At 63.6% G+C, this 55,949-nt stretch carries 46 protein-coding genes and 1 pseudogene; 32 read left to right on the top strand and 15 right to left on the bottom strand.

Going from position 1 to position 55,949, the window contains the following annotated elements:
• Positions 1-206 precede the first annotated feature (206 nt).
• The 3 genes from prpB to J3489_RS31385 form a co-directional block, all read right to left on the bottom strand.
• Positions 207-1,106 carry a methylisocitrate lyase gene (prpB, locus tag J3489_RS31395; protein WP_207004711.1) on the bottom strand — a complete coding sequence of 300 codons (900 nt, stop codon included), beginning with the start codon at positions 1,104-1,106 and terminating at the stop codon, positions 207-209.
• Positions 1,107-1,164: 58 nt separating this feature from the next.
• A complete protein-coding gene (locus J3489_RS31390; RefSeq protein ID WP_207004710.1) occupies positions 1,165-2,178 on the bottom strand; it encodes an HpcH/HpaI aldolase/citrate lyase family protein in 1,014 nt (337 codons plus the stop codon).
• Positions 2,179-2,482: 304 nt separating this feature from the next.
• Positions 2,483-3,466 carry a malate dehydrogenase gene (locus tag J3489_RS31385; protein WP_207004709.1) on the bottom strand — a complete coding sequence of 328 codons (984 nt, stop codon included), beginning with the start codon at positions 3,464-3,466 and terminating at the stop codon, positions 2,483-2,485.
• A 453-nt stretch (positions 3,467-3,919) separates the two neighbouring features.
• On the opposite strand from J3489_RS31385, the gene J3489_RS31380 reads away from it, so the two are divergent.
• The 25 genes from J3489_RS31380 to J3489_RS31260 all read left to right on the top strand — a co-directional run bounded on the left by J3489_RS31380 (position 3,920) and on the right by J3489_RS31260 (position 31,140).
• Positions 3,920-4,723 carry a GntR family transcriptional regulator gene (locus J3489_RS31380; RefSeq protein WP_207004708.1) on the top strand — a complete coding sequence of 268 codons (804 nt, stop codon included), beginning with the start codon at positions 3,920-3,922 and terminating at the stop codon, positions 4,721-4,723.
• Positions 4,724-4,870: 147 nt separating this feature from the next.
• Positions 4,871-5,287 carry a succinate dehydrogenase, cytochrome b556 subunit gene (gene sdhC, locus J3489_RS31375; protein WP_207004707.1) on the top strand — a complete coding sequence of 139 codons (417 nt, stop codon included), beginning with the start codon at positions 4,871-4,873 and terminating at the stop codon, positions 5,285-5,287.
• A gap of 3 nt (positions 5,288-5,290) precedes the next feature.
• Positions 5,291-5,659, top strand: coding sequence for a succinate dehydrogenase, hydrophobic membrane anchor protein (gene sdhD, locus J3489_RS31370; protein WP_207004706.1), 369 nt, complete (start codon positions 5,291-5,293; stop codon positions 5,657-5,659).
• A 4-nt stretch (positions 5,660-5,663) separates the two neighbouring features.
• Positions 5,664-7,439 (top strand): succinate dehydrogenase flavoprotein subunit, encoded by a 1,776-nt coding sequence (gene sdhA / locus J3489_RS31365; protein ID WP_207004705.1) that lies wholly within the window; start codon positions 5,664-5,666, stop codon positions 7,437-7,439.
• Positions 7,440-7,524: 85 nt separating this feature from the next.
• Positions 7,525-8,229: a succinate dehydrogenase iron-sulfur subunit gene (locus J3489_RS31360; RefSeq protein WP_207004704.1), complete on the top strand. Its 705-nt coding sequence runs from the start codon at positions 7,525-7,527 to the stop codon at positions 8,227-8,229.
• 1 nt (position 8,230) lies between these two features.
• The gene (locus J3489_RS31355) at positions 8,231-8,503 is read left to right on the top strand and encodes an FAD assembly factor SdhE (RefSeq protein WP_207004703.1); all 273 of its coding nucleotides are present in this window, start codon (positions 8,231-8,233) and stop codon (positions 8,501-8,503) included.
• Between the two features lie 68 nt (positions 8,504-8,571).
• Positions 8,572-9,873, top strand: coding sequence for a citrate synthase (gltA, locus tag J3489_RS31350; protein ID WP_207004702.1), 1,302 nt, complete (start codon positions 8,572-8,574; stop codon positions 9,871-9,873).
• 371 nt (positions 9,874-10,244) lie between these two features.
• Positions 10,245-11,579 carry an argininosuccinate synthase gene (gene argG / locus J3489_RS31345; protein ID WP_207004701.1) on the top strand — a complete coding sequence of 445 codons (1,335 nt, stop codon included), beginning with the start codon at positions 10,245-10,247 and terminating at the stop codon, positions 11,577-11,579.
• Between the two features lie 236 nt (positions 11,580-11,815).
• Entirely contained in the window at positions 11,816-13,225 is a 1,410-nt protein-coding gene (gene leuC, locus J3489_RS31340) for a 3-isopropylmalate dehydratase large subunit (protein WP_207004700.1), read from the top strand.
• Positions 13,226-13,229: 4 nt separating this feature from the next.
• Complete coding sequence (locus tag J3489_RS31335) at positions 13,230-13,373, top strand: entericidin A/B family lipoprotein (protein ID WP_207004699.1); 144 nt, start codon at positions 13,230-13,232, stop codon at positions 13,371-13,373.
• Positions 13,374-13,399: 26 nt separating this feature from the next.
• Entirely contained in the window at positions 13,400-14,065 is a 666-nt protein-coding gene (gene leuD / locus J3489_RS31330; protein ID WP_207004698.1) for a 3-isopropylmalate dehydratase small subunit, read from the top strand.
• 116 nt (positions 14,066-14,181) lie between these two features.
• The gene (gene leuB, locus J3489_RS31325) at positions 14,182-15,249 is read left to right on the top strand and encodes a 3-isopropylmalate dehydrogenase (protein ID WP_207004697.1); all 1,068 of its coding nucleotides are present in this window, start codon (positions 14,182-14,184) and stop codon (positions 15,247-15,249) included.
• Positions 15,250-15,650: 401 nt separating this feature from the next.
• Positions 15,651-16,772 (top strand): aspartate-semialdehyde dehydrogenase, encoded by a 1,122-nt coding sequence (gene asd / locus J3489_RS31320; RefSeq protein WP_207004696.1) that lies wholly within the window; start codon positions 15,651-15,653, stop codon positions 16,770-16,772.
• Between the two features lie 132 nt (positions 16,773-16,904).
• Positions 16,905-19,514: a FimV/HubP family polar landmark protein gene (locus tag J3489_RS31315; RefSeq protein ID WP_207004695.1), complete on the top strand. Its 2,610-nt coding sequence runs from the start codon at positions 16,905-16,907 to the stop codon at positions 19,512-19,514.
• 11 nt (positions 19,515-19,525) lie between these two features.
• Entirely contained in the window at positions 19,526-20,335 is an 810-nt protein-coding gene (truA, locus tag J3489_RS31310) for a tRNA pseudouridine(38-40) synthase TruA (RefSeq protein ID WP_207004719.1), read from the top strand.
• Positions 20,332-21,036, top strand: a complete 705-nt coding sequence (locus J3489_RS31305; protein ID WP_242540456.1) for a phosphoribosylanthranilate isomerase — start codon at positions 20,332-20,334, stop codon at positions 21,034-21,036. Before truA ends, J3489_RS31305 begins: the two co-directional genes overlap by 4 nt.
• Before the next feature lie 64 nt (positions 21,037-21,100).
• Positions 21,101-22,294, top strand: a complete 1,194-nt coding sequence (gene trpB, locus J3489_RS31300) for a tryptophan synthase subunit beta (protein ID WP_207004693.1) — start codon at positions 21,101-21,103, stop codon at positions 22,292-22,294.
• Positions 22,295-22,314: 20 nt separating this feature from the next.
• A complete protein-coding gene (locus J3489_RS31295; RefSeq protein WP_374193507.1) occupies positions 22,315-23,274 on the top strand; it encodes a DNA-methyltransferase in 960 nt (319 codons plus the stop codon).
• A 45-nt stretch (positions 23,275-23,319) separates the two neighbouring features.
• The gene (gene trpA, locus J3489_RS31290; protein ID WP_207004692.1) at positions 23,320-24,135 is read left to right on the top strand and encodes a tryptophan synthase subunit alpha; all 816 of its coding nucleotides are present in this window, start codon (positions 23,320-23,322) and stop codon (positions 24,133-24,135) included.
• A 166-nt stretch (positions 24,136-24,301) separates the two neighbouring features.
• Complete coding sequence (gene accD / locus J3489_RS31285; RefSeq protein WP_207004691.1) at positions 24,302-25,174, top strand: acetyl-CoA carboxylase, carboxyltransferase subunit beta; 873 nt, start codon at positions 24,302-24,304, stop codon at positions 25,172-25,174.
• A gap of 170 nt (positions 25,175-25,344) precedes the next feature.
• Positions 25,345-26,655 carry a bifunctional tetrahydrofolate synthase/dihydrofolate synthase gene (gene folC / locus J3489_RS31280; RefSeq protein WP_207004690.1) on the top strand — a complete coding sequence of 437 codons (1,311 nt, stop codon included), beginning with the start codon at positions 25,345-25,347 and terminating at the stop codon, positions 26,653-26,655.
• 45 nt (positions 26,656-26,700) lie between these two features.
• A complete protein-coding gene (locus J3489_RS31275; RefSeq protein ID WP_207004689.1) occupies positions 26,701-27,684 on the top strand; it encodes an SPOR domain-containing protein in 984 nt (327 codons plus the stop codon).
• 13 nt (positions 27,685-27,697) lie between these two features.
• Entirely contained in the window at positions 27,698-28,192 is a 495-nt protein-coding gene (locus J3489_RS31270) for a CvpA family protein (protein WP_207004688.1), read from the top strand.
• A 54-nt stretch (positions 28,193-28,246) separates the two neighbouring features.
• A complete protein-coding gene (gene purF / locus J3489_RS31265; protein WP_207004687.1) occupies positions 28,247-29,794 on the top strand; it encodes an amidophosphoribosyltransferase in 1,548 nt (515 codons plus the stop codon).
• Positions 29,795-29,949: 155 nt separating this feature from the next.
• Positions 29,950-31,140: an O-succinylhomoserine sulfhydrylase gene (locus J3489_RS31260; protein WP_207004686.1), complete on the top strand. Its 1,191-nt coding sequence runs from the start codon at positions 29,950-29,952 to the stop codon at positions 31,138-31,140.
• A 32-nt stretch (positions 31,141-31,172) separates the two neighbouring features.
• On the opposite strand, the gene J3489_RS31255 is transcribed toward J3489_RS31260, so the two are convergent.
• Positions 31,173-31,958 carry an AraC family transcriptional regulator gene (locus J3489_RS31255; RefSeq protein ID WP_207004685.1) on the bottom strand — a complete coding sequence of 262 codons (786 nt, stop codon included), beginning with the start codon at positions 31,956-31,958 and terminating at the stop codon, positions 31,173-31,175.
• Between the two features lie 74 nt (positions 31,959-32,032).
• Complete coding sequence (locus J3489_RS31250) at positions 32,033-32,374, bottom strand: FKBP-type peptidyl-prolyl cis-trans isomerase (RefSeq protein WP_207004684.1); 342 nt, start codon at positions 32,372-32,374, stop codon at positions 32,033-32,035.
• 127 nt (positions 32,375-32,501) lie between these two features.
• Between J3489_RS31250 and J3489_RS31245 the strand changes: the two genes are divergently transcribed.
• Positions 32,502-33,266, top strand: coding sequence for a sensor histidine kinase (locus J3489_RS31245; RefSeq protein WP_207004717.1), 765 nt, complete (start codon positions 32,502-32,504; stop codon positions 33,264-33,266).
• Between the two features lie 127 nt (positions 33,267-33,393).
• Complete coding sequence (locus tag J3489_RS31240; protein WP_207004683.1) at positions 33,394-34,728, top strand: hemolysin family protein; 1,335 nt, start codon at positions 33,394-33,396, stop codon at positions 34,726-34,728.
• A 41-nt stretch (positions 34,729-34,769) separates the two neighbouring features.
• On the opposite strand, the gene J3489_RS31235 is transcribed toward J3489_RS31240, so the two are convergent.
• The 6 genes from J3489_RS31235 to J3489_RS31210 all read right to left on the bottom strand — a co-directional run bounded on the left by J3489_RS31235 (position 34,770) and on the right by J3489_RS31210 (position 42,543).
• On the bottom strand, positions 34,770-36,212 hold the full coding sequence (locus tag J3489_RS31235; protein WP_207004682.1) for a TolC family protein: 1,443 nt from the start codon (positions 36,210-36,212) through the stop codon (positions 34,770-34,772).
• On the bottom strand, positions 36,209-38,383 hold the full coding sequence (locus J3489_RS31230; protein WP_207004681.1) for a peptidase domain-containing ABC transporter: 2,175 nt from the start codon (positions 38,381-38,383) through the stop codon (positions 36,209-36,211). Before J3489_RS31230 ends, J3489_RS31235 begins: the two co-directional genes overlap by 4 nt.
• A gap of 15 nt (positions 38,384-38,398) precedes the next feature.
• Entirely contained in the window at positions 38,399-39,670 is a 1,272-nt protein-coding gene (locus tag J3489_RS31225) for an HlyD family secretion protein (protein WP_207004716.1), read from the bottom strand.
• 25 nt (positions 39,671-39,695) lie between these two features.
• Complete coding sequence (locus J3489_RS31220; RefSeq protein WP_207004680.1) at positions 39,696-40,802, bottom strand: alpha/beta fold hydrolase; 1,107 nt, start codon at positions 40,800-40,802, stop codon at positions 39,696-39,698.
• Between the two features lie 130 nt (positions 40,803-40,932).
• Entirely contained in the window at positions 40,933-42,258 is a 1,326-nt protein-coding gene (locus tag J3489_RS31215) for a radical SAM protein (RefSeq protein WP_207004679.1), read from the bottom strand.
• A gap of 114 nt (positions 42,259-42,372) precedes the next feature.
• Positions 42,373-42,543, bottom strand: coding sequence for a hypothetical protein (locus J3489_RS31210; RefSeq protein ID WP_207004678.1), 171 nt, complete (start codon positions 42,541-42,543; stop codon positions 42,373-42,375).
• A 412-nt stretch (positions 42,544-42,955) separates the two neighbouring features.
• Here J3489_RS31210 and J3489_RS31205 point away from each other — a divergent pair.
• Positions 42,956-43,129 (top strand): annotated as a pseudogene (locus J3489_RS31205) (IS5-like element ISRso1 family transposase); the annotation flags it as partial.
• A gap of 7 nt (positions 43,130-43,136) precedes the next feature.
• On the opposite strand, the gene treY reads toward J3489_RS31205, so the two are convergent.
• Genes treY through glgX form a run of 4 tightly spaced genes read right to left on the bottom strand, consistent with a single transcriptional unit; the run spans position 43,137 to position 52,338 of the window.
• Positions 43,137-45,968 carry a malto-oligosyltrehalose synthase gene (gene treY / locus J3489_RS31200; RefSeq protein ID WP_207004677.1) on the bottom strand — a complete coding sequence of 944 codons (2,832 nt, stop codon included), beginning with the start codon at positions 45,966-45,968 and terminating at the stop codon, positions 43,137-43,139.
• Positions 45,965-48,172, bottom strand: coding sequence for a 4-alpha-glucanotransferase (gene malQ / locus J3489_RS31195; RefSeq protein ID WP_309491449.1), 2,208 nt, complete (start codon positions 48,170-48,172; stop codon positions 45,965-45,967). The genes treY and malQ overlap by 4 nt, the downstream gene beginning before the upstream one ends.
• On the bottom strand, positions 48,169-50,082 hold the full coding sequence (treZ, locus tag J3489_RS31190; RefSeq protein ID WP_207004676.1) for a malto-oligosyltrehalose trehalohydrolase: 1,914 nt from the start codon (positions 50,080-50,082) through the stop codon (positions 48,169-48,171). The genes malQ and treZ overlap by 4 nt, the downstream gene beginning before the upstream one ends.
• Before the next feature lie 48 nt (positions 50,083-50,130).
• On the bottom strand, positions 50,131-52,338 hold the full coding sequence (glgX, locus tag J3489_RS31185) for a glycogen debranching protein GlgX (protein WP_207004675.1): 2,208 nt from the start codon (positions 52,336-52,338) through the stop codon (positions 50,131-50,133).
• A 203-nt stretch (positions 52,339-52,541) separates the two neighbouring features.
• Here glgX and J3489_RS31180 point away from each other — a divergent pair, with 203 nt between their 5' ends.
• The 4 genes from J3489_RS31180 (at position 52,542) to J3489_RS31170 (ending at position 55,439) form a co-directional block, all read left to right on the top strand.
• On the top strand, positions 52,542-53,744 hold the full coding sequence (locus tag J3489_RS31180; protein WP_242540449.1) for a DUF6402 family protein: 1,203 nt from the start codon (positions 52,542-52,544) through the stop codon (positions 53,742-53,744).
• Positions 53,741-54,244 carry a hypothetical protein gene (locus J3489_RS31175; protein WP_242540448.1) on the top strand — a complete coding sequence of 168 codons (504 nt, stop codon included), beginning with the start codon at positions 53,741-53,743 and terminating at the stop codon, positions 54,242-54,244. Before J3489_RS31180 ends, J3489_RS31175 begins: the two co-directional genes overlap by 4 nt.
• 9 nt (positions 54,245-54,253) lie before the next feature.
• Positions 54,254-54,343, top strand: a complete 90-nt coding sequence (locus J3489_RS39000; RefSeq protein ID WP_374193506.1) for a DUF6402 family protein — start codon at positions 54,254-54,256, stop codon at positions 54,341-54,343.
• Positions 54,344-54,833: 490 nt separating this feature from the next.
• Complete coding sequence (locus J3489_RS31170) at positions 54,834-55,439, top strand: hypothetical protein (RefSeq protein WP_309491448.1); 606 nt, start codon at positions 54,834-54,836, stop codon at positions 55,437-55,439.
• Positions 55,440-55,949: the final 510 nt, after the last annotated feature.

Genomic DNA, 55,949 nt, shown 5'->3' with positions numbered 1-55,949 from the left:
GCCCGACCGTGCACAGCGCGGTGTTGCCCGCCGTCACGCCCGAGAGCGCCACCGATTTCTTCGGCTTGAAGCCGGGGGCGCTTTGCGTCGTCGTCTCGCTCATCTGTTCTCGTTCTCCTTGCGCCTCAAGAAAGCGCCGGGCCGCCCCAAGCTTTCCTGACCCCCTTGGGGGGCTGGCGCGAAGCGACAGGTGGGGGCGCTCATGTTCACACCTTGTCTTTGCTGAACAGCGCGTCGAGCTTCTGCTCGTAAGCGTGGTAGCCGATGCTCTGATACAGCTCTTCGCGCGTTTGCATCGTGTCGAGCACGGCCTGTTGCGTGCCGTCGCGGCGAATCGCGCCGTAAACGTTTTCGGCCGCCTTATTCATCGCACGAAACGCGGAGAGCGGGTACAGCACGAGCGACACGTCCGCGCCGCGCAGTTCGTCCACGGTAAAGAGCGGCGTCGCGCCGAACTCGGTGATGTTCGCGAGGATCGGCACCTTCACGGCTTGCGCGAACTGCCGGTACATGCCGAGTTCGGTCATCGCTTCGGGGAAGATCATGTCCGCGCCTGCTTCGACGCACGCACAGGCCCGGTCGATCGCCGCTTGGAGCCCCTCGACTGCGAGTGCGTCGGTGCGCGCCATGATGACGAAATCGGAATCGGTGCGCGCATCGACGGCGGCCTTGATGCGGTCGACCATCTCGTCCTGCGAGACGATCGCCTTGCCCGGCCGGTGCCCGCAGCGCTTCGCGCCCACCTGGTCTTCGATGTGCATCGCGCCCGCCCCGGCCTTCGTCAGCTCCTTGACCGTGCGCGCGATATTGAACGCGGAAGGGCCGAAGCCGGTATCGACGTCGACGAGCAGCGGCAGGTCGCAGACGTTGGTGATGCGGCGCACGTCGGTCAGCACGTCGTCGAGCGTCGAGATGCCCAGATCGGGCAGCCCGAGCGAGCCGGCCGCGACGCCGCCGCCGGAAAGATAGATCGCCTTGAAGCCCGCGTGCTTCGCGAGCAGCGCGTGATTGGCATTAATCGTGCCGACGACTTGCAGCGGCTTTTCCGCCGCGACCGCCGCGCGGAATGCCGCGCCGGGGGACGTGCTTGCCGAGGTGTAGGTCATGATGCCTCCCGCTGGGCCGCCCCGAGGGGCAGCGAACGATAGTGAGTGTAGGGGCTGTTCATTCTGCCTCCTGGGAGGTGGCGTCAGGGCCGAAGAGCGGCGCGGTTTCCGGCGGCAGCCGTCGGCCCGTGGCCCGCGCGCGGCGCAGCACCGACCAGTAGTAGCGGTAGCTCGCGCGATCGTGCAGCGTATCGCCGTGGCGCGTCGGTCCCCATTGCGCGGCGAGCGCTGCGAGCAGGATTTCGGCGGCGGTCGCGATCTCCTCGTCGCGCGGCGCGAACGCGGCGACGATCACGGGAATCTGCGCCGGATGGATGCTCCACATCCGCGTGTAGGCGAATTCGTTGCGGGCGCGCTCGGCATCGTTCGCCACGACGCTCATGTCGCGCACCTCGGTGCTCACGTTATGCGACGGCACCTTGCCGTGCGCATGACACGCGGCCGCGATCTCGAGCTTCGCGCGGCGCACGAGCGGATGGTCGAACTGGCCGGGCGAGCGCATCGCCGAATCGGGAATCGCGCCGTTATGCGCGGAGACGAAGTCCATCAGCCCGAACGAGAGCGCTTCGACGGCCGGCAGCGCCGCGAGCGCGAACGCCTGCGCCAGCGCGCCGTGCGTCTCGATCAGCACTTGGACGGGAAGGGGCTTCGCGATCCCGAGTTCGCGGCGCGTGGCTTCGATGAACGCGCACATTTCGGCAGCATCGCCCGCATGGCGAATCTTCGGGAGCGTGATGTAGGCGGGCGCGCGCGCCGCGCCGCGCAGAATCAGCCGGACGTCGTCGCGCCAGTGCGGATGATCGAAATCGTGGATGCGCACGCCGACGCGGCCGAATCTGTCGTGCTCGCCGCCGACGAGCGACGCGACCAGCTCCGCGTGCTCGGCCTCGCGGCCCACTTCGGCGCCGTCCTCGCAATCGAGCGTGACGTCGAACACGGGCCCAAGCTGCGCCTGCAGCGCCAGCGATTTGAGCATCAGCTTCTCGCTGCCCGCGTAGTGGTCGCAGGCAGGCAGGATGGCGGGTGGCGCTTCGCCGTCAAACAGCACAACGGCAGGGAGGAGTGCGCGCATCTTCGGCGTCGGGAGCGTGGGTCGTCGGGAAAAAAACCTGATTCGGGTGAGTTCTGTCGCGCTTGATCGTCGCTGGCAGGCTGGCAGGCTGGCCGGTTGCCGCCGTCGTCGGCGATGAGCGGCGGCTAACGATGAAAACGGCCGGACTGCACCGGATTCGCTGCAAAACGCGCCCGAATCAGGTGCGAAGACTGGCGTTCGCGGTCCGCTCGATAAGCCGGTAAGCGGACCTTCGGCGCCTGTCTTCGCAGACAAATGCCGGAAACCCCTCAAGCAGCAACGGGTTCCGGCGCGCTTCGGGCATTTAGCCGAGCAGGTGCTGCACGCCGTCGCGCTCTTCGAGCAGTTCGTTGAGCGTGCCGTCCATCTTCTCGCGCGAGAACGCGTCGATTTCGAGGCCTTCGATGCGCTTGTACTCGCCGTTTTGGCAAACCACGGGCACGCCGTAGACGATGTCTTCGGGGATGCCGTACGAGCCGTCCGACGGGATGCCCATCGTCACCCACTTGCCGTTCGTGCCGAGCACCCAGTCACGCACGTGGTCGATCGCGGCGTTCGCCGCGGACGCCGCCGACGACAGGCCGCGCGCTTCGATGATCGCCGCACCGCGCTTGCCGACGGTCGGGATGAAGGTGTTGCGGTTCCATTCGTCGTCGTTGATCAGCTTCGTCAGCGACTGGCCTTCGACGGTCGCGAAGCGGAAGTCGGGGTACATCGTCGGCGAGTGGTTGCCCCACACGACGAGCTTTTCGATCGACGCGACCGGCTTGCCCGACTTGGCGGCCAGTTGCGACAGCGCGCGGTTGTGGTCGAGGCGCAGCATGGCGGTGAAGTTCTTCTTCGGCAGGTCCGGCGCCGACTTCATCGCGATGTAGGCGTTGGTGTTGGCCGGGTTGCCGACCACGAGCACCTTCACGTCGCGGCTCGCGACTGCGTTGAGCGCCTTGCCTTGCACCGTGAAGATTTCGGCGTTGGCCGACAGCAGATCCTTGCGCTCCATGCCCTTCGAACGCGGACGGGCGCCGACCAGGAGGGCGACGTCGGCATCCTTGAAGGCGATTTTCGGGTCGTCGGTGACCACGACGCCCGCGAGCAGCGGGAACGCGCAGTCTTCGAGCTCCATCACGACGCCTTTCACGGCCGCCTGCGCTTGCGGCAGGTCGAGCAGTTGCAGGACGACCGGCTGGTCTTTGCCGAGCAGATCGCCGTTGGCGATACGAAACAGCAGCGAGTAACCGATTTGACCTGCGGCGCCGGTGACGGCGACACGCTTTGCGGGCTTAGCCATTGAGAAATCTCCAGGACGATGCGTTGGACGCTAGGGAAAACGCCATTCTATGCGCGTTACGCGAAGCGTGAATGGAGCATGGGGCAACGGCGCTGCGCGAAAGGCCCGGAAACCGCGCCGGGCTTGGCGCTGCGGGCAATGCCGCCATGCCGGATAACCGGTGCCGCAAAGGGTGCGGCGAAGCGGGGAATGGGGGTGTTCGAAGGCGGTCGATGACGCCTGCCGGACCGCTCGACGGCGCCGGCGATTGCAGCAGCGCGCAACTCGCAAGGCTTACGCTCAAGCGTTTCGCGGCTGGCGGGAAGCGCTTCGCATAACCCGCAAACCCTGGCTCGCGTTGGAGTTTAGGAGGGGGGCAACACAAAGTCAACCGTATCTTATGTCTTATATAAGATAGATGTGTTGCAGGGAAAAATCTGGACGCGAAAGCGGCGTTTGTGATGAAATGCGCGCATGAATGCGAACCCGGCAGGCACAGTGAATCCGATCGGCGCGGCGGCCTCTGGCGGGGCAGGCGATGGCGTCGGCACGAATGCGCCGTCGCCGACCTTCAGTCCGCTCTATCAGCAGATCAAAGGGCTCATCACGCAGAGCCTCGAATCGGGCGAATGGAAGCCCGGCGAGATCATCCCGAGCGAGGTCGAACTGGCGGTCCGCTATAAGGTCAGCCAGGGCACGGTGCGCAAGGCGATCGACGAACTCGCCGCCGACAACCTGCTCGTGCGGCGCCAGGGCAAAGGGACGTTTGTTGCCACGCACAACGAAGACCGGGCCCAATTCCGCTTCCTGCGCCTGCTCGCCGACGACGGCGCCGAGCATCCCCACATCAGCAAGCTGCTCGAATGCCGCCGCCTGCGCGCGCCGGCCGAGATCGCGCGCCAGCTCGACTTGAAGCCGGCCGATCCCGTCGTGCTGATCAAGCGCCTCCTGCAGTTCGACGGCGAAACCACGGTGCTCGACGAGATCTGGCTGCCGGGCGGCGTGTTTCGCGGACTCACGCTGGAGCGCTTAAGCGAGTATAAAGGCCCCCTGTATGCGATGTTCGAGACGGAGTTCGGCACGCGGATGATTCGGGCGTCGGAGAAGATTCGCGCGGTGGCGGCCGAGCCGTCCGTGGCCGACCAGCTCGGGGTGCCGCCAGGATTTCCGTTGCTGTCGGTCGAGCGCGTGTCCTATACATACGGGGACCGGGCTGTCGAAGTGCGTCGCGGTTGGTATGTCACAACCGGGTATTACTATCAGAACGATTTGAGTTGAGCGGAGCCCGCAGCGCCTTTGTGGAGGCGGGTCTCGGGGCGCCAATGTGGCGCGCGGTGCAAAACGTCCGAGTAGGTTTTCGCTGCGTTGCGATATAAAAAGGCGCTAAAATTGTGGATTAGTGTGACTACATAGTAGGGGTCTAGCATGGCAGAAGCCGTAAAAAAACCGAGACCGGAGTACCGGAACATCGGTATCGGTCAGATATTGACGGCATATCGTCTCCCGCTAGCGGGGCGTGTGTCGATCCTGCATCGCGTGAGCGGTGCGTTGCTCTTCATATTCCTTCCGTTCCTGCTTTACCTCTTCGATCAAAGCCTCACTTCCGAGCTCAGCTTCGAAGTCTTCAAGGGCTTCCTCTCCAACGTCATCGTCAAGCTCATCACGCTGGTTCTCGCGTGGGCCTTCCTGTTTCACTTCTGCGCCGGCATCCGTCACCTCGTGATGGATACGAACCACAACGCCGTGACGAAGGAAAAGGGCAAGCAGACGTCGCTCGTCGTCGTCGTCGTGTCCTCGATCCTCACCATCGTCTTCGCGCTCAAACTATTCGGAGCTTTCTAAAACATGTCAGCCAATAACCGAATCGGCTCGAAGCGCCTGGTCGTCGGCGCGCACTACGGCCTGCGCGACTGGCTCGCGCAGCGCGTCACCGCCACGATCATGGCGATCTACACCGTCATCCTGCTCGCCTGGTTCTTTGGCGCACAAGACTTTTCCTATGACGGCTGGGCGTCGATCTTCGCCACTCAATGGATGAAGCTCGCGACGTTCGTCACGCTGCTGTCGCTTTTCTATCACGCGTGGGTGGGTATCCGCGACATCTGGATGGACTACGTGAAGCCCGTCGGTGTGCGTCTGGTCCTTCAAGCGCTGACGATCGTCTGGCTGCTCGCGTGTGCGGGCTACGCTGCGCAGATTCTCTGGAGAGTGTAAAAGCATGGCTGCAATCAAGAATTCTCTGCCGCGTCGCCGCTTCGACGTGGTCATCGTCGGCGCAGGCGGCTCGGGGATGCGCGCTTCGCTGCAACTCGCGCGCGCCGGCCTGTCGGTCTGCGTGCTCTCGAAGGTGTTCCCGACGCGTTCGCACACGGTCGCCGCGCAAGGCGGCATCGGCGCCTCGCTCGGCAACATGAGCGAAGACAACTGGCACTTCCACTTCTACGACACGATCAAGGGCTCCGACTGGCTCGGCGACCAGGACGCGATCGAGTTCATGTGCCGTGAAGCGCCGCACGCCGTCTACGAACTGGAACACATGGGCATGCCGTTCGACCGCAACTCGGACGGCACGATCTATCAGCGCCCGTTCGGCGGCCACACCGCGAACTACGGCGAAAAGCCCGTGCAGCGCGCCTGCGCGGCAGCCGACCGTACCGGCCACGCCCTCTTGCACACGCTGTATCAGCAAAACGTTGCGGCGAAGACGCAGTTCTTCGTCGAATGGATGGCGCTCGACCTGATCCGCGACGCGGACGGCGACGTGCTCGGCGTGACCGCGCTCGAAATGGAGACGGGCGACGTCTACATCCTCGAAGGCAAGTGCACGCTGTTCGCCACGGGCGGCGCGGGCCGGATCTTCGCGGCGTCGACCAACGCGTTCATCAACACCGGCGACGGCCTTGGCATGGCGGCGCGCGCGGGCATCCCGCTGCAGGACATGGAGTTCTGGCAGTTCCACCCGACCGGCGTGGCGGGCGCGGGCGTGCTGATCACCGAAGGCGTGCGCGGCGAGGGCGGCATTCTGCGCAACTCGGACGGCGAGCGCTTCATGGAGCGCTACGCGCCGACGCTGAAGGACCTGGCGCCGCGCGATTTCGTCTCGCGCTCGATGGACCAGGAAATCAAGGAAGGCCGCGGCGTGGGTCCGAACAAGGATCACGTGCTGCTCGACCTGTCGCACATCGGCGCCGAGACGATCATGAAGCGTCTGCCGTCGATCCGCGAAATCGCGCTGAAGTTCGCGAACGTCGACTGCATCAAGGAGCCGATCCCGGTCGTGCCGACCATCCACTATCAGATGGGCGGTATTCCGACGAACATCCACGGCCAGGTTGTGGGCACGTCGAAGGGCCACTCCGATCCGATCCACGGCTTCTACGCGGTCGGTGAATGCTCGTGCGTGTCGGTGCACGGCGCGAACCGCCTCGGCACGAACTCGCTGCTCGATCTCGTGGTGTTCGGCCGCGCGGCGGGCAATCACATCGTCAAGCACGTCAAGGAAATCAAGGACCACAAGCCGCTGCCGGCCGATGTCGCCGATTTCGCGCTGTCGCGTCTCGACAAGCTCGAAAAGTCGAGCTCGGGCGAGTACACGCAGGTGATCGCAGGCGACATCCGCAAGAACATGCAGGCGCATGCAGGCGTGTTCCGCAACTCGCAGCTGCTTGCCGAGGGCGTCCAGAAGATCAACGAGCTGAAGGAGCGCGTCGACCACGTGCACCTGAAGGACAAGTCGAAGGTGTTCAACACCGCGCGCGTCGAAGCGCTCGAGCTGGCGAACCTGATCGAAGTGGCGCGCGCGACGATGGTGTCGGCAGAGGCCCGCAAGGAAAGCCGCGGCGCCCATGCGCAAAACGACTACGAGCATCGCGACGACGAGAACTGGCTGCGCCACTCGCTGTGGTACAGCGAGGGCGATCGCCTCGACTACAAGCCGGTGCAGCTGAAGCCGCTGACGGTCGAGTCGGTGCCGCCGAAGGCGCGTACGTTCTAAGCGCTCCGTACTGGTTGCTTGACGCCGGGATTCGCCCGCAAGGCGCCTCGGCGGTTCCTTGAGAGCCAAATCAAAGGACTCTGAAATGGCAAAACGTATTTTTGAAATCTACCGCTACGATCCGGACAAGGACGCGGCCCCGCGCATGCAGACGTACGAAATCGAAATCGATTCGCACGAGCGCATGCTGCTCGACGCGCTCATCAAGCTGAAGGCGCTCGACGAGACCTTGTCGTTCCGCCGCTCGTGCCGCGAAGGCGTGTGCGGTTCGGACGCGATGAACATCAACGGCAAGAACGGCCTCGCGTGCCTGACGAACCTGAACGACCTGCCGCAGAAGATCGTGCTGCGTCCGCTGCCGGGCCTGCCCGTCGTCCGCGACCTGATCTGCGACTTCACGCAGTTCTTCAACCAGTACCACTCGATCAAGCCGTATCTGATCAACGACACGCCGCCGCCGGAGAAAGAGCGCCTGCAGTCGCCGGAAGAGCGCGACGAGCTGGATGGCTTGTACGAGTGTATTCTGTGCGCTAGCTGCTCCACCTCGTGCCCGAGCTTCTGGTGGAACCCGGACAAGTTCGTCGGTCCCGCCGGCCTGCTGCAAGCCTACCGCTTCATCGCGGACAGCCGCGACGAGGCAACCGGCGAGCGTCTCGACAACCTTGAAGATCCGTACCGTCTGTTCCGCTGCCATACGATCATGAACTGCGTCGACGTGTGCCCGAAGGGCCTCAACCCGACGAAGGCGATCGGCAAGATCAAGGAATTGATGGTGCGGCGCGCGGTCTGAGATGGACAGTACTTCGCACCAGTCCGACCCGCTTCGCCGGGCGCGCCTTCGCTGGCGCGCCCGGCGCGGATTGCTGGAAAACGATCTCATCTTCGAGCGTTTCTTCAGCCGATACGAGCATGATCTCAGCGATGACGACGTAGGCGCGCTTACGCGCCTGCTCGAGCTGAGCGATAACGACCTGATGGACTTGCTTCTCTCGCGCAAGGAACCGGAAGGCGACCTTGCCGGCCCGGACGTGATCCGGATCTTGGGGCTGTTGCGCGCTGTGTGAGCGCCGTGCCGTTAGCGGCGCCGCGTGCAATTTATCGACCCGTAATAAAACCTTCGATTGAGGATGCTATGACCCCGTCAGAAGTTAAAGCCACGCTATCGTTCAGCGACAATTCGCCTAGCGTTGAGTTGCCGATCTACAAGGGCACGATGGGCCCGGATGTGATCGATATCCGCAAGCTCTACGGCCAAACCGGCAAATTCACGTACGACCCGGGCTTTATGTCGACGGCGTCGTGCAACTCGGCGATCACTTACATCGACGGCGACAAGGGCGAGCTGCTGTACCGCGGCTATCCGATCGACAACCTCGCGCAAAACGCCGACTTCCTCGAAACCTGCTACCTGCTCTTGAATGGCCAGTTGCCGAACGTCGCGCAGAAGAAGGAGTTCGTGGATACCGTCACGAAGCACACGATGGTCCACGAGCAAATGCAGTTCTTCTTCCGCGGCTTCCGCCGCGATTCGCACCCGATGGCGATTCTCGTCGCATCGGTCGGCGCGCTCTCGGCGTTCTATCACGACTCGCTCGATATCAATAACCCGCGTCACCGCGATATCTCGGCGATCCGCATGATCGCGAAGCTGCCGACGCTCGTCGCGATGGCGTACAAGTACAGCATCGGCCAGCCGTTCGTCTATCCGAAGAACGAACTGTCGTACAGCGCAAACTTCATGCGCATGATGTTCTCGAACCCGTGCGAAGAGTACCAGGTCAACGACGTGCTCGTGCGCGCGCTCGACCGCATCCTGATCTTGCACGCTGATCACGAGCAGAACGCGTCGACGTCGACGGTGCGTCTCGCGGGCTCGTCGGGCGCGAACCCGTTCGCGTGTATCGCGGCCGGCATCGCGTGTCTGTGGGGCCCGGCGCACGGCGGCGCGAACGAAGCCGCGCTGAACATGCTCGAAGAGATCGGCTCGGTCGACAACATCCCCGAATTCATCAAGCAGGTGAAGGACAAGAACTCGGGCGTGAAGCTGATGGGCTTCGGTCACCGCGTGTACAAGAACTACGATCCGCGCGCGAAGCTGATGCGCGAAACGTGCCACGAAGTGCTCGAAGAACTGGGCCTGCACGACGATCCGCTGTTCAAGCTCGCGATGCAGCTCGAAAAGATCGCGCTCGAAGACGAATACTTCGTGTCGCGCAAGCTGTACCCGAACGTCGACTTCTACTCGGGCATCGTGCAGCGCGCGCTGGGCATCCCGACCTCGATGTTCACCTGCATCTTCGCGATGGCGCGTACGGTGGGCTGGATCGGGCAATGGAACGAAATGATCTCGGAAGCCGAGCAGAAGATCGGCCGTCCGCGGCAGCTCTTCATCGGCGAAACGCCGCGCGTGGCGAAGCCGCTGGCACAGCGTTGATGCGCGGCTGAGCGAGCAGGGCGCACGGTTGGAGTCGTGCGCTCGCGCGAAGCTCGGCGATGACGCAGGTCACATGCAAACACCCCAATGGCGAGTGCCGTTGGGGTGTTTTTTTGATGCCTCCCGCTGGGCCGCCCCAAGGGAGGCATCGGCCCCCTCGGGGGGCAGCGAACGATAGTGAGCGTGGGGGTAGTTCATTGATGCCCGTGCCGAAATAGGGGCGGCTTCCCCGGGCGGTTAAAATAGCAGGCCTATCCAGCCTGCTCGATGCCGCAAATGCGCCCCGCGCCGGCGAGGCTTGCCTCGATACCGGCTCGTGTTGAATACTTCGACATGAAATTTCTCCTGACCTCCATTAAACGGTTTTCCTCATGAGCACCATTCTTCAGAATCTTCCGACCGGTCAAAAGGTCGGTATCGCGTTCTCCGGCGGCTTGGACACCAGCGCCGCGCTTCACTGGATGCGCATCAAGGGGGCCGTCCCGTTCGCCTACACCGCGAATCTGGGGCAGCCGGACGAGGACGACTACGACCAGATTCCCAAGCGCGCGCTCCAGTACGGCGCCGAAGGCGCACGGCTGATCGATTGCCGGGCGCAACTGGTTGCGGAGGGCATTGCGGCGTTGCAAAGCGGCGCGTTCCATATCTCCACGGCCGGCGTCACGTACTTCAACACGACGCCGATCGGCCGCGCGGTCACGGGCACCATGCTCGTCGCCGCGATGAAGGAGGACGGCGTCAACATCTGGGGCGACGGCAGCACGTACAAGGGCAACGACATCGAGCGTTTCTACCGTTACGGCCTGCTCGTGAACCCGGACCTCAAGATCTACAAGCCGTGGCTCGACCAGACGTTCATCGACGAACTGGGCGGCCGCGCGGAGATGTCGGAGTTCATGCGCCGTTCGGGCTTCGAGTACAAGATGTCGGCTGAAAAGGCCTATTCGACCGATTCGAACCTGCTGGGCGCGACGCACGAAGCCAAGGACCTCGAAAGCCTGGGCAGCAACATCAAGATCGTGTCGCCGATCATGGGCGTCGCGTTTTGGCGCGAAGACGTAGCGGTCAAACACGAAGAAGTGGCGATCCGCTTCGAAGAGGGCCATCCGGTGGCGCTGAACGGCGTCGAATTTTCGGATCCGGTGGAATTGCTGCTGGAGGCGAACCGGATCGGCGGCCGTCACGGCCTCGGCATGAGCGACCAGATCGAAAACCGGATCATCGAGGCGAAGAGCCGCGGTATCTATGAGGCTCCCGGGCTTGCGCTGCTTTACATCGCCTACGAGCGCCTCATCACCGGCATTCATAACGAAGACACGATCGAGCAGTACCGCGAGAACGGCCGCCGTCTCGGGCGCCTGCTGTATCAGGGCCGCTGGTTCGACTCGCAGGCGATCATGCTGCGCGAAACGGCGCAGCGCTGGGTGGCGCGCGCGGTGTCGGGGGAAGTCACGATCGAACTGCGCCGCGGCAACGACTATTCGATCCTGAACACGAGCTCGCCGAACCTGACGTATCAGCCGGAACGGCTCACGATGGAGAAGGGCGAATCGACGTTCTCGCCGCGCGACCGCATCGGCCAGCTGACGATGCGCAACCTTGACATCACCGATACGCGCGACAAGCTGCGCATCTACGCGAAAGCGGGCTTGCTGACGCCGGGCGAGGCGTCCGCGCTTCCGCAATTGAAGGGCGACGACGAGTAAGCCCATTGGGCTGCAGATTGGATATGGAGCCGCCTCCGTATCCAATCCAGGCGCACTTAAATGATTCGAAAAGCGCCGGACCGATTGCCGGGTAACCGCGATCCAGGTACCGCCACTACCACCCAACCCCCTGTTTTTAATCGCTTTTTTGCGAAATGTGCGGTGCCGTGCGGGCACTATGCGTGGCATAATCGACCGAACCGGGATTGCCCGACGTCACTACTACCCCGCATACCATGGCACAGACTCTCTACGACAAATTGTGGAATTCGCACGTCGTCCACACGGAAGAAGACGGCACGACCCTGCTCTACATCGACCGTCATCTGCTGCATGAAGTCACGAGCCCGCAGGCCTTCGAAGGCCTGAAGCTGAATCAGCGCCCGGTGTGGCGTATCAGCGCGAACCTCGCGGTGTCGGATCACAACGTGCCGACCACCGACCGCAGCCACGGCATCGCCGATCCCGTCTCGAAGCTGCAGGTCGATACGCTCGACGCGAACTGCGATTCCTACGGCATCACGCAATTCAAGATGAACGACCTGCGCCAGGGCATCGTTCACATCATCGGGCCCGAGCAGGGTGCGACGCTGCCGGGCATGACGATCGTCTGCGGCGATTCGCACACGTCCACGCATGGCGCGTTCGGCGCGCTCGCGCACGGCATCGGCACCTCGGAAGTCGAGCACGTGCTCGCCACGCAGACGCTCTTGCAAAAGAAGAGCAAGAACATGCTCGTGAAGGTCGAGGGCCCGCTGCCGCGCGGCTGCACGGCGAAAGACATCGTGCTCGCGATCATCGGCAAGATCGGCACCGCGGGCGGCACGGGCTACGCGATCGAATTCGGCGGCTCGACGATTCGCGCGCTGTCGATGGAAGGCCGCATGACCGTCTGCAACATGGCGATCGAAGCGGGCGCGCGCGCCGGCATGGTTGCCGTCGACGACACCACGGTCGAATACCTGAAGGGCCGTCCGTTCTCGCCGACGGGCGTCGAGTGGGATCAGGCGGCGACGTACTGGAAGCAGTTCAAGTCCGATCCGGACGCGCAGTTCGATCGTGTGGTCGAGCTGAATGCGGCCGAGATCGTGCCGCAAGTGACGTGGGGCACGTCGCCGGAAATGGTGACGTCGATCGATGGCCGCGTGCCGGATCCGGAGCGCGAGAAAGACCCGGTCAAGCGCGGCGCGATCGAGCGCGCGCTGCAATACATGGCGCTGGAGCCGAACCTGCCGATCGAATCGATCAAGCCGGACAAGATCTTCATCGGCTCGTGCACGAATGCGCGCATCGAAGACCTGCGCGCCGCCGCCTATGTCGTGAAGAAGCTGGGCCGGCGCGTCGCGCCGAACATCCGCCTCGCGTTGGTCGTGCCGGGCTCCGGTCTGGTGAAGGCGCAGGCCGAGCGCGAAGGGCTCGACAAAGTGTTCACGGAAGCCGGCTTCGAATGGCGCGAGCCGGGCTGCTCGATGTGCCTCGCGATGAACGCCGACCGGCTCGAGCCGGGCGAGCGCTGCGCGTCCACGTCGAATCGCAACTTCGAAGGGCGCCAGGGGGCCGGCGGCCGCACGCACTTGGTGAGCCCGGCGATGGCCGCGGCAGCGGCGATCGAAGGGCACTTCGTCGATATCCGCAAGCTGGGGTGAACGAATGAAGGCACTAACGATTTGGCGCCGCGCCGCTTTGTTCGCTTTGGCCGGCGCGCTGCTCGGATTGGCGGGCTGCAACACGGTCGCCGGCTTCGGCCAGGACATGAGCGACGCAGGCCACGCCATCAAGAAAGCCGCCGATTAACGAACGACAGGTTCGAGTGATAGATCATGGATAAATTCGTTGTGCACACGGGCCTCGTTGCGCCCCTCGATCGCGAGAATGTCGATACCGATGCGATCATCCCGAAGCAGTTTCTGAAGTCGATCAAGCGCACGGGCTTCGGCCCGAACGCGTTCGACGAGTGGCGTTACCTGGACCACGGCGAGCCTGGCCAGGACAACTCGAAGCGCCCGCTCAACCCGGACTTCGTGCTGAACCAGCCGCGCTATCAGGGCGCATCGGTGCTGCTCGCGCGGAAGAACTTCGGCTGCGGCAGCTCGCGCGAACACGCACCGTGGGCGCTGCAGCAATACGGTTTCCGCGCGCTGATCGCGCCGAGCTTCGCGGACATCTTCTACAACAACTGCTTCAAGAACGGCCTTCTGCCGATCGTGCTGACCGAGCAGCAAGTCGATCATCTGTTCAACGAAACCCATGCGTTCAACGGCTATCAGTTGACCGTCGATCTCGAGGCGCAGGTGGTGCGCGCGCCGGACGGCCGCGAATATCCGTTCGAAGTCGCGGGCTTTCGCAAGTACTGCCTGCTGAACGGTTTCGACGATATCGGCCTCACGCTGCGTCACGCGGACGAAATCCGCCAGTTCGAAGCCGAGCGGCTCGCGAAGCAGCCTTGGCTCAATCACCGGATAGCCGGCCCCCGGAGCGTCGGCTGACGTCATCCGGCGCACGGCGTGCCGCATGGCTCGCCGTGCCGCGCCCATGAACGCGTAAGCCTCGTGCCAGGCGCGTTCGCCGCAACGAACTCACTACAGACAAAAGGAACACGCGCATGAAGATCGCAGTGCTGCCCGGCGACGGCATCGGCCCGGAAATCGTCAACGAAGCGGTCAAGGTGCTCAATGCCCTCGGCGAAAAATTCGAACTGGAGGAAGCGCCCGTCGGCGGCGCGGGCTACGAGGCACAGGGGCATCCGCTGCCGGAATCGACACTCGCGCTCGCAAAGGAAGCCGACGCGATCCTGTTCGGCGCGGTCGGTGACTGGAAGTACGACGCGCTCGAGCGCGCGCTGCGTCCCGAGCAGGCGATTCTCGGTTTGCGCAAGCACTTGCAGCTGTTCGCGAATTTCCGCCCGGCGATCTGCTATCCGCAATTGACGGATGCCTCGTCGCTGAAGCCGGAAATCGTGTCGGGTCTCGACATCCTGATCGTGCGCGAGCTGAACGGCGACATCTACTTCGGCCAGCCGCGCGGCGTCCGCCAGTCGCCCGACGGCACGTTCGAAGGCGCGAAGGAAGGCTTCGACACGATGCGCTACTCGGAGCCTGAAGTGCGCCGCATCGCGCACGTCGCGTTCCAGGCCGCGCAAAAGCGCGGCAAGAAGCTGACGTCGGTGGATAAAGCCAACGTGCTCGAAACGTCGCAGTTCTGGCGCGATGTGATGATCGACGTCTCGAAGGAATACGCGGATGTCGTGCTGTCGCACATGTACGTCGACAACGCGGCGATGCAGCTCGTGAAGGCGCCGAAGGCGTTCGACGTGATCGTGACCGGCAACATGTTCGGCGACATCCTGTCGGACGAGGCCGCCATGCTCACGGGCTCGATCGGCATGCTCCCCTCTGCGTCGCTCGATGCGAACAACAAGGGCCTGTATGAGCCGTCGCACGGCTCGGCGCCGGATATCGCCGGCAAGGGCGTTGCCAATCCGCTCGCGACGATCCTGTCGGCTGCGATGATGCTGCGCTATTCGTTGAACCGCGCCGAGCAGGCCGATCGCATCGAGAACGCGGTCAAGAAGGTGCTCGAGCAGGGCTACCGTACCGGCGATATCGCGACGCCAGGGAGCAAGCAGGTCGGCACGGCGGCGATGGGCGACGCGGTCGTCGCGGCGCTGTAAGTTTTACCGGGGCGCGTAGTCCGGGACGCGTAGCCCGAGGCACACCGTCCGATGCGCACAGGACTGCGCATCAATCAGCGAGCGGACCGCCTGATAAAGCGGTCCGTTCGTTCGAAATACGCTATACAGGGTGTGACTTTACGCAAACGTTACGTTTTGCGAGGGGGCGCCCGATCCAGGTTTTCGTGTATATTGTCGCGATGGCGCAGATATCCAAAATCTCTTCGATTGCAAAGCTCCACGGCGAAACGGCCCGTGCGAGCGCATTCGCCATTAGCGTCATTAAATCGATTACCCGTAAAACGATCACGAAACGCTGATCGTCCGCCGTGCCCGCTCGTCTTCCCCGCGCGGTCACGCCGGGCAAAGTTGCGGGGAAGCGTCCACTCCAAGGGTTAGTCATGAACGTAGGTCTCGTAGGTTGGCGCGGCATGGTCGGCAGCGTCCTGATGCAACGTATGCAAGAGGAACGCGATTTCGATCTGATCGAACCGGTGTTTTTCAGCACCAGCAACGCGGGCGGCAATGCGCCGTCGTTCGCGAAGAACGAGACCAAGCTCAAAGACGCGTCGAGCATCGACGACCTCAAGAAGTGCGATGTCATCATCACCTGCCAGGGCGGCGACTACACGAACGACGTGTTCCCGAAGCTGCGCGCAGCGGGCTGGAACGGCTACTGGATCGACGCGGCATCGTCGCTGCGCATGAAGGACGACGCGGTCATCATCCTCGATCCGGTGAACCTGAACGTGATCAAGGACGCGCTCGTCAAGGGCACGAAGAATTTCATCGGCGGCAACTGCACCGTCAGCCTGATGCTGATGGCGCTGGGCGGCCTGTACCGCGAAAACCTCGTCGACTGGATCACGGCGATGACGTATCAGGCCGCATCGGGCGCAGGCGCGCAGAACATGCGCGAACTGCTGAGCCAGATGGGCACGCTGCACGGCGCGGTGAAGTCCGAGTTGGCCGATCCGTCGTCGGCGATTCTCGATATCGACCGCAAAATGCTGTCCGCGATGAACGGCGACAACATGCCGACCGAGCACTTCGGCGTGCCGCTCGCGGGCTCGCTGATTCCGTGGATCGACAAGGACCTCGGCAACGGCATGTCGAAGGAAGAGTGGAAGGGCGGCGTCGAAGCCAACAAGATCCTCGGCAAGCCGGCAATGGGCACCCCGGGCTCGATTCCTGTCGATGGCCTGTGCGTGCGGATCGGCGCCATGCGCTGCCACTCGCAGGCGCTCACGATCAAGCTGAAGAAGGATGTGCCGCTCGACGAAGTCGACAGCATCCTCGCCTCGGCCAACGATTGGGTGAAGGTGGTGCCGAACACGCGCGAAGCGTCGATGCGCGATCTGTCGCCGGCCGTGGTGACGGGCACGTTGTCGGTGCCGGTCGGCCGTACGCGCAAGCTTGCGATGGGCGGCGAATATCTGTCGGCGTTCACCGTCGGCGATCAGCTGCTGTGGGGCGCCGCGGAGCCGCTGCGCCGCATGCTGCGCATTCTGCTCGACAAGTAAAGTAAACTACGCGCTCAAGACGCGTAGAAAATCAAAAGCGTCGCGTGCTCCGCGGCGCTTTTTTCATTTGGCTCCATCTTGCCCTTTCCAAAACGCCAACTAGGGCCGCGCTTCGACGCGCCGAAAGTACCCATGATCGTACGATTTACCTCGCGTGGTTTGGTGCGCCAGTTCGTTCGTTTTGCGTTCGGCAGGACGACTGCGATCGCGATGGCGTGCGCGCTGTTTGGCGCGGCAGCGCATGCCGCTGCGGCCGATTCCGCTGCCTCCGCCAGTGCGGCGGCGAGCGCTTCGGCTGCCGCAAGTCAGGCAGTGCCGCTATCCGGCACGCAATACACGGTCAAGGCGGGGCAGTCGCTGAACGACGTCGCGATCGAGGTGACGCAGTCGCACGACCGGACGGTGTTGTCGCATGCCGCGAAGGCGCTGTTCGACGCGAATCCGAAAGCGTTTATGGGCGGCGATCCGAGCCGGATGAAGGTCGGGGCGGTGTTGAATGTTCCGTCGCTCGATGCCACGGGGAATGTGGCTGCGTCGGAGGCGGAGGCTGCCGGCGCGGCGTCGGAATTGGCGGCAACGGCTGCGTCCGCCGCGAGCGCCGTTGTGCCTGCGAGCAGCGTCCCCGCACAGGCGGGCAGTGCTTCGGCTTCCGCTGCCGCGCTGGCAGCGTCGAATCCGGGCGCCGCGAGCGCAGCGCTTCCCGCTTCGGCGGAGGCGGCCGGCCAGCACGGCTGGACCGGCGCGATTCAGCAGACTGCCAGCGCTCCCGCCGAGGAGGGCGGTGCGTCGGCGCCTGCGGTCGCGACTGCGGCGGCGTCTTCGGCGCAGCCGCATGTGTCCAGTCTTCAGCAGTTGCTTGCGCTCAAGAACCGCGTCCTGATGGCGCTTCAACAGCACGGCTTCGGCACAGCACGGCCGGACGCGGGAAATCGTGCGCCTGCCGCCAAGGCGCGTCCTTCGACCGGCCCGCAAACCTTAGCCGCGAGCAGTGCTTCAGGAGCGACAGTCGCGGCGGAGCCGGTTAGCAGCCCGGCTGTGGCGGCAGCGGCGCCCGCGCCGCGTGCGACCGCTGGCGAATTCAGCTTCAACGGATGGCAGATCAATATCGGCGCGCTGTCCGCGGCGGTCGCGGCCTTGCTCGTGTTGATCGTCGGTCTGGTCATGCGCAGCCGCAGGCGTGCCGCTGCTGCGGCTGCGGCGGCAGAGGAGAGGATCGAGAAGCGCGTACGCGCGGCATCCGACGAGGCCGGCGCCGCACCGGCCGGAAAGTCCGCAGCCGAGCCGCCGGCCGACGATGCGAGCGCCGACGTCGCAATTTCGCAGCAAGGCCGTGACGCATCCAAGGACGCCTCCAAAGCGCCGTCCGGCGACGCCGCCGAAGCCGAATACCTCGCGACCCTCGAAGACAGCCCGAACAGCAAGAGCGCGCTGATGGGCCTGGTCGGCATGTACGCGGAGCGGCGCGATGTCGCCCGTTTCGACGAGATCGCCAAGCGCATCTGGCATTTGTCCGGTGGACGCGGGCCGAATTGGCGCCATGTGGCGTCGCTGGGACGTCAGCTGGATCCCCATAACCCGTTGTATGCCGATCCGGGCGCGGCTCCCGGTGCTGGCGTTGCGCCGCTCGAATCGAGCGGGGGCGGAATGTCTTCGTTCGACATGCCGGAGCAGGCGTCGGCGGACGCGCAAGACGGTGCGCTTGCCGACGCTGCGATGGGCGTTGCCGGCGAAACCAAGGCCGAGCCGCTGAGCGAAGCCGCCGATCACGCTGAGGCTGGCGAGCCGTTGGCCGAGCCGAACGCGGAACCCGCCATTGCGCACGACGAGCAAGCCCCGCCGCAGGCTGAAGAGCCCGCGCCGGCAACGACGGACCCCACGCCGTCCGCGGCCGCAGCCGCTGCGCACGCAGCAGACGCCGAGTCTCGCGCCAACGACGCCGCGTCGCGAACCCATGCGATCGCGGCCCGTCTCGAAGCCATCGCGGCCCGGGTCGAGGCGGCCAAATCGCGTGAGAACGAGACCGCGCCGCACGCCGAGACGGCTACACCGCCCACGCCCGAACTAACATGGCCGCACGCCGAGCCCGAGGCGCCGGCAGGCGATTTGCCGACGGCTGCGGCGGCAACGGAGTGGGAAACCGCCGAACCCGCGCCGTCGCACGATGGCACCACGGCATCGGCCCACGACACGGCCCACGACACGGCCGAAGATCTGGCCCCGCCGCCGCCGTTCCCGTCCGAAGCGATTTCCGCGCTCAGCAGCCTGGACTTCTCACTCCCGCCGCGTATTGAATTGGGCCCGGCCGAGCCCTTGCACGCTTCGCATGACGAAATCGCCGTGCCGTCGCCCGTTTCGCTGACGACGCAACCCGTCGTCGCGCCTGAGATTACCGAGCAACAGGCCGTACCGCCGTTCGAGCCGGAACCGCCGCACGCTGCCGACGCGATCGAAGCCGGCATTGCGGGCTCCGCGTCGGTGGCCGGCCTGGGCGCCGCGCGTTTCGGCGCGATGAATCTCAACTTCGATCTGGACCTGCCGGCGTCCGCGTCGCCGCTGCCGACGTTCACGCCGGAAGAACTCGCGAAGATCGCCCGCAACAAGCTCGACCTCGCGGCCGAGTACATCGAGCTCGGCGACATCGCAGGCGCGCGCACGCTGATCAACGAAGTGATCGAATCGAACGACGCGGCCACGCGCAACGACGCCCGCTCGATGCTGTCGACGCTCGCGCCGCTGTCCTGATGCCGCACGTGATGCGAATCGCTCTCGGCATCCAGTACGACGGCACGGCGTTTTGCGGTTGGCAGTCCCAGCCGCACGGCAAGACGGTCCAGGACGAACTCGAGCGCGCGCTGCGCGAATTCGCGCAGGCGCCGCTCTCGACGGTCGTCGCGGGCCGCACCGACACCGGCGTGCACGGGCTCGGCCAGGTCGTCCACTTCGACACGGACCTCGATCGCGCGGAATTCTCGTGGGTGCGAGGGACGAACGCGTTCTTGCCGGAAACGGTTGCCGTCCAGTGGGCGAAGGTCGTGCCGGAGACGTTCCACGCGCGTTTCTCGGCGTTCGAGCGCACGTACTACTACGCGCTCTACGTCAATCCCGTGCGCTCGCCGATGCTCGCGGGCCGCGCGGGCTGGACTCATACGCCTCTCGATGTCGAGGCGATGCGCGCCGCTGCCGCGTGCCTGATCGGCGAGCATGATTTTTCGGCGTTCCGCTCGTCGGAATGCCAGGCAAAGACGCCCGTCAAGCACCTTTACGAGATCGACATCCGCGCGCAGGGCGATCTGATCCATTTCCGCTTTCGCGCGAATGCGTTCCTGCACCACATGGTGCGCAACCTGATGGGCTGCCTCGTCGCCGTCGGCCGCGGCCGTTATCCGGTTGCGTGGCTCTCCGAAGTGCTCGCGAGCCGCGACCGCAACCGCGCCGCGCCGACGTTCATGCCGGAGGGGCTCTATCTCGCCCATGTCGGTTATCCTGAGACATTCGCCGTGCCGCCTACCCATCTCGGCAGCGTGCCGTGGAGCGACGTATGGAACGACCGACCGACACCATGAACGACGCCTCATCCCAGCAATCCCGCGCAACACACGAACGCGCCGTGCCGCACCGCACGCGCATCAAGCTGTGCGGCCTGTCGCGCCAGGAAGACGTCGCGCATGCGATCGATCTGGGCGCCGACGCGTTCGGCCTCGTGTTCTACCCGCCGAGCCCGCGCTCGGTCGGCGTCGCCGACGCCGTGGACTTGACGCACGATATTCCGCCATTCGTCTCGGTGGTGGGGCTTTTCGTGAATCCGGCGCCCGACTGGATCAGCGAGGTCACGAGCAACGTTCCGCTCACAATGCTGCAATTTCACGGCGACGAATCGCCGGAAGAGTGCGAAAAGCTCGCCAATCTAGCGGGTTTGCCATGGTTGCGCGCAATACGCATTGCCGCGGATACTCGGCAAGCCGATTTGGTAGAATCGGCGCTTAACTATTCATCAGCCAGCGGTCTGTTGCTCGACGCACACGTCGAGGGCTACGGCGGCGGCGGGAAGACTTTCGATTGGTCACTTATTCCAGCAGAGCTCGGGCATCGGGCCGTTTTGAGTGGTGGGTTGAACGCGCAAAACGTCAGTGATGCGATCCATCGCGTGCGCCCGTTCGCGGTCGATGTCTCGAGCGGCATCGAAGTGCCGGGCGCCAGGGGCGTGAAGGATCACGCCCGGATGGCGGCGTTCGTGCGCACGGTGCGCGAGGCGGACGCCGGATGATTGAAGCGGTGCGGCTTGAAGGTTTCGAACCCATCGCCGTGCCGCCCCTGCCGAGAGTGACAACATGTACAACTTACCCGATCAACGCGGCCATTTCGGCCCCTATGGCGGCACGTTCGTCGCCGAGACGCTGGTTCACGCACTCGACGAGCTGCGTGTCGCCTACGAGAAATTCCAGAAAGATCCCGACTTCATCGCCGAATATCAGCGCGAATTGAAGTATTTTGTCGGCCGTCCTTCGCCGATTTATCACGCCCGGCGCTGGAGCGAGCTGCTCGGCGGCGCGCAAGTGTTCTTGAAGCGCGAAGACCTGAACCACACCGGCGCCCACAAAGTGAACAACGTGATCGGCCAGGCGCTGCTCGCAAAGCGCATGGGCAAGCCGCGCGTGATCGCCGAGACGGGCGCAGGTCAGCACGGCGTCGCCACGGCGACGATCGCCGCGCGCTTCGGTATGGAATGCGTCGTCTACATGGGGGCCGAGGACGTGCGCCGCCAGGCCGCGAACGTCTACCGGATGAAGCTGCTCGGCGCGACCGTCGTGCCCGTCGAATCCGGTTCGCGCACGCTCAAGGATGCGCTCAACGAAGCCATGCGCGACTGGGTCACGAACGTCGAAAGCACGTTCTACATCATCGGCACGGTGGCGGGGCCGCACCCGTATCCGATGATGGTGCGCGACTTCCAGCGCGTGATCGGCGACGAATGCAAGGTGCAGATGCCCGAGCTGACCGGGCGGCAGCCGGACGCGGTGATCGCTTGCGTCGGCGGCGGCTCGAATGCGATGGGCATCTTCTATCCGTATATCGACGACACGCAGGTCTTGCTGATCGGCGTCGAAGCAGCGGGCGACGGCATCGAGACCGGCCGCCATGCGGCTTCGCTGACGGCGGGCAGCCCCGGCGTGCTGCACGGCAACCGCACGTATCTGATGCAGGACGAGAACGGCCAGATCATCGAGACGCATTCGGTGTCGGCGGGCCTCGACTACCCGGGCGTCGGTCCCGAGCACGCGTGGCTGAAGGACAGCGGCCGCGCGCAATATGTGACCATCACGGACGTCGAAGCGCTCAAGGCGTTCCACGACTGCTGCCGGATCGAAGGCATCATTCCGGCGCTCGAGTCGAGCCATGCGCTAGCGTATGCGGCGAAACTGGCGCCTACGCTGCCCCGCGACAAGCACCTGCTCGTCAACCTGTCGGGCCGCGGCGACAAGGACATGCACACGGTCGCCGAGCGATCGGGCATCCAGTTCTGAGCGCCGCCGCGATGCGCGACCTGTTCGACGAATTCGACGAGCCGCAGCCGGCCGCCGCTGGGGCGGCCGAGCGGCCGCCGGCGAAAGCGAAGTCTCAGCCGAAGCCGGAGGCGGAGGTTCAAACTGCCCCGGCGCCGGCAGCGGAGCCGTCGGTGTCTGCGGCAGTGCAGCCCAAGCTGCCGGCGTTGCCGAGCGGCATCGACATCCGCAACCGCGATTTTCTGACCGACATGGAGAACGTGCCGGACGCTTCGGTCGACCTGATCGTCGCCGACCCGCCGTATGGGCTCGGCAAGGATTACGGCAACGATTCGGACATGCTCACGGGCGAAGCCTTCCTCGCGTGGACGCGCGGCTGGCTCGACCTGGCGGTCCCGAAGCTCAAGCCCTCCGGCTCGCTCTACATCTTCTGCACGTGGCAATACGCGCCTGAAATCTTCTCGTTTCTGAAGACGAAGCTCACGATGGTCAACGAGATCATCTGGGACCGGCGCGTGCCGAGCATGGGCGGTACGACGCGCCGCTTCACGTCGGTGCATGACAACATCGGTTATTTCGCGGTCTCGAAGGACTACTACTTCGATCTCGATCCGGTCCGCATCCCGTACGACGCCGCCACCAAGAAGGCCCGCTCGCGCAAGCTGTTCGAGGGCAGCAAGTGGCTGGAGCTTGGCTACAATCCAAAGGATGTCTGGTCGGTCTCGCGCCTGCATCGTCAGCATGCGGAGCGCGTCGACCATCCGACGCAAAAACCGTTGGAAATCGTCGAGCGCATGGTGCTCGCAAGCTGTCCGCCGGGCGGTCGAGTTCTCGATCCGTTCATGGGCAGCGGCACCACGGCAGTCGCCTGCGCGCGCCACGCGCGCGAGTTCGTCGGCTTTGAGATCAACGAAAGCTACTGCGCGATTGCGCGCGAACGTGTCAGCGCCGTCTCCGGCAGGCTTGATGCCCCCCTCGCGCCCGCGGCCGTCGAGGGCTAGGCCCCCGAACCGAACCGCGCAGCCAACGATTCCAGAGAAAATTCCATGTCCCGAATCAAGAACACACTCGCGGCGCTCGCCGCACAGGGCAAGAAAGGGCTGATCCCGTTCATTACAGCGGGCGACCCGGACCCGGCGAAGACCGTCGATCTCATGCACGCGCTCGCCGCCGGCGGCGCGGACGTCATCGAATTGGGCGTGCCGTTCTCCGACCCGATGGCGGACGGCCCGGTTATCCAGCGCTCGTCGGAACGGGCGCTTGCGCGCGGCGTTTCGCTGCGCCAGGTGCTGGCCGACGTGAAGCGCTTTCGCGAGCGCGACGACAAGACGCCGGTCGTGCTGATGGGCTACGCGAACCCGATCGAGCGGATGGGCACCGAAACGTTCGCCGCGGCCGCCAAGGAGGCGGGCGTCGACGGCGTGCTGGTCGTCGACTATCCGCCGGAAGAATCGGCTAACTTCGCGAGTCAGATGCGATCTGCCGGCATCGATCCGATCTTTTTGCTCGCGCCGACGTCGACCGACGAGCGTATCGCCGAGGTCGGCAAGATCGCGAGCGGCTATGTCTACTACGTGTCGCTAAAGGGTGTGACCGGCGCCGCAAATCTGGACGTTTCCGATATCGCGAGTAAAATCCCGGCCATCAAGTCGCGCGTACCCTTGCCGGTGGGCGTCGGCTTCGGCATTCGCGACGCCCAGACGGCGCGCGCGGTGGCCGAAGTGTCCGATGCTGTCGTGATCGGCAGCCGTATCGTGCAGTTGCTCGAAGAAACCGCGCCGGAAGCCGCCGTTGAAAAGCTGACGCAGTTCGTCGCCGAAGTCCGGCGCGCGCTCGACGGCATCGGCGCAACTGCCGCGTAAAAGTACCGCGTAAGTCACCATCATCCGGTTCGAGTCCCCGCCGGTTTCCGCATGCCAAGTCAGGACGGTGCGGAAACTGGAGCGTCGCAATACGCCGCGGGTGCCGAAACATAGAAAGGAGCAACATGAACTACGCCCACGCTCACTATCGTTCGCGGGAGGCATCATGAGCTGGCTCGACAAACTGTTGCCGCCGAAAATCAAGCAGACCGATCCGAAAAGCCGCAAGGGGATTCCCGAGGGCCTGTGGATCAAGTGCCCGTCGTGCGAAGCGGTGCTGTACCGCAACGACGTCGAGGCCAATCTGCATGTCTGCCCGAAGTGCAGCCATCACATGCGCATCGGCGCGCGCGAGCGCCTCGACGGGTTGCTCGACGCGGAAGGCCGCTATGAGATCGGCCAGGAGATCGTTCCGGTCGACGCACTCAAGTTCAAGGACAGCCGCAAGTACCCCGATCGCATCAAAGAAGCGATGGACGATACCGGCGAGACCGACGCGATGGTCGTGATGGGCGGGGCGATCCACACGCTGCCGGTGGTCGTCGCGTGCTTCGAGTTCGCGTTCATGGGCGGCTCGATGGGCTCGGTGGTCGGCGAGCGCTTTGCGCGCGGCGCGCAGAATGCCCTCGAGCAGCAAGTGCCGTTCATCTGCTTCACCGCGTCGGGCGGCGCGCGCATGCAGGAGAGCCTGCTGTCGCTGATGCAGATGGCGAAGACCACGTCGATGCTCACGAAGCTCTCGGACGCCAAGCTGCCGTTCATTTCGGTGCTGACCGATCCGACGATGGGCGGCGTGTCGGCGAGCTTCGCGTTCCTCGGCGACGTCGTGATCGCCGAGCCGAAGGCACTGATCGGCTTCGCCGGTCCGCGCGTCATCGAGCAGACCGTGCGCGAGAAGCTGCCTGAAGGTTTCCAGCGCGCCGAATTCCTGCTGCAAAAGGGCGCGATCGACATGATCGTCGACCGCCGCAAGCTGCGCGAAGAACTCGCGCAATTAATCGCGCTGCTGACGCGCCAGCCCGCGGACGCGGTGGCCTGAGCAAGCGGCCTTGCCGCAGCGGCTTAAGCGACTCGTCACGCCGAATCAACGCAGACGTACGCAGCAAACCCCGCGCGCCGCTTGAAGCGAATTCAAGCGGCGCGCCGTCATTTCCGCGATAATTACGGGCTTGTGAAACCGCGCGTTTCACCGCACAACTGATTCGTCCCATGACCCCATTCCCCACCTTGGACGCCTGGCTGGCGCATCTCGAGACCGCGCATCCGGTCGGCATCGACATGGGGCTCACCCGCATCGGCAAGGTCAAGGAAGCGCTCAAGCTGTCGTTCGAATGTCCGGTCATCACGGTCGGGGGGACGAACGGCAAGGGCTCGACGTGCGCGATCCTCGAATCGATCCTGCTGCGCGCGGGTTATCGCGTCGGCTGCCATACGTCGCCGCATCTGCTCGCGTTCAACGAGCGGGCGCGGGTGAACGGCCAGATCGCCACCGATGCCGATCTGCTGCCGCATTTCGAAGCCGTCGAGGCGGCGCGCACGAGCTTTCCCGAACCGGTTTCGCTGACCTACTTCGAATTCACGACGCTCGCGATCATGCATCTGTTCGCTTCGCGCGGGCTCGATGCCGTGATTCTCGAAGTCGGCCTTGGCGGCCGGCTCGACGCGGTCAACATCGTCGATACCGATTGCGCGATCGTCACGAGCATCGATATCGATCACACCGAGTACCTCGGCGATACGCGGGAAAAGATCGCCTTCGAAAAAGCGGGCATTTTCCGCCCGGGCAAGCCCGCCGTTTGCAGCGATCCGAGCGCGCCCCAGACCTTGATCGACCATGCGGAGAAGATCGGCGCCGATCTGTGGCTCTTCGGGCGCGACTTCCGCTACGAAGGACAGGCGGGCAGCGAGCGCCAGCAGTGGAGCTACGTCGGCCGCGCGCTGCGCCGTTCGGCGCTCGCCTATCCGGCGCTGCGCGGGGCGAACCAGTTGATCAACACGTCGGCGGCGCTGGCGGCGCTCGAAGCACTGCGCGGGCGGTTGCCGGTATCGGCGCAGGACATCCGCCTCGGGCTCGCGAACGTGGAGCTGCCGGGGCGCTTCCAGGTGCTGCCGGGCAAGCCGTCGATCGTGCTCGACGTGGCGCATAACCCCCATGCTTCGGCCGTGCTCGCGCAGAATCTCGGCAACATGGGTTATTTCCCGTACACCTACGCGGTATTCGGCGCGATGCGCGACAAGGACATCGCCGGCGTGCTTGCGCACCTGAAGGGCGAAATCGACCACTGGTGCGTAACCGACCTGCCGCTGCCGCGCGCGGCGTCGGCCGCGGATCTCGAAGCCGCGCTGCGCGAAGCAGGCGTGACCGACACCGCGGACAGCAGCGTGACGCGCTTTGCGACCCCCGCGGACGCTTATCAAGATGCACTAGAACGGGCGTCCGACAATGATAGAATCGTGGTTTTCGGCAGTTTCCATACGGTAGCGGGCGTGATGGCCTTTCGAAAAGCGGGCCTATCGTAATTTGCAGCAACACTGACGCGTCAGCCTCGAACACAGCCACCATTCATGGGACTTTTCTCGTTCGGCAAGAAAGACGACGCGCCTAGCCGGCGCGGCGCGAATGCCAGCTCAGGACGTAGCCCGCGCACCGAGCCCCCGAAGGGGACTTCCTCCGGGGCGCGCGTTGAGCGGCGAACCCGGCGCGCGGAGCGCGCGGGCGATGTCGATGCGATGATGCTCGATCCCACTCTCCCGGAAAAGCAGCGTGCGCGGCGGCGGCTCGTCGGCGCGATCGCGCTGGTGATTGCCGCGGTCGTCGTGCTTCCGATGGTGCTCGATTCGCACCCGAAGCCCGTCACCGACGATATCTCGATCGATATTCCGAACCGCCCGGCGCACGATACGCAAGCCGCGAGCGACGAAGACACGCAAGCGGGCGTCGCGCCCGACAATCCGGCGCCCGAGGCGACGGCTGCGGCATCCGGCGTAGCGCCGGTTGCACCGTCGGCGAGCGCTGCCGGCTCGAACAAGGCCGCGGCGAGCGGTCAAGTCACGCCGCAGACGTCCGTGCAAGCGAGATCGCAATCGTCCGCACAAAGCAGCGCTCAATCGACGAAACCAGCCGCGACCGCACCGGCGGCTCAGGCGTCGGCCAAGAAGCCGGCCACGCCGCCGGCACAGACGGCTGCCGCGAAACCGCAGGCGCCAGCCACGCAAGCCACGCAGCAGTCGGCTGCGAACACCGCAGCCGCCACGCCGAGCCCGGCCGACGCCGATTCGGGCACACCCGCTGCGCCGCCCGGCGCGCGTTTTGCGGTGCAGCTCGGCTCGTTCACGGACGATGCCAGCGCGCGCACTTGGGCGGCCAAGCTGAAGGCCGCGGGCGTGCCCGCGTACACCGAGCATCGCAAGCAAGCCGACGGCTCGACGCGCATTCTGCTGCGCGCCGGACCGTTCGCCGATCGCGCGGCCGCGTCCGCTGCCATCGCGAAGGTGCGCGAGGCGGGCCTGACGGCGAACGCGGGCAGCAGCGCCGGCTCCGAGCAATAGGACAACGGCGCCGATGTTCACCGCGTTCGACTATGCCGTGATGGCGGTGATCGGCCTGTCGGCGCTGCGCGGCGCGTGGCGCGGCCTGCTGTCGGAAGTGTTCGGATTGATCGGCTGGATCGCAGCTTTTTTTATCGCCTGCCGTTGTGTTGGGCTCGTGGTGCCCTATATTCCAGCTAACTGGCCGGGCGGCGCGTTGACACAATGGTTGATCGCGTTTGCCGCGATCGCCGTCGGCGTCGTGCTCGTGGCGAGCGTCGCGAATGCGCTGCTGGCGCGGCTCGTCGAAGTGAGCGGGCTAGGCGGCGTCGACCGCTCGCTCGGATTGATGTTCGGCCTCGCGCGCGGGGTCATATTGGCGGTGCTCCTGGTCGCCCTCGCAGGCTTGACCGAACTGCCAAAACAGGAATTCTGGCGCCAAGCGCTGCTGCGGCCGTACGCGGAGCAGGGCGTGCGCGAACTGAAATCGCTGCTTCCCGAACCGCTTGCTGATTACGTCCGCGTTTGACGGGCAGCGCGCAGCGCTCGCAGTGACCCTTTTTGTACCTTTGAAGGACGTGCCATGTGCGGCATCGTAGGCGTAGTTTCCCAATCCCCGGTCAATCAGCTGATCTATGACAGCCTGCTGCTCCTGCAGCACCGCGGTCAGGACGCCGCCGGCATTGCAACGGCAAACGGCAGCAACTTCCACATGTACAAGGCGAACGGCATGGTGCGCGACGTGTTCCGCACGCGTAACATGCGCAGCCTGCCCGGCACGGTCGGCATCGGCCAGGTGCGCTACCCGACCGCGGGCTCCGCGTCGAACGAGGAAGAGGCGCAGCCGTTCTACGTGAACGCGCCGTTCGGCATCATCCTCGCGCACAACGGCAACCTGACGAACTGGCAGCAGTTGAAAGACGAGATGTTCCGCATCGACCGCCGCCACATCAACACCAATTCCGATACCGAAGTGCTGCTGAATGTGCTCGCGCACGAATTGCAGTTGTCCAGCTCGGGCCTGCAGCTCGATCCGGCGGCGGTGTTCAAGGCGGTGTCGGGCGTGCAGCGGCGCGTGCGCGGCTCGTACGCGATCGTGTCGCTGATCGCGGGCTACGGCCTGCTGGCGTTTCGCGATCCGTTCGGCATCCGTCCCCTTTGCATCGGCAAGCAGGAAACGGCGCACGGGGTCGAGTGGATGGTGGCGTCGGAATCGGTGGCGGTCGAAGGGATCGGCTTCGAATTCGTGCGCGATGTGGTGCCGGGCGAAGCGGTGTTCATCGATAACGACGGCAACCTGCACAGCCATCAGTGCGCCGATCATTCGAGCCTCAACCCGTGCATCTTCGAATACGTGTATCTGGCGCGGCCGGACTCGGTGCTCGACGGCGTGCCGGTCTACAACGTGCGCCTGCGCATGGGCGACTATCTCGCCGCGAAGATCAAGCGCGAGCTGCCGGATGTCGCGATCGACGTCGTCATGCCGATTCCCGATTCGTCGCGTCCCGCGGCGATGCAGGTTGCGGCGAAGCTCGGCGTCGAGTATCGCGAGGGCTTCTTCAAGAACCGTTACGTGGGCCGTACCTTCATCATGCCGGGCCAGGCGGTGCGCAAGAAATCGGTGCGCCAGAAGCTCAACGCGATGGCGATCGAGTTCAAGGGCAAGAACGTGCTGATCGTCGACGATTCGATCGTGCGCGGCACCACTTCGCACGAGATCGTGCAGATGGCGCGCGATGCGGGCGCGAACAAGGTGATCTTCGCGTCGGCGGCGCCGCCCGTGAAGTTCCCGAACGTCTACGGCATCGACATGCCGACGCGCGGCGAGCTCGTCGCGCACGGCCGCACGGACGACGAAGTCGCGAAGATCATCGGCGCCGATTACCTCGTCTATCAGGACGTCGATGCGTTGAAGCAAGCGGTGCGCGACATCAATCCGGCGCTTTCGCACTTCGAGGCGTCGTGCTTCGACGGCGACTACATTACGGGCGACGTGACGACCGAGTATCTCGACACGATCGAGCGCGCGCGGCTCGCGCCGGCATCGCAGTCGGACCGCGATGCGGCAAGCGATGCTGTCGACGGCGGTTCGTCGCGCTCGCAATTGCACTTGCAGTTGTCGGTGGAGTGAGCGGCGAGCCTCGTCGGTTGAGGCAGGCCGCACCCGAAGCCCGCTTGAGCCAGCGCGAAGCGGGCTTTTTTCATCGCGGCGGCCTGCAGCATTCTTGGTTTGACCCCACGCATCGCACGCTCTCGTACGGAACACAACGCGGAAAGACAACGAACATGGACGACTCCTTGAATTTCGACACCCTGGCCGTGCGCTCGGGCACCCTGCGCACCGAATACAACGAGCATTCGGAAGCGCTCTTCCTCACGTCGAGCTTCTGCTTTACGAGCGCGGCCCAGGCGGCCGAGCGCTTCAAGCACTCCGAGGACTATTACACGTACTCGCGCTTCACGAATCCGACGGTGACGATGTTCGAGGAGCGCCTCGCCGCGCTCGAAGGCGGCGAAGCGTGCATGGCGACGGCCTCGGGGATGAGCGCGATTTTGTCGGTCGTGATGGCCGCGATGCAGGCGGGCGACCACATGGTCAGCTCGCAGAGCCTGTTCGGCTCGACGCTCGGCATGTTCTCGCAGATCTTCACGCGCTTCGGCATCACGACGACCTTCGTCGATCCGAACGATCTCGACGCGTGGAAGAACGCCGTGCGTCCAGAGACGAAGATGTTTTTCCTCGAGACGCCGACGAACCCGCTCTGCGAGCTCGCCGACATCGAAGCGATCGGCAAGATCGCGAAGGCGTCGAACGCGATCTTCGTCGTCGACAATTCGTTCTGCAGCCCCGCGCTGCAGCAGCCGATCAAGCTCGGTGCCGATGTCGTCATGCATTCGGCGACCAAGTTCCTCGACGGGCAGGGGCGTGTGCTCGGCGGCGCGCTCGTCGGCACGAAGCAGTTCATCATGGAGAAGGTGTTCCCGTTCGTGCGCAGCGCCGGGCCGACGCTCTCCGCATTCAACGCGTGGGTGCTGCTCAAGGGGATGGAGACGCTGTCGGTGCGCGTCGAGCGTCAGTCGGCGAATGCGCTCGAAGTCGCGCGGTTTCTCGAGTCGCATCGGGCGGTCAATCGTGTCTGGTATCCGGGGCTCGAATCGCATCCGCAGTATGCGATCGCGAAGCGCCAGCAGAGCTCGGGCGGTTCGGTCGTCGCGTTCGAACTGAAGGGCGATACGCCCGAGAAGCAGCGCGAGAACGCTTGGCGCGTGATCGACGGCACGAAGATCTGCTCGATCACCGCGAACCTCGGCGATACGCGCACGACGATCACCCACCCCGCGACGACGACGCACAGCCGCGTCACGCCCGAGGCGCGCGCCGCGGCGGGCATCACCGAAGGGCTGATTCGCCTCGCCGTGGGCCTCGAAAACGCGGGCGATATTTGCGGCGATCTCGCGCACGGGCTCGCGGGCTGAGTCTCAGTTTCAGGATCGCGAGGACGCCGTGCTCAATGCCGCCCGGGGGTCCGCCACTGTCCGGGCGCGCGTCCGAAACGCCGCGTGAACGCGTGGGTGAACGCGCTCTGGTCGCCGAATCCGACTTGCAGCGCGACATCGGTCAGCGCATTGCGCGGATCGTTGAGCAGCGTGACCGCAGTGTCGAGCCGCAAGCGCTGCAAATAGCGATGCGGCGTTTCGCCAAAAGCCTCGATGAACAACTGATGGAACCGGCGCATGCCGAAGCCGCAATGCGCGGCCAGGTCCGCGATGCGCAGCGGTTCCGAAAGGTGCGCGCGCAACCATCGGTCGATGCGCGCGAAATCGAGCCCTGCGGCGGGCAGCGTCGTGTTCGGATCGGCGACGATCGCGGCGCACAGGCGCGCGGCGGCGTCCCAGTGGAAACGATGCACGTCGAGCGCAGCCGACGTCGGCGCATGGCCGGCCGCGCTCGCCGCGACGTTGCGCACGAGCACGGTGAGCGACGCGTCGATCGGCACGGCGCGGGCGCGCTCGAAAAGCCGCTCGGGCACCGCGAGCGACGCCGCCGGCAAGTCGAGCACGAGCTGGCGGTTCTCGCCGACGCCCGCGTAGTCGTGGCGCGCGCCGGCCGGCACGAGCCACGCGGAACGGCAGTCGATGCGCTGGCCGACGCCGTCCACCGCCATCTCCATCGAACCGTCGAGCCCGAGCACGATCTGGTGAAAACCGTGCACGTCCGTTGCTTCGACGGCGCCATAGCGGCGCAGCGAAACGGCGGGCGACAGCAACGGTTCGTGGGAGTGAGCGGGATTCATGCGAATACGTTCATCGCGTGAGCGGATGGCGGCGGCTGCAAAGGAACATCAACGCGCGCCATCGAAGCGCGCCATCAAACGCCGAGCAATTCGACTTCGAACACGAGCGTCGCATTCGGCGGAATCACGCCGCCCGCGCCACGCACGCCGTAGCCGAGTTGGGGCGGAATCGTGAGGCGCCGCACGCCGCCCACTTTCATGCCCTGCACGCCCTCGTCCCAGCCCTTGATGACCATTCCGCCGCCGAGCACGAAGGCGAACGGGTCATTGCGGTCTTTGCTCGAATCGAACTTTTGACCATCGGTGAGCCAGCCCGTGTAGTGGACGCTGACAGTTTTACCGGCGACCGCTTCGGCGCCCGTTCCTTCGGTCAGATCTTCATACTTGAGGCCGGATTCGGTGGTGACGATCGACATGGATTCCTCCCGTAAATATTGGAAACCGCCATTGTAGGCGTTCGGGCGACGGTGCGCGGCCGCCGCGCGCTGGCGTGCCTATAATTGTTTTTCCCTTCCTTCGAGCGTACGAGGATCGATCGTGACGATGACTTCCCTTGCTGCCGATGCCGCGCTTGACGAGCGCTTCGCGCGCCTTAGCGCCGAAGCGGCGCTCTTCATGCGCGATCATGTGCTGTCGCTGGTCTCGCACGATTTGCGCAGCCCGTTGAACGCGATCCATAGCTGGGCGTATGTGCTCGAGCGCAAGCTCGATGCCGGCGATGCCTCCGCGCAGCGCGCACTGACGGGGATCCGCTCCGGCGTCGATCAGCAGGTGAAGCTGCTGGAGGAAGCGGTCGACAGCACGCGCGCGCAGACCAAGACGATCGCACTTTCCCGCGCGCCGTTCGCGCTGCGGGCGCTCGTCGAACGCGTCGCCGGCGAAGTGCGGGTCATGCTCGCCGATGCGCGCCACGTTTCGTTATCGATCGTTTCATCGCTCGACGCCGAGACGCTCGACGGCGACCGCGAGCGTCTGTCGCAGGCGTTGTGGACCATGCTCACGTTCGCGGTCGAAGCGAGCGCGCATGACGGAGCGGTGACGGTCGGCAGCGCGATCGACGCAGGGCATTGGCAGGTCGAGGTCACGCACGCCATGAGCTTCGCCGCACTCCGCAACGTCGAGCTGCCGCACGCCTTCGAGCGCTTCGCCTGCAAGCAGGCGACGCATCCGCGCGAAGCCGGACGCATCGCTTGGGTGCTTGCGCTGCCGCAACGCGTCGCGATGGCGCACGGCGGCGTGTTGGCGCAGAGCGAAACCGTCGACGGCGAAAAATCCACGCTGACGTTGCGCGTTCCGCTCGCCGCTTGAGCCCGCCAGCGGCGCATCGCGCGCCGGACACCGCCGAAACGACCGGCGCCCTGCCTATCGGCCGTCATTTTTTGGCTCCGCCCGCAGCACCCTATACTGAGGCCTTTCATTTCCGGAGCCCCTCGCTTTGATTCAGATCGTCGCCTTGATCGGCGCGTTGTTGCTGGTTGCCCTCAACGGTTTCTTCGTCGCAGCCGAGTTCGGACTCGTCAAACTGCGGTCCACGCGCGTGCAGGCGCTGGCGCGCAAGAACGGCATCCGCGGCCGTCTGCTCGCCACGGTGCACGGACGGCTCGATGCGTACCTTTCCGCGTGCCAGCTCGGCATCACGCTCGCCTCGCTCGGTCTCGGCTGGATCGGCGAGCCCGCCTTCGCGAACCTGCTGTCGCCGCTTTTCAGGGTCCTCGGCATCGATTCGCCCGATCTGATCCATGCGATCTCGCTGTTCTTCGCGTTTTCGGTCATCTCGTTTCTGCACATCGTCGTCGGCGAGCTTGCGCCGAAGTCGATGGCGATCCGGCAGTCCGAGCAGGTTGCGCTGTGGGTGGCCGTGCCGCTCTACGGGTTCTATTGGGCGATGTATCCGGCGATCTGGCTGCTCAATACGAGCGCGAACGCGGTGCTGAAAGTCGCGGGATTGTCGGCGGACCACGGCGGCGATTCGCACTATTCGACCGACGAGCTGAAGCTCATCTTGCGCGGCCGCCGCGGCGGGAGCGGCCCTGCGCCGCGCATCGCCTATAACGCAGACGAATGGAACACGCTCGCGCATTCGCTCGATTTCTCGTCGATGACCGTGTCGGACCTGATGCGCCCGGCGCACGAGATGATCGGCCTGCGGCGCGACGTGCCGCTGCGCGACAACATGCAGGTCGTCGCGCGCCACCGGTTCAGCCGCTATCCGCTGTTCGAGGATGCGGCGGGCGAGCGCGTCGCCGGGTTGATTCACTTGAAGGACTTGCTGCTCGCGCGCCACGCGGGCTCGACGCTCGACGATCTTTCCGACTACGCCCGCCCGGTTCAGTACGTGCGGCCCGACACGCCTGCGCTCGAAGTCTTTCGCCGTTTCCGCCGCGGCGCGCCGCATTTTGCGCTGGTCGGCGGCAAGCACCAGAAGCCGATCGGGTTCCTCACGCTCGACAATCTGCTCGGCGCGCTGGTCGGCCAGATTCACGACGAGTTCCGCCAGGGCGACGCCGACTGGACCCGCATGGACGACGGCACGCTGATGGGCAAGGGGAGCCTTCCCGTGGTGTCGCTCGAGCGCGTGCTCGGGATCGATATCGACGAAGGGTCGGCCGAATCGGTCGGGGGGCTTGTGATTCATGCGCTTAATGATTTGCCGTCCGAAGGACAGCGCGTCGGGTTCGAGCACTTCGACGTCGTCGTGAAGAAGATGCACGGGCCGAGAATCGTGCTCGTGCGGGTGTATCCGAAGGCGTTTGAGGATGAGGGGGGGTGAGGGGGGCGCCGGTGCTAGATAGCGATAGAGATTCGGAGACTTTACGGATTCGCGCTCCATAACCCCAATCTGCCAAGGCTCGCCGCGAGCTTGAGACGCGCGGTCCGCCATTTCGACACGGTAAGGACTCGCTGCTTCTGCGCATCGGCGAGCGCCGTCTGTGCATTCAACAGTTCGGTGAACGTGCCGACACCTTCCTTGTAGCGGCCCCGCGCAATGTCGAGCGCGCGCTGCGCGTCGTTGAGCAAGTCCCGCGAGTTGGCGAGATTGGTTGCGCTGGCCTGCACGCCGTGATAGCTCTTCCACACGTCGAGCGACACCTGGAGCTCGGTGTCGCGCAGCGCCGCCTCCTGCACATCGGCCTGCGCCTGTGCATGCTCGGCGCGATAGCCGGATGCAAATCCTTCAAACAGTGGAATCGTCACCTGCATGCCAATTATGCTGCCACGGCTGCGCGTGATGGGTATCGACTGCGGCTGCTGTTGGTATGACAGGTTGATTTGTGTCAGGCTGCCAACCAGCGAGATGGTCGGACGACCCTGCGCGCGGGCCGCGTCGACGTTTGCACGGGCGGCATCAAGCTTCGCGCGGGCGGCGACGAGATTTGGCTGGCACTGCTTCGCCTCGTCGATCAGTTCGTCGATGCGGGCGTCGATCTCGGCCGGTGAATCCGGATCGCGCTCCGGCGGCGCTATCTGCACGGTGGTATTCGCGTCGAGCCCAATCGCGACGGCGAGCGCACCTGTCGCCGCGCGCGCGTCTCCTTCCGCGCTGACGCGATCGAGCATCGCGCGACGGTAGCTGGTACGCGCTTGCAGTTCGTCGGCGAGCGCGCCAATGCCGGCTTTGTGTTTCGCGCTCGCTTCGGCGACACTCTCGCCCGCGATCGCCTCACTGCGCTGCGCGGCCGCGAGCGACGCCTGCGCGTCGCGCAGCGCGTAGAACGCCAGCGCCGCGTTAAAGAACACAGTCTGCAGCGTGTCGTCCTGCGTCGCGTTCGCGGCGGCGAGCAGCGCGCGCGCTTGCCGCCGCGCGGCGCCGCGCTTGCCGAAGTCGAACAGCACCCAGCTCAGGTTCAGCATTCCGTTCTTACTAGACGTGTTTTGCGACTGGCTGGTCGATTCCGCGCCGAGCACACTGTAGCCGTAGGTAGTGGACAAGGTGTCGCGCTCGATGCCCGCCGTCGCGTTCAGCGTCGGCAGGTACGCAGCATCGACGACGCCGAGCGCGGCGGCCTGAGCGTGCGCTTCGGCCCAGGCCTTGCGCGCCCGCGGGTTCGCAAAGATCGCCTGCAGGATCGCGTCCTCGAGTTCGAGTGGACGCACGTCCGAAAGCGGGCGACACGACATGCTCTGGAGCAGCGGCGTGGCGGGCGTTGCCGACACGTCGCCGCGCGTGCAGAACACATCCAGCATCTGCGCATCGGCGCGAGGATGACCAACCAGTGCTGCGGCAGATACGGCGAGTAGTAGATAGTATTTCATCGACCTGCCTGTTCTGCGAAGCCAGACGAATCAGCTATCGAGTCGGAAAGAGCTGTCGCAGGCCGGTCGATCACAATCCGTCCCTCCTTCAACATCACGACGCGCTTGGCCGACGCAATTGTCTCTGGCCGATGCGCGACGATTACGCGGGTCATCCGCAGCGTGCCGACAGCCGAGTTGACCTGTTGCTCGCGCTCCAGGTCGAGATGGCTTGTCGCTTCGTCGAGCACGAGGATCTTCGGACGCTTATAGAGGGCGCGGGCGAGCAGTACTCGCTGTTTCTGCCCGCCCGACAGCACGGTGCCCATGTCGCCGACCAACGTGTTGTAGCCCATCGGCATTGCGACGATGTCGTCGTGTACCGCAGCGAGCCGCGCGCACTCGGCGATCCACTGTGCGTCGGAATCCGGATCGAAGAAGCTGATATTGTCGGCGATCGAGCCGGCGAACAGCACGTCGTCCTGCAGCACGGTACCAACGAGCGAACGTAGCCGGTCAAGGCCGAGCCGGCCGACGTCGACGCCGCCGATCCGCACCTTGCCAGCCGTCGGTTCGAGCACCCCGAGCAGCACGTTGACGAGCGTCGTCTTGCCGCAGCCCGACGGCCCGACGAGCGCAACTGATTCGCCCGGTGCGATCGCAAGCGACACGCCGTTGAGCACAGCCGGCTCGCCGTCCGCATAGCGGAAGCCGATCGCATCGAATTCGATGCTGGCTGCCAAGTCGTCCGCTTCGCCCGGCACGTGGCGCTGGTTTGCGTCGGGCTCTGGCTTTTCGAACACGATGTCGGCGAGCCGCTCTCCCTGCAGCTGCAGCATCTTGACTTCGAAGTACTTGTCAATCAGGCTCCCGACACGACTGTCGAACTGTCCCTTATATGCATTGAACGCCATCAGCGCGCCGACCGTGAACTGGCCGTCCATCACCATCCGCGCCCCGAGCCAGATGATCAGGATGCCATCGATGCCGAACAACAGCCCGTTGAGCTGTTGGTAAAGCAGTTGCAGCTTCTGTATGTGCAATCCGGCATTGACTTGCTCAACGAGCAGCGATAGCCAGCTTGAACGGCGCTCGTTCTGTCGGTTGAACAGCTTTATCGTCTTTACGCCGCGCACGGTCTCGATGAAATGGCTCTCCTGCTTGGCGGCACGCACGATTTGCTCTTCGGTCGCGCGACGCAGCGGCCGATACCAGAGCCAGCGCAGCAGCGCGTACAGAGCCATCGTGACGAGCGCGACGCAGCCGAGCATGCGGCTGTAGATGAACATCATCGCGAGCGTGACGACCGTCATCAGGCCGTCGATCACCGCGCTCAAGAACGACGTGGTGAGCGTCTGCTGGATCGCTTCGATTGAGCCGAATCGCGACACGACGTCGCCGAGATGGCGCCGCTCAAAGTAGCGTACGGGCAGCCTGAGAAGGTGCGTGAACACGTTCGCGCGCCACTGTACGTTGAGTGTTGCGCCGAAGTACATCAACGCCCACGCGCGTATTGCGCTCGTCGCCTGCTGCATCATCAGCAGCAGGCCGAAGCCGAGTGCGAGCACCGTGAGCAGGTCGCGATCAGCGCTGACGATCGCCTCGTCGATGACCCACTGCAGGAAGAACGGATGCACCAGCGTGAACACCTCGAGCGCGAGGGCAAGCACCAGCACTTGGCCAAGCGAGCGCGTCAGCCCCGCCACCGGTCCGAGCAGCGCGCGCAGCTTGATCGCGGGCGCCGCTTCGCGCGGCTCGAAGTCACTCGTCGGCCACAACTCGAGCGCGACGCCGGTGAACGAGCGCGACAGCACGTTGAGCGGCAGCTTGCGGATGCCCTGTGCGGGATCGTGGATCACTGCGCTCCTGCCGCTCACCTCCTTCAACACGACGAAGTGATTGAAGTTCCAGTGCAGTATGCACGGCACGCGTAGCTGGTCGAGTTGGTTGAGATCGAGCTTCAGCGCGCGGGCACCGAGATCAAGTTGCTGCGCGATCTCGATCACGCGGGAGAGGCCGGTGCCTTTGAGCGATACCGGAAAGCGCTGGCGCAGTGTTGCGACATCCACGTGGTCGCCGTGGTAGCCGGCGATCATCGCCAGGCACGCGAGTCCGCATTCGGTCGCTTCGGTCTGCAGCAACATCGGCAATTTGCGGCCGACGCCAAACGAGAGACGGTCGAGAAAGGACATGGGTGGATAGCGGAATCAGAGTTTGCCAGTGACGCTGTAGAGCGGTTCGAGCACCCATTCGTATAGACGCCGGCGTTCCTGCAGGATGTCGGCCTGAAGCGCCATGCCGGCTTGCAGCGGTTGTGGTTTGCCGTATGTGGTCACAGTCTGCGCATCGAGAGTGGCGGTGACGCGGTAAAACGAGCCGTCGTCGCCGCCGCGATCGTCGGCGGCGGGCATTCCGCTCGTCGACAGTTCGGCGGCTGACAGCGCGGTGCGTGCGATTGATGACACGCGCGCGTGGTACTGACCGAATTTCTGATAGGGATAGGCCCGATAGCGAATCCGCACCGAATCGCCGGCGTGTACGAAGCCGACGGCCGCGCTTGGCACAAACAGGTGGACTTGCCAGCGGGCACCGTCCGGCACGATGCTCGCAGCCGGGTGTGCCGTATTGATCGTTTGTCCCGGCTCGGCGATCACGGCAGTCGCGATTCCGGCTTCGGGCGCGGTGACGACAAATTCGCGCCGTGCTTCGCTCTCGATCAACGCCTGCTTAACGTCGATCACACTGCGGTCGATCTGCGAGAGTTGGTTCTGCTGCTTGAGTGCAAGGCCGGAGAGATCGTTCGAGGTTTCCTTGAGTGCCTGAACCACGTTAGCGCGCTCACGCTGCAGACCAAGCAGTTTGGACTGCTGATCGAGCCTGTCAGCCTGCCTCTGCTGCAATTGGTCGGTTGAGATATAGTCCTGAGCCAACAAACGGCGATAGCGGGCGACGCTGTCGGCGGCAATCGATGCGCGCTCGCGCTGGTTGACGAGCTGATCGTCGAGACGCGCGAGTTCCGCGCGCAGGCTGGCAAGTTTCGCTTGCAGGGTGTCGCGTTCGTCCTGCTGGAGCACGCGCGTCTTGTCGATTTCCTGCTGCAGCAAACGCTGCCGCTTACGCGACTGTTCGATCAGCGCGGCTTGCGTACGACCCTCGGTAGCGCTATGCAGATCAGTAGAGACTGTATAGAGCGTCATCCCGCGCGACACGTGCTGGCCTTCGACCACAGCCTTGCGCAGCACGACGCCCGGTTGCTGTCCATATACCTTGACGAGGCCCGTGTCGGGCACGATCACGCCTTCAACCGTGGTGCGGCGCGTGTAGCTGCCGAACGCGAACAGCAGCGTCACACTGAGTGCCATGAAAGCCATAGCGGATGCGAGCACCGTAAACGATACGGGGCGCACCAGGACGATTTCCCCGAGTGTCTGTCCACGCTGTGCCGCCAAAGCAGCTTGCCGAAACGGTGATTGTTTGATATCGCTTGCCACGCCGGTCGACAAGCTACTGTAACGTCGCTGAAGGATTAAACGATGCCGCAGAATTGCTTTGCACCCGAGCGGTCAGGAACCATTCCATACCACGCTCAATGATCCCTTGAAGATTTTTAGGTTCCCCATGGTCGTTTGGACACACCAAAAAATGATCGCCACATGGAATGTACTCGGTTACAAAGGGGCGATTGTGTGCCACGAGGTATGCAATACCAGCCTCATAGTCGACTGCCGGCGCATTTTGATCGAGCCCCCCTTGGACCAAATAAAGCTGTGCCTTGGATGCGAGCATGTCTTCAGCAGACGATGCCATGCCTATAGTTCGCCAATAGGCTTCATCGTGGCCTGCGATTGATTTAGTTGACTCCTGTCCCAGACTCCGGTGCACTTGTTCCCAATTGGTAAAAGTAGATTGCAATCGGTCAAGTTGATTATTTGGTTCAGCCTCCGGCACGAAAGTCCAATTCCCCCAGCCGGTTAGTGCTGCGTGAACTGTCGCTAAGGTTTGCCCAATCCCAAATCCTGAAATTAACAGAAGATGGGATACGTCCTTAGCCGACGTTGCGAAACGTGATGCTATAGAAACGCCCTCAGAACCGGTAACAATCATAAACGGCTGACCATTAATCCAACCACGATGCTGAAGGTCGTCGACAATGGTCCGCAACGCCTCTAATCGTGCTTGCATATTTGCCATTTTCCTGAACGCCAATGAACACCCAGAGTCCATTTCGTGTTCGAAACGCTTTTCAATACCTGGGTTCTCAAGGATAACCAAACGAACTTTTTCCGTGAATTTTAGAGCGAATCCCTCTGGTCCCATGGTGCGATGTCCATCAGGCAACACGGAAAAGGCTCCGTTGCATCCGCTTCCCGGCACAAAAATGACTAATGGTTTTTCCCGTGCTGACATATCCGATGAATAGTAACGTAGCCGATGCCCGTCAGACGTCGTGATCTCACTGCCTGAGAATGGAAATGCAGCAGAGGTGGTTGTTGGAACAGTAAAGTCACTCCTGAGATTGGCAGCATGAGGCTCAGTTTCCGCGTCTACGTTTTCAGCGTATACACCAATTGGCAGTACCAAAAAAATAGCGAAGAACAGTTTTCTAATCATGCTATTATTTGCTCCGCAAATCACGGCATCATCAAAAGGTGTGCCGCGTGAGATTAGATCAAAATTTCATGTAAAGCCGCTGACAAATATTGCTTTTAAGACGATGGGCAAAGCCGGGGGATTGCATCGTTTAATTGTCGTGAATCCGTATCATATTTTTCTCAATGGTCGACCATGGCACGCCGTGTGAAATGGCAAATTGTCCTAATCGAATAATGATAGCCTGATGACTTTGGCAGAATAGACTGGCATTGCGAAATTTGTTAATGAAACTGTATCTGTGAAGAACAGACTCATTAAGTCCGATGCCACTTTGACATATGCCGTTTGCGCCGCATTGCAGGCAAGATGGCGGCACTTCGGCACAAGCTTGGTGAAAATCGAATACTCCCGGGTGATTGAGGAAATCTGCCAGTGCGCTATCTGCAACATTCAATTCGAGATTAAAAAGTGACGGTAGCGTGTTGCGAAAGTCGTCGTCGATAGCTATCTCGCCATTCGCCCTAACTGTCACGGCAACATACCGATCGGAGAAGGGGCTTGACGGACCAGATGCGCAAAGACGCCTGATCGGATCGGTGAATTGTCTTACATAGATATTGGGATTGCTATCGTTGATCCATTCATTCAATGCGTCCAGCAGAAATTTACTGGTACCCTCTACCAGTTTAATGTCAGCCCCATCCCTTGTTTGATTTGGTTTAAGAAAATGAATCCTCTCAATCCCCAAATCATCTACAAAATGGCGATATACTTTACGCCCATCAAAATCTGGGTTTACAACACAAATAACTCCGGCAAATACCCCGGCGCATTTTTTATTTGCTTTCTTCAACATTTCAATTGCCTTTGCGATCGCCGAGTGAGTGCCCCGCCCCTTTTTGTCAACCCTATAAAGATCATTCTCTCTCGGCGGTCCGTCCAAGCTTACTCCTACGGAGACGTTATATTTGGCAAAGATGGAAATCCACTCTTCATCCAACAATATTGCATTCGTTTGAATACAAATCGTTAAATCTGTGGAATCCGGGATACTGCTCCGGAAGATTTCAAGCATGACGCTCATTCTCGTCTTTTTCATCAAGAGAGGCTCGCCGCCGTGCAAATCAATCCGTATCTCATCGATCGAATGAGAGCGTGAAGCGTTATGCAAATAAATGGCAAGAGATCTCGCCGTATCAACGGTCAAGTAAGGAGGCTGATTTGCGTAATCGCCGTTTTCGCCGTTGAAGTAATAGCAATAAGTGCAATCGATATTGCACCGTTCAGTTACCTTGACTATTACTTCAAGCCTATTGATTTTTCGTGCACCATCATTTCGACGCCAGTTATTGATCAAAACACATGAACTTGATTCAGGCTCAATGCACTTGGGGAAGCACTGATGAGTGGAACAGCCTCTAAAATTGCGGACGAGAAAGTGTGGAGTTTTCTGGATGACGAGGCGAATGAGCACACCATTCTCAGTGAATACGTCAGTGTCACGTGGCGTAGCCCGATTAGTGGCGATACGCCACCAAGGCGTATCGCGCCAGACGTTACCTTAATGGGGTAACAGGATGCGGATTACTTAAAACCTTTTCGAAAAAGAAGAATTGGCAAACCAAGCACGCGGCTTGGATTGCGACTCAACACCGCCGCCGACCAGAGCAAGGAATTCGGGATCGAGTTCAGCGGGCATCTCACGTTCGACCTGTTGCGCGCCAGCCATCATTTCCTTTTTGAACACATGCAGATCCATTGGATTTTCCTTTTTTCAATGACACAAGACATGCGATTCCAGGCAGAGCTAATCCACCACGCGCACCACAAGAACGAGGATTGCATCTGCCAGTCAGGTTGCCGCCTGTTAGCATAACGTAGTACTTCAGTTAGCATAACATATCACTTAAAAGACGACGTTTTACAGTATCATTTCATATACTTTTCAGTCAAATTATTTTGCAGGCGATCGGGGTAAACGATGCTGTGCCAACGACTGCCGAGATATGAGAGAAAGGTGCTCAGGAGAGTGTGAGCAGTGCTGACCACGCAACTGCATTCATGATGTTGTCGAGAGTTCGAAGCGAACTGTTCGTGAAGTAAGCTTTCCTGGTTTGTTGTGGGTCATCGTGGGCGCTGTTCAAGGGCCTGGGGCCCTTGCCAGCGTGCCTCGGCCAGCGCGGATGGACAAGACCGCGACCCTTGACTTCGTGGTTGAGGTGGTCCGTCAGCACGAGTAACAGTCGGGCTTTGCTGTCCTGCCGCGCCGCGAGGTAGTCGAGCGTACATTTGGATGGACGGTTCGCGTGCGCCGACTCATACGCGACTACGAGCAGCGCGTGGATCGAACAATCACCCTCTCGGCACCCCTTCCTCCACCAATATCGCCACCGGCAGCGCCGACAGCGCATCGCTCACCAGCAAATCGCCCGCCTCATCCGCCTTCGGCGCGCCCGGGCTCAGCCAGTCGAACAACGCGCGTGCGGCAAGCGGCTGCGGCAGCGTCACGACCGTGTCTTCCCACTTGGCCGGATCGACCTGCGGCACGTCGCGGCCGCCTTCGAGCAAGGCGGCTGCAAACCGCGTCCCGATGACGATCGCGTACGCGTCGCCGTGCCGGCGCGCAAACGCAATCACGTGACGCGCGAGCTTGCCGCGCACGGACAGCGGAATATACGAACCTTCCAGAAAGAGCGCGGGCGATATCGCGCGCAACGTCAGCGCGCGGTGCACGATGCCGAGCTTCACGCGCGCATCGCGCCAGTTCGCGAGCTGCTCGCTCGGCGGCGAGCCGGAGAGCCACGCGTGGCGCTGCGCAAAATCGACCGGACCGCGGTTGTCAGGGTCGACGAGGCTGAAGTCCCACAACTCGGTGCCTTGGTACAGGTCCGGCACACCCGGCGACGTCAGCCGCAGCGTCGTCTGCAGCAAGCCATTGAGCGCCCCCGCACAGCCGATGCGCGCGACGAACGCGGGCAGAACCTGCAGGAAGCCGTCGCGCCGCTGCGGCGCGAGGATGTCGAACAGGAAGTCGCGCGAGGCCTGTTCGTACGCTTCATCGAGCGCGTACCAGCTCGTGCGCAGCTTCGCTTCGCGCAGCGCCTTCTCCTGCCACGCCGCGGCGCGCTCGGCGAGCGCCTTCACGCCCGCTTCGTCGCCGGGATCGAGGCCGTGCGGCCAGCAGCCGACGAGCGTCTGATACAGCATCGCTTCGGCGGCCGCACCCGGCGCCCAGTCGCGATCGTTGCCGTTCAGCACGCGCCGCTGCGGCGTGTTCAAAGTGGACCACGCGTGCAGCGTCGCGCTCCATTCCGGTGCGATTTCGCTCAGCACCGCCAGGCGCGCGCGCATGTCTTCGCCGCGCTTGTGGTCGTGCGTGGCCGTCGCGAGCATGGTGTGCGGGAAACGCTTCGCACGTTCGAGATTCGCCGCGTGAAAGTCGCCGGCGGATAGCGCGAACTCGCCCGGGTCCGCGCCGACTTCGTTGCGCGACAGCAAGCGCCCATAGCGATAGCAGGCCGTGTCCTCGATCGCTTTCGCGGCGAGCGGCGCGGTGAGCTGCGCGAACAGCGCGGGCGCGGTGCGTCGTTGAGGGGCCGGCGAGTTCGGATTCTGCTGCGCTTGCGATTGGCCTTCGTCGGGCGCTCTGCCGCCGAGCCACCCGGCAACGCGCTCGAGCACTTCATGATCGGCACGCGGCAACGCCTGTCGCGCAGCGTCGAGCGCCGGGTCGAAATAAATGTCGTCGGCCGCGGTGCGGGTGCCGTTTTGCGGGTAGAACCGGTACACCGGAAAACGCACCGCCAGTTCCGCAAGCGCGCGCCGTATTGACGTGAACGTGAAATCGCGCGTCGCTGGGGTCTCGCGCGCGATGCGATGGAGCGCGCGCGCGGCGCGATCGAGTTCCGCCGACAAGTGCTCCGTCAGTATCTTGCGCCGCGCGACGAGCGCTTCGTCCGCGAACGAGCGCCGGCTCGCGCTGATTTCGGCCCATGCGGCCGTGAGCGGCGCGGCGCCCTCGGCGTCGTGCAGCAGCGCGCCGACATCGTTCATGAAGTCGTAGCCGGTCGTGCCGTCGACGCCCCAGTCGTCCGCGAGCGCCTCGCCGCGGCCGAGAATTTTCTCGACGACCAGATACGCGCGCTGGCCGTCCACTTGTTGCGGCCTGCCGGCTTCGATTTCCGTGAGCCGCTGGCGCAACCGCTGGCAGTATTCGCGCGGCTCGACGAGCCCATCGACGTGATCGACGCGAAAGCCGTCGATCACCCCAAGGGCAAAGAGCCGCAAGATCAGCGCGTGGGTCGCTTCGAAGACCTCCGGGCGTTCCGCGCGCACGGCCGCCAGCGTGCTGATGTCGAAAAAGCGCCGCCAGTTCACTTCGTCGGCGGCGGTGCGCCACCACGCGAGCCGGAAGAACTGCCGCTCGAGCAGACGGTGCAGACGCTCGCGGCCGGCCTGCGTATTCGGGGCGTAGGTCGAAAGCAGGGCGCCGATGGCCGGCATGCCGTGCTCGCGCGCGGCGAACTCGCGCAAGGCGTTGCGCGCTTCGGCCGCGCGCGGCTGGTCGGCGGGCTGCGGCGTGAGCCCGGTGAAAGCCTGGGCGAGCGCCGCCAGCTCCGGGTGCTCGGCGGCCTGCAGGATCGGCGCGTATTCCGCCGGGCAGATCGGAAACACGTGATGCGCGTAGCCGGCGAAGAATCGTACGGCATCCTGATCGAACTGCAGCGTGATCCGGCCTGCCTCCAGTTCCTCGCCGTAAGGCGCGCCGAGGCACGGCGCGAGCACCTTGCCGCGCAGCGCGGGGTCGGGCGAATGCCAGTCGACGTCGAAATAGCGGCTGTACGCGCTATGCCGTCCCCATTCGAGGATGTCGAGCCACCAGGCGTTGTGCGCGCCGTCGATGCCCATGTGGTTCGGCACGATGTCGGCGATGAGGCCCATCTGGCGCGCGTGCGCGGCGTCGGCGAGGCGCACGAGCGCGGCCTCGCCGCCGAGGTCGGGATTCACGCGCGTGTAGTCGACGGTGTCGTAGCCGTGCGTCGAGCCCGGCGCCGCCGTCGTGATCGGCGACAGGTACAGGTGGCTCACGCCGAGCGAGGCGAAGTAGTCCAGTTGCGCGGCGGCGTCGTCGAACGTGAAGCCTCGATGCAGTTGAAGCCTGAGCGTGGAGCGCGGAACGGTCATGGCGTGCGGTCGGGATTGGGCCGTGGGTCGGATGGCGCCGCGTCCGAACGTGCGCGCGCGACGGCGAGCAGCCGGTCCGCGAATACCGCGTCCGAAAACAGCTCGTCGACGGATTGCGCGATGCGGCGGCGCCAGTTCGGATGCTCGTCGATCGAACCGGGCAGGTTGGGCTGATCGACGAGCCCAAGCAAGTCTTCGAGCGGATACGTGACGATCGGCGCGGGCGTGGCCGACACGAACGCGAGCGCTTCGTCGACCGGCGCGTGATCGACCGGCGGCGCGCCGACGTGTTGCGGGGCGAGATGCGCGTGCTGAAAGGCGCGCCACAGCGCGTCGCGGTCCGCCGCGCGCTCGGCGTGCGCGAGCGCAACCGGATCGCGCCCGTCGGCGCGCGCGGCGGTCTGTCCGATCCGGTTGCGCCAGTCGATGTCCGCGCCGCGCCACCAGCCGGCGATGGTCGGCAGATCGTGCGTCGTCGTGGTGGCGAGCGCGGAGCGTCCCCATTCGCCGGGCGGCTTGAACGGGGCGCCATGATGGCCGCGCTCGAACCACAGCACGCGAATGCCGAGCAGGCCGTGATCGGCGAGACGCTCGCGCAGACCGGGCGGGATGGTGCCGAGATCCTCGCCGATCACGATCGCCCGATGGCGCGTCGATTCGAGCGCGATGAGCCGCAGCAGGTCCTCGGCCGGATAGCGCAGGTACGCGCCGTTCATCGCGAGCTCGCCTTCGGGGATCAGCCACAGGCGCCGCAAACCGAGGATGTGATCGATGCGGATGCCGCCCGCGTGCGCGAACGCGGCGCGCAGCATATCGATGAACGCGGCGAAGCCTTGCGTGCGCATGGCGCGCGGCGAGAACGTCGTGAGTCCCCACGACTGTCCGGCCTGATTGAAGAGGTCGGGCGGCGCGCCGACCGACACGCTTTGCAGCATGTCGTCGCGATACGACCACGCGTGGCTGCCCGCGCTGTCGCAGCCGACGGCGAGGTCGGCGACGAGCCCGACCGCCATGCCCGCGTCGCGCGCCGCGTGCTGCGCGTGCGCGAGCCCTTTCGCCGCGAGCCATTGCAGGAACAGATGAAACTCGACGTCGTGCCGATGCGCCTGCGCGAACGCTTCCACTTCGGCGCTGCGCGGATCGGCGAGATGCGCGGGCCAGTTGCGCCAATGGCCGTCGCCGCCGGCCTCGAGTTGCGCGGCCAACAGCGCTTCGAAGCGCGCGTGGTCTTCGAGCGGCTGGCCGCCGTCCGCGCAGAACGCGTGGAATTCGAGCGCGCGCGGCGTGTCCTGGGCGCGCTCATGCGTGCAGAACTGCTCGAACAGCACGCGCAGCACCTTGAGCTTGGCCGGCACCGCACGGGGCCAATCGATGAGCGGCAGCGCTTCGAGCGCGGCCCACTCGCCGTTCACGCGAGCGGCGTCGAGCGCCGCGCGTGCGGCGGCTGCGCCGAACACGGCGGCGGGGTCGATGTGCGCCACGTTCAGATAAAGCCGCGACGACGGCGCATACGGGCTGTACTTGTGCGGCTCGGCGCCGAATGCCGCATGCATCGGACTGATCGCCAGCGCGTGCGCGCCGCGCTTCGCGCTTTCGATCGCGAACGCGGCGAGCGCGGAATAGTCGCCGATGCCGCCGTCGCCGTGCCGGCGCAAGCCGTACGCCTGCACGCCGATGCCCCACAGCGCCGCGGGCCGCGCGCGGTCGCCGGCAAACGCGCGCCACGCGTCGTCGACCGTATAGCAGCGGCGCGGCGCGACGGCGAGGCGGAGGTGCTGATCGTTGATGACGAGCGTGTGATAGCCCGGCTCGCTGATCGGCGCGAGCAGCGCGGCTTCGCCTTTGGGCGCGGTGAAGCGGCCGTCGATCAGCGAGCCGCTTTCGAGCTCGATCCGGTAGCGGCTCCCCGACTTGACCGCGGCGGCGGGCAGCGCGATCGCGCGTTCGCACTCGGCAGTCATGAGCGGCGGCAGCTTGCGGCCCGACAGCTCGGCATCGAGCGTGGCCATGCTGTGCTTCGCGTCGGCGGCCGTGGAGCAGGGCAGGCCGATGCGCTCGAGCAGCGCGGCGAGCGTGCCGGCCGGCACGCGGCGCGGCATGCCGTGCGCGTCGTCCCATTGGATCTCGAAGCCGGCGCGCTCGGCGAGGCGTTCGATCAGGTCGGCATTCGCTCCTGCCGGCGCGGACGATTTGACCTGGTTCACGCCTCGCGCTCCCGTTCCTCGGCGATGCGTGCGTCGTGCCTGAGCGCGTAGCTGCTCACGTCGCCCGTCATCCACGCGATGAACGAGTAGGGCGGCAGCTCGTAGTCGTTGACGCGGTCGCGTGCGCGCGGCGGCGTTTCGAAAATCACCATGCCGTCGGGGCGTTCGGTGAACGGCAGCGGGTCGGGTGTGAGATTGAGGGCGAAGGCGAGCGTCTCGCCGTCCGCGAGACGCCAGCGGGCGACCAGCGCGTTCGCCGGGTGCCCGCTCGCCGCCGGCAGGACCGTCGCGCCGAGCGCGCGCACGGGCGCCAAGCGCGGCGCGATCAGCTTCGCGCGCACCGCGAGCGCCGATTTGTAGAAGTGGCGCCAGGCGTCGCGGTCGCCGGTGCCGCGCGTGTCGCTGGCTTCGTCGTCGGCGGGCGACGACAGCGCGAACGTCTGCGGATCGTTCGGATCGGGAATGCGCGCGCGCGCCGATTCGTCGCTGAACGCGGCGAACTTCGCGAATTCGCGGCGCCGCCCTTCGCGGACCAGGTCGGCGAGATCGCCCGTGTAATCGGTGAAGAACAGGAACGGCTGCGTCGAGCCGTATTCCTCCTCCATGAACAGCAGCGGAATTTGCGGCGACAGCAAGAGGAGACCCGTCGCGGCCAGCAACGCCTGCGGCGCGCACAGCGAGCGCAGGCGCTCGCCGAGCGCGCGGTTGCCGATCTGGTCGTGGTTTTGCAGGAACATCACGAAGACGGTCGGCGGCAGGTGCGCGCTCGGTTCGCCGCGCGGCTCGCCGTCGTGAACCGGCGATGCGTCGCCCTGATACGCGAAGCCCTCCGCGAGGACGCGCGCGAGCTTGTCGATCGGCTTGTCGGCGAAGGCGCGGTAGTAGCCCTCTTGTTCGCCCGTCAGCAGCACGTGCAGCGCGTTGTGCGCGTCGTCGTTCCATTGCGCGTCGAAGTGCGTCTCCAGCAGGTTGGCCTCGTTGTGCTCGTTTTCGAGCACGAGATGCACGTGCCGGCCGTGCTTGACCGAGCCGTGCACGCGGTCGGCGAATTCGCGCAGCCAGTCGGCGTCGCCGATCGCGTGGACCGCGTCGAGCCTGAGGCCGTCGAAGCGGTATTCGTTGATCCAGTAAAGCGCGTTGTCGCAGAAGAAGTCGCGCACTTCGGGCCGCGAGAAGTCGATCGCCGGACCCCAGGGTGTCGCGACGTCGTCGCGGAAGAATGGGTTTGCGTACTCGTGCAGGTAGTTGCCGTCGGGGCCGAAGTGGTTGTAGACGACGTCGAGGAACACGGCGAGCCCGAGCCCGTGCGCGCAGTCGATCATGGCCTTGAGGTCGTCGGGCCGGCCGTACGACGAATCGGGCGCGAACGGCAGCACGCCGTCGTAGCCCCAATTGCGCGTGCCGGAAAAGTCGGCGAGCGGCATCAGCTCGATGCCGGTCACGCCCAGCTCGGCGATGCGCGGCAGGCGCTTTTGCACGCCCGCGTAGCCGCCGAGCGCGCCGGCGTGCAGCTCGTAAAGGACCATCTCTTCCCAGGGCCGGCCGCGCCATCCGGTGTGCTGCCATTCGTAGGCACGGGCGTCGATGACTTCGCTCGGGCCGTGCACGTCGTCGGGCTGGAAGCGCGATGCCGGGTCCGGCACGGCGAGCGTCTCGTCGAGCCGGTAGCGGTAGCGCGTGCCCGCGCCGCATTCGGCCTCGGCTTCGAACCAGCCGTTGCCGGCAGGCGTCATGTCGACGAGCGAGGCGCCGTCCGTGCTCTCGATCTCGACCTGCACGGCGCGTTTGCCCGGCGCCCACAGGCGAAAGCGCGTGCGCGGCGAGGCGCCCTGGGCGCCGAGCAGCTGGGCGCCGAACGGCAGGCATTGCACGTAGTGGCGTGCATGCGGATCGAAAGGAGATTCGGACATGATTCTCTCGGGATGAGCGCCGACCGGTTGATGAGAAGAAGTTTAGGTTTACGTGGCGCCGCGGCGAGGGGGGATTGCACCGGGAGCGCTCGGGAACGCTGCGGCGCCCGGTTCGTGCCCGGCGCTTGCCGGGGGCGCGGCTTGCCGTTCGCTGCCGCTCGCCGGCCGCGCGGCCAGGATAACAAACGCGTGTTCGGCGACGGTCAGCTCGGCGGTGTCGAGCGGGCGCGGCGGCGCCTCGGGCGCGGCCGTGTCGATCAGCACGGTCCACGCCACTCGCGGCGGCGGGGGCGCGAAACTGAGCGGCGTTGCCGCCCCGTTAAGCATCATCAGCAGCACCTCGATCTCGCCGTCGAGACCGGGGCCCGCGCGGCGCAGCACGAGCGCGCGCCGTTCCGGGTCTTGCCACGTTTCGCTCGTCAGCCACTCGCCGCGTTCGTCGAACCAGCCGACGTCGTGGATGCCGGGCAGCACCTCCTCGCCGCCGTGCAGAAAGCGCGTCTCGCGCAGGAGCGGATGGTGTTTGCGCAGCGCAATCAGGCGCGCGGTGAATGCCGTCATCGTCCGGCCTTCCGGCGTCGCCGCCTGGTTCCAGTCGAGCCATGAAATCTCGTTGTCCTGGCAGTACGCGTTGTTGTTGCCTTGTTGCGTGCGCAGGAACTCGTCGCCGGCCGCGATCATCGGCGTGCCGAGCGAAGTGAAGACGGTCGCGAGGATCGAGCGCGCGACGCGCGTGCGCGTTTCGTTGATCGCCGCGTCGTCCGTCGGCCCCTCGGCGCCCCAGTTCGCGCTGCAGTTCTCGTTGTGGCCGTCGCGGTTTTCTTCGCCGTTCGCCTCGTTGTGCTTGTGCTCGTAGCAGATGACGTCGGCGAGCGTGAAGCCGTCGTGCGACGCGACATAGTTGACCGACGCCCACGGCTTTCTGAAGCGGCGGTTGAAGAGTTCGGCCGAGCCGGTGATGCGCGCCGCGAGATCGGGCCGCATGCCGGCGTCGCCGCGCCAGAAGCGCCGCACGCTGTCGCGGAACTTGTCGTTCCATTCGGCGAAGCCCGGCGGATGGTGGCCGACCTGATAGCCGCCGGGGCCGATGTCCCACGGCTCGGAGATCAGCTTGCGCGTCGACAGGACGGGGTCTTGCCGGACTGCGTCGAAAAAGCCCGAGCCGGGATCGAACCCGGAGCCTTCGCGCCCGAGCGTGACGCCGAGGTCGAAGCGGAAGCCGTCGACGTTGTAAGCGGTCGACCAGTAGCGCAGCGAATCCATCACCATCTGCAGCACGCGCGGATGCGAGAGGTTCAGCGTGTTGCCGCAGCCGGTGTCGTTGATGTAGTGGCGCTCGTCGCCGGGTATCAGGCGGTAGTAGCTGGCGTTGTCGAGCCCGCGCCACGCGATCGTCGGCCCGAGCTCGTTGCCTTCGCAGGTGTGGTTGTAGACGACGTCGAGAATCACTTCGATGCCTGCCGCGTGCAGTTGCCGCACGGCGATACGCATTTCGTTGAGGCGGCGCGTCGACAGGTACGCCGGGTCCGGCGCGAAGAACGTGGCGGTGTTGTAGCCCCAGTAGTTGGACAGACCGCGCGCGACCAGAAAGCGCTCGTTGAGAAACGCATGCACGGGCAGCAGCTCGATCGCGGTGATGCCGAGTTCGTGCAGATGGTCGAGAAAGCGCGGCGAGCAGAGCGCCGAGAACGTGCCGCGTTCGTGCGGACGCAACTCGGGGTTCAGCATCGAGATGCCTTTCACGTGCGCTTCGTAGATGACCGTTTCGGACCACGGCACATTGGGGCGCACGTCGAGCGACCAGTCGAACGCTTCGTCGATGACGACGCATTTCGGCAGCGCGGGCGCCGAGTCGCGCCGGTCCATCGACAAGTCCTGCCGGTTCGAATGCACGCGATAGCCGAAGAGCGGATCGGACCAGCGGAACTGGCCGACGAGCTTCTTCGCGTACGGGTCGAGCAGCAGCTTGTACGGATTGAAGCGGTGGCCGTTTTGCGGCTGATAGGGGCCGTAGGCGCGAAAGCCGTAGACGGCGCCCGGATGCGCGCCGTGCAGGTAGCCGTGCCAGATCTCGTCGGTGCATTCGGGCAGGGGCAGGCGCGTGAGTTCCTTGCGGCCCAGGGTATCGAAGAGGCACAACTCGATTTTCTGCGCGTTCGCCGAGAACACCGCGAAGTTGACGCCCAGGCCGTCCCATGTCGAGCCAAGCGGATACGGCACACCGGGTTCCAGCTTGTCGGGTAGGGAGTTGGCCATGTGTCAGTGCCCAAGAGTCTTTTTTACCTACGAGGTGTAGCGGTGTACCTGCGCCGCCGGGACGATTGCCGTAGCTCCACGCTCAGTTGAACTATAGGCTTTTGATATGCCCGCTGGGTGAAGCAAGAAACGTGACTAGAATCGTCGAAATCGGGACGGATCTACGCCGGGTTCCAGGCGCGACGAGGTTGGGAGGAGCGGGTATGGAAATTGATGAGGTGAGCTTGCCGTACTTCAAGATCAATAAGCTGTTTTGGCGATGGTCAAAGTGCGAAGGCGCAGAAGGCTGTCATGGGGTTCGAGAGGCTCAGTTGTCGATGGAAAAGGCGCCTCCCGAACTGAAGCGATTGCCGCCGCCGGTCGAGCGCGCGGCGCAGCCGGAAAAGCCGGATCCGGCGATGAAAATGCTGGACGACATCGAGCGGATAGCGAAGCCCTTCGTGCGCTTCAAAGCATGGCTCGACGCGCCGGTTCCGCCGAAGACGCCAAAGCCCGAGGCGCCGGCCGCCAAAAAGCAGGAGGTGGTGCCGCCGTTCGATATCCAGGAAATTCCGGGCGCGATGCGCAAGGAGTTCATGCCGGTGTCGGCCAAGCTGATGGAGCGGTGGTTTGCGGGGGAGTTGAATTATTCGCGGAGTGATGATGATCAAAAGGACGAAATTAACCAGGATGGCCAGCGTTACTCCGAGAGCATGATCGATCGGACCTCGATCACGATGGACTGGGTGCTCAAACATGAGCGGGCCAGGAGGCAATATGAAGAATTGATCAATACGAGGATTTATAACCAGGCAGCCTATGATGAAGCTCTGAAGATTCTTCTCCGATATAGAAAGCGTTTAGGCGTGTCTCCCTGGGGGGAGTGCGGTAACGACATTCGGAAGCTCCATAAGAATTTCCAGTTTCAACTCGTGGCTGTTGAGAGCACGTTTGAACAGAAAGCTGAGCAGTATCTCCGGCGGATGGTGCATGACGGTGTTCCTGATGATTTGACAGGATCACTGGGGGCATTCAATTTCTATGCCGCGATTGCTAAGGCGAGTTTTGATCCACAAGGTAAAAGCGCCACAGTCACGCATATCGTTATCTATGTCAGGGATAGCTATTCGTTCGAGGGGGTGTCGGATACGCGGTCTCAGTACCTCGGCCATTGGAGTAAGGATGGTGTGATTGTTGTCCCCGGATATGTGGCGTTAAACGTGGTGAAATCCCCCTGGCTGGATTATCCCGTAGTCACGGGAAATATCTCGGAAAATCTGTACAAAAGAGGTAAGGTCTATTATCCGGTCAGAAATAAATCTTTCAGAGAGTGGCAATTGAAGCATCGCCGTGGTGGTGATTTTATTATTTATTCAGACTGGAAATCTATCCGTCTGGAAAGACCGATAAAGGTGTATTTCGAATGAATGGACTGGCGGAAGGCATGCAAACATATGCGGTCGGTATGTTCCTTATATTTGCCATGATTGCGTTTCTGGTAATTTTCATCGTTACTGTCGTATATGTATTCTCTGGAAGGGAAGGGCGTGGCGTTCGCCTAAAGACAGCGCTAAAAAAGCTTGGCACTTGGCTCGGATCTATTTTTGTCGTGTGCACCTCTTGGAATTATTACCAAGACGCGACCGACCGGGCTGAGGTCACAAAATTCCATAGCGAGCTATCCTATAACGACGCGCACAAAGGCGAATACATGGCGGAGTACGCTTATTTGCCTCGGAATCGAATTCTGTTGAGAGTCTATCGAACCTCCGATATGTCACTGCTTGCCGAGCGGACATATTCATATCCCGATGCTGCCAGATTGACTTGGACGAAGAATTCCCTGCTCTACGATACGTCAATCGATGACGGCAGAATAAGCCTGCCCCCCACTCTCTACGACAGAATCACCGCGCGATTACCGTAGCCCATAAGCTTGAAGCCTCACCGTGGCGGTGATTTCATTATTTATTCAGACTGGAAATCTATCCGTCTTAAAAAACCGATAAAGGTGTATTTCGAATGAATGGATTGGCGGAAGGCATACAAACATATGCGGTCGGTATGCTGCTTATATTTTCCATGATTGCGTTTCTGGTAATTCTCATCGTTACTGTCATATATGTATTCTCTGGCAGAGAAGGGCGTGGCGTTCGCCTGAAGACTGCGCTAAGAAAGCTTGGCATTTGGCTCGGATCTATTTTTGTCGTATGCGTAGCCTGGAGCTATTACCGAGACGCGACTGACCGGGCTGAGGTCACAAAATTCCAGAGAGTGCTATCTGATGACCCCGCGTACAAGGGCGAATATATGGCGGAGTACGCTTATTTGCCTCGGAATCGAATTCTATTGAGAGTCTACCGAACCGCCGATATGTCACTGCTCGCCGAGCGGACATACTCGTATCCCGATGCCGCCAGATTGACGTGGACTGAGGATTCGTTAATTTACGATACGGCAATGGATAGTGGCGGTGAGCTAAGCCTGCCTCCCACGCTATACGACAGAATCACCGCGTGGTTGCCGTAGCCCATAAGCTTGAATCCTCACCGTGGCGACGATTTCATTATTTATTCAGACTGGAAATCTATCCGTCTGGAAAAGCCGATAAAGGTGTATTTCGAATGAATGGACTGGCGGAAGGCATGCAAGCATATGCAGTCGGTATGTTGCTTATATTTGCCATGATTGCGTTTCTGGTAATTCTTCTGGTTACTGTCATATACGTATTCTCTGGTGGAGAAGGGCGTGTCGTTCGTTTGAAGACAGCGCTAAGAAAGCTTGGTATTTGGTTAGGGTCTATTTTTGTCGTGTGCGTTGCCTGGAGTTACGGCCAAGACGTGACCGACAGAGCCGAGGCCACGAAATTCGAAAGAGAGCTATCCGATTACTCAACGAACAAGGGCGAATATATGGCGGAGTACGCTTATTTGCCCCGAAATCGAATTCTGCTGAGAGTCTACCGAACCTCCGATATGTCACTGCTCGCCGAGCGGACCTATTCGTATCCCGATGCCGTCAAACTAGCGTGGACTGACGATGCGTTGATCTACGACACGACGGGAGGCATGCTAAGCCTGCCCCCCACTCTCTACGACAGAATCACTGCGCGATTGCCATAGCCCATCAACGCCTCTCAAACCCGCAAATTCGTCCGCCTGCCCCTCATGTTCTTCCCTTCGACAGCGGAATGCCACGGTGTGAGGCGCGGGCTGCACGCTCAAACATTCGAATTCCAAGGTGTGAGGATCGCGATTCGCCTTCAAACAGTCGAACTCCGAGGTCTGAGGCTCGCGTTCCACTCTCAAAGCGTGGACAACTCCACGGTCTGGGGCCCACGTTCCGCCCTCGGACATCCGAAGTCCTCGGTCTGAGGCGGACATTCCGCCCTCAAAGAGTCGAAGTCGTCGATCTGAGGCTCGGACTTCGGCCCTCCGACAGTCGAGTGCGCCGGTTTTGGGCTCGCGTTCCGCCTTCGAACATTCGAACTCCACGGTCGAGGGTTCACGTTTCCGTCTTCGGCGTTCGAGTTCGACGGTTTGTGGTTCGTCTTCCGGCCTCAGACCCCGGCGCGGGACCCGCAACTTGCCGCAAACGTAGGAGCAATCTGATTTTGCAGCCAAAAATGGCGG

Origin of the sequence: Trinickia mobilis, assembly GCF_017315705.1 — a bacterium.
GTDB lineage: Bacteria > Pseudomonadota > Gammaproteobacteria > Burkholderiales > Burkholderiaceae > Trinickia_A > Trinickia_A mobilis.
The sequence above is the reverse complement of the archived record's forward strand: the minus strand, read 5'-3'. Positions and strand labels throughout refer to the sequence as shown.

Coding starts and splice junctions, on each gene's coding strand:
- prpB (WP_207004711.1), bottom strand. CDS start 1,106: ATGACCTACACCTCGGCAAGCACGTCCCCCGGCGCGGCATTCCGCGCG.
- J3489_RS31390 (WP_207004710.1), bottom strand. CDS start 2,178: ATGCGCGCACTCCTCCCTGCCGTTGTGCTGTTTGACGGCGAAGCGCCA.
- J3489_RS31385 (WP_207004709.1), bottom strand. CDS start 3,466: ATGGCTAAGCCCGCAAAGCGTGTCGCCGTCACCGGCGCCGCAGGTCAA.
- J3489_RS31380 (WP_207004708.1), top strand. CDS start 3,920: ATGAATGCGAACCCGGCAGGCACAGTGAATCCGATCGGCGCGGCGGCC.
- sdhC (WP_207004707.1), top strand. CDS start 4,871: ATGGCAGAAGCCGTAAAAAAACCGAGACCGGAGTACCGGAACATCGGT.
- sdhD (WP_207004706.1), top strand. CDS start 5,291: ATGTCAGCCAATAACCGAATCGGCTCGAAGCGCCTGGTCGTCGGCGCG.
- sdhA (WP_207004705.1), top strand. CDS start 5,664: ATGGCTGCAATCAAGAATTCTCTGCCGCGTCGCCGCTTCGACGTGGTC.
- J3489_RS31360 (WP_207004704.1), top strand. CDS start 7,525: ATGGCAAAACGTATTTTTGAAATCTACCGCTACGATCCGGACAAGGAC.
- J3489_RS31355 (WP_207004703.1), top strand. CDS start 8,231: ATGGACAGTACTTCGCACCAGTCCGACCCGCTTCGCCGGGCGCGCCTT.
- gltA (WP_207004702.1), top strand. CDS start 8,572: ATGACCCCGTCAGAAGTTAAAGCCACGCTATCGTTCAGCGACAATTCG.
- argG (WP_207004701.1), top strand. CDS start 10,245: ATGAGCACCATTCTTCAGAATCTTCCGACCGGTCAAAAGGTCGGTATC.
- leuC (WP_207004700.1), top strand. CDS start 11,816: ATGGCACAGACTCTCTACGACAAATTGTGGAATTCGCACGTCGTCCAC.
- J3489_RS31335 (WP_207004699.1), top strand. CDS start 13,230: ATGAAGGCACTAACGATTTGGCGCCGCGCCGCTTTGTTCGCTTTGGCC.
- leuD (WP_207004698.1), top strand. CDS start 13,400: ATGGATAAATTCGTTGTGCACACGGGCCTCGTTGCGCCCCTCGATCGC.
- leuB (WP_207004697.1), top strand. CDS start 14,182: ATGAAGATCGCAGTGCTGCCCGGCGACGGCATCGGCCCGGAAATCGTC.
- asd (WP_207004696.1), top strand. CDS start 15,651: ATGAACGTAGGTCTCGTAGGTTGGCGCGGCATGGTCGGCAGCGTCCTG.
- J3489_RS31315 (WP_207004695.1), top strand. CDS start 16,905: ATGATCGTACGATTTACCTCGCGTGGTTTGGTGCGCCAGTTCGTTCGT.
- truA (WP_207004719.1), top strand. CDS start 19,526: ATGCGAATCGCTCTCGGCATCCAGTACGACGGCACGGCGTTTTGCGGT.
- J3489_RS31305 (WP_242540456.1), top strand. CDS start 20,332: ATGAACGACGCCTCATCCCAGCAATCCCGCGCAACACACGAACGCGCC.
- trpB (WP_207004693.1), top strand. CDS start 21,101: ATGTACAACTTACCCGATCAACGCGGCCATTTCGGCCCCTATGGCGGC.
- trpA (WP_207004692.1), top strand. CDS start 23,320: ATGTCCCGAATCAAGAACACACTCGCGGCGCTCGCCGCACAGGGCAAG.
- accD (WP_207004691.1), top strand. CDS start 24,302: ATGAGCTGGCTCGACAAACTGTTGCCGCCGAAAATCAAGCAGACCGAT.
- folC (WP_207004690.1), top strand. CDS start 25,345: ATGACCCCATTCCCCACCTTGGACGCCTGGCTGGCGCATCTCGAGACC.
- J3489_RS31275 (WP_207004689.1), top strand. CDS start 26,701: ATGGGACTTTTCTCGTTCGGCAAGAAAGACGACGCGCCTAGCCGGCGC.
- J3489_RS31270 (WP_207004688.1), top strand. CDS start 27,698: ATGTTCACCGCGTTCGACTATGCCGTGATGGCGGTGATCGGCCTGTCG.
- purF (WP_207004687.1), top strand. CDS start 28,247: ATGTGCGGCATCGTAGGCGTAGTTTCCCAATCCCCGGTCAATCAGCTG.
- J3489_RS31260 (WP_207004686.1), top strand. CDS start 29,950: ATGGACGACTCCTTGAATTTCGACACCCTGGCCGTGCGCTCGGGCACC.
- J3489_RS31255 (WP_207004685.1), bottom strand. CDS start 31,958: ATGAATCCCGCTCACTCCCACGAACCGTTGCTGTCGCCCGCCGTTTCG.
- J3489_RS31250 (WP_207004684.1), bottom strand. CDS start 32,374: ATGTCGATCGTCACCACCGAATCCGGCCTCAAGTATGAAGATCTGACC.
- J3489_RS31245 (WP_207004717.1), top strand. CDS start 32,502: ATGACTTCCCTTGCTGCCGATGCCGCGCTTGACGAGCGCTTCGCGCGC.
- J3489_RS31235 (WP_207004682.1), bottom strand. CDS start 36,212: ATGAAATACTATCTACTACTCGCCGTATCTGCCGCAGCACTGGTTGGT.
- J3489_RS31230 (WP_207004681.1), bottom strand. CDS start 38,383: ATGTCCTTTCTCGACCGTCTCTCGTTTGGCGTCGGCCGCAAATTGCCG.
- J3489_RS31220 (WP_207004680.1), bottom strand. CDS start 40,802: ATGATTAGAAAACTGTTCTTCGCTATTTTTTTGGTACTGCCAATTGGT.
- J3489_RS31210 (WP_207004678.1), bottom strand. CDS start 42,543: ATGGATCTGCATGTGTTCAAAAAGGAAATGATGGCTGGCGCGCAACAG.
- treY (WP_207004677.1), bottom strand. CDS start 45,968: ATGACCGTTCCGCGCTCCACGCTCAGGCTTCAACTGCATCGAGGCTTC.
- treZ (WP_207004676.1), bottom strand. CDS start 50,082: ATGTCCGAATCTCCTTTCGATCCGCATGCACGCCACTACGTGCAATGC.
- glgX (WP_207004675.1), bottom strand. CDS start 52,338: ATGGCCAACTCCCTACCCGACAAGCTGGAACCCGGTGTGCCGTATCCG.
- J3489_RS31180 (WP_242540449.1), top strand. CDS start 52,542: ATGGAAATTGATGAGGTGAGCTTGCCGTACTTCAAGATCAATAAGCTG.
- J3489_RS31175 (WP_242540448.1), top strand. CDS start 53,741: ATGAATGGACTGGCGGAAGGCATGCAAACATATGCGGTCGGTATGTTC.